At 48.3% G+C, this 57412-nt stretch carries 63 protein-coding genes, 4 tRNA genes and 1 pseudogene (1 of these 68 cut by a window edge); 17 read left to right on the top strand and 51 right to left on the bottom strand.

Going from position 1 to position 57412, the window contains the following annotated elements:
- A protein-coding gene (locus PHF32_03265) for a cation:proton antiporter (protein MDD4559748.1) crosses the window boundary here: on the top strand, positions 1-1184 show its 3' portion. Its footprint begins 538 nt before the window's first position; only the last 1184 of its 1722 coding nucleotides appear in the window; the start codon falls outside the window, past its left edge; the stop codon is at positions 1182-1184.
- A 144-nt stretch (positions 1185-1328) separates the two neighbouring features.
- Here PHF32_03265 and PHF32_03260 read toward each other — a convergent pair.
- The 8 genes from PHF32_03260 to PHF32_03225 all read right to left on the bottom strand — a co-directional run bounded on the left by PHF32_03260 (position 1329) and on the right by PHF32_03225 (position 7036).
- Positions 1329-1404: transfer RNA gene (locus PHF32_03260), tRNA-Glu, on the bottom strand.
- A gap of 42 nt (positions 1405-1446) precedes the next feature.
- Positions 1447-1521 (bottom strand) — tRNA-Glu (locus tag PHF32_03255).
- Positions 1522-1530: 9 nt separating this feature from the next.
- Positions 1531-1605: transfer RNA gene (locus tag PHF32_03250), tRNA-Lys, on the bottom strand.
- A 277-nt stretch (positions 1606-1882) separates the two neighbouring features.
- A complete protein-coding gene (locus PHF32_03245) occupies positions 1883-3157 on the bottom strand; it encodes a YCF48-related protein (GenBank protein ID MDD4559747.1) in 1275 nt (424 codons plus the stop codon).
- 635 nt (positions 3158-3792) lie between these two features.
- Positions 3793-4407, bottom strand: a complete 615-nt coding sequence (locus PHF32_03240) for a helix-turn-helix domain-containing protein (GenBank protein ID MDD4559746.1) — start codon at positions 4405-4407, stop codon at positions 3793-3795.
- Entirely contained in the window at positions 4395-5174 is a 780-nt protein-coding gene (gene dapF, locus PHF32_03235) for a diaminopimelate epimerase (protein ID MDD4559745.1), read from the bottom strand. The genes PHF32_03240 and dapF overlap by 13 nt, the downstream gene beginning before the upstream one ends.
- The gene (gene dapB, locus PHF32_03230) at positions 5168-5914 is read right to left on the bottom strand and encodes a 4-hydroxy-tetrahydrodipicolinate reductase (protein MDD4559744.1); all 747 of its coding nucleotides are present in this window, start codon (positions 5912-5914) and stop codon (positions 5168-5170) included. Before dapB ends, dapF begins: the two co-directional genes overlap by 7 nt.
- 3 nt (positions 5915-5917) lie before the next feature.
- Positions 5918-7036, bottom strand: coding sequence for a M20/M25/M40 family metallo-hydrolase (locus PHF32_03225; protein ID MDD4559743.1), 1119 nt, complete (start codon positions 7034-7036; stop codon positions 5918-5920).
- Positions 7037-7207: 171 nt separating this feature from the next.
- Here PHF32_03225 and PHF32_03220 point away from each other — a divergent pair.
- From PHF32_03220 to PHF32_03160, 13 genes and pseudogenes are all read left to right on the top strand, one after another.
- Positions 7208-7306, top strand: a pseudogene (locus tag PHF32_03220) (mechanosensitive ion channel family protein).
- Between the two features lie 472 nt (positions 7307-7778).
- Complete coding sequence (locus PHF32_03215) at positions 7779-8432, top strand: ATP-binding cassette domain-containing protein (GenBank protein MDD4559742.1); 654 nt, start codon at positions 7779-7781, stop codon at positions 8430-8432.
- On the top strand, positions 8433-9203 hold the full coding sequence (locus PHF32_03210) for an ABC transporter permease (protein ID MDD4559741.1): 771 nt from the start codon (positions 8433-8435) through the stop codon (positions 9201-9203). It abuts the gene before it with no gap.
- Positions 9200-9601, top strand: coding sequence for a pyridoxamine 5'-phosphate oxidase family protein (locus tag PHF32_03205; GenBank protein MDD4559740.1), 402 nt, complete (start codon positions 9200-9202; stop codon positions 9599-9601). The genes PHF32_03210 and PHF32_03205 overlap by 4 nt, the downstream gene beginning before the upstream one ends.
- A 174-nt stretch (positions 9602-9775) precedes the next feature.
- Entirely contained in the window at positions 9776-10051 is a 276-nt protein-coding gene (locus tag PHF32_03200; protein ID MDD4559739.1) for a response regulator, read from the top strand.
- 615 nt (positions 10052-10666) lie between these two features.
- The gene (locus tag PHF32_03195) at positions 10667-11266 is read left to right on the top strand and encodes a penicillin-binding protein activator LpoB (protein MDD4559738.1); all 600 of its coding nucleotides are present in this window, start codon (positions 10667-10669) and stop codon (positions 11264-11266) included.
- A 199-nt stretch (positions 11267-11465) separates the two neighbouring features.
- Positions 11466-12668: a hypothetical protein gene (locus PHF32_03190; protein ID MDD4559737.1), complete on the top strand. Its 1203-nt coding sequence runs from the start codon at positions 11466-11468 to the stop codon at positions 12666-12668.
- A gap of 28 nt (positions 12669-12696) precedes the next feature.
- Positions 12697-13608, top strand: a complete 912-nt coding sequence (locus PHF32_03185) for a phosphate acyltransferase (protein ID MDD4559736.1) — start codon at positions 12697-12699, stop codon at positions 13606-13608.
- Positions 13605-14513 (top strand): phosphate acyltransferase, encoded by a 909-nt coding sequence (locus PHF32_03180; GenBank protein MDD4559735.1) that lies wholly within the window; start codon positions 13605-13607, stop codon positions 14511-14513. The genes PHF32_03185 and PHF32_03180 overlap by 4 nt, the downstream gene beginning before the upstream one ends.
- The gene (gene rpiB, locus PHF32_03175) at positions 14510-14944 is read left to right on the top strand and encodes a ribose 5-phosphate isomerase B (GenBank protein MDD4559734.1); all 435 of its coding nucleotides are present in this window, start codon (positions 14510-14512) and stop codon (positions 14942-14944) included. The genes PHF32_03180 and rpiB overlap by 4 nt, the downstream gene beginning before the upstream one ends.
- Positions 14941-16239: a serine hydroxymethyltransferase gene (locus PHF32_03170; protein ID MDD4559733.1), complete on the top strand. Its 1299-nt coding sequence runs from the start codon at positions 14941-14943 to the stop codon at positions 16237-16239. Before rpiB ends, PHF32_03170 begins: the two co-directional genes overlap by 4 nt.
- A 110-nt stretch (positions 16240-16349) precedes the next feature.
- The gene (gene rmuC, locus PHF32_03165; GenBank protein MDD4559732.1) at positions 16350-17741 is read left to right on the top strand and encodes a DNA recombination protein RmuC; all 1392 of its coding nucleotides are present in this window, start codon (positions 16350-16352) and stop codon (positions 17739-17741) included.
- Positions 17742-17778: 37 nt separating this feature from the next.
- Positions 17779-18528, top strand: a complete 750-nt coding sequence (locus tag PHF32_03160; protein MDD4559731.1) for a D-alanyl-D-alanine carboxypeptidase family protein — start codon at positions 17779-17781, stop codon at positions 18526-18528.
- A gap of 337 nt (positions 18529-18865) precedes the next feature.
- On the opposite strand, the gene PHF32_03155 is transcribed toward PHF32_03160, so the two are convergent.
- The 7 genes from PHF32_03155 to PHF32_03125 all read right to left on the bottom strand — a co-directional run bounded on the left by PHF32_03155 (position 18866) and on the right by PHF32_03125 (position 26873).
- A complete protein-coding gene (locus PHF32_03155; GenBank protein MDD4559730.1) occupies positions 18866-20383 on the bottom strand; it encodes an Rne/Rng family ribonuclease in 1518 nt (505 codons plus the stop codon).
- A gap of 1 nt (position 20384) precedes the next feature.
- Complete coding sequence (sppA, locus tag PHF32_03150; GenBank protein MDD4559729.1) at positions 20385-22109, bottom strand: signal peptide peptidase SppA; 1725 nt, start codon at positions 22107-22109, stop codon at positions 20385-20387.
- Positions 22110-22219: 110 nt separating this feature from the next.
- A tRNA-Ser gene (locus PHF32_03145) sits at positions 22220-22310 on the bottom strand.
- A gap of 48 nt (positions 22311-22358) precedes the next feature.
- Positions 22359-23906 carry a bifunctional phosphoribosylaminoimidazolecarboxamide formyltransferase/IMP cyclohydrolase gene (gene purH / locus PHF32_03140; protein MDD4559728.1) on the bottom strand — a complete coding sequence of 516 codons (1548 nt, stop codon included), beginning with the start codon at positions 23904-23906 and terminating at the stop codon, positions 22359-22361.
- Positions 23899-24975 (bottom strand): YihY family inner membrane protein, encoded by a 1077-nt coding sequence (locus tag PHF32_03135; protein ID MDD4559727.1) that lies wholly within the window; start codon positions 24973-24975, stop codon positions 23899-23901. Before PHF32_03135 ends, purH begins: the two co-directional genes overlap by 8 nt.
- 1 nt (position 24976) lies before the next feature.
- On the bottom strand, positions 24977-26209 hold the full coding sequence (locus tag PHF32_03130) for an ABC transporter permease (GenBank protein ID MDD4559726.1): 1233 nt from the start codon (positions 26207-26209) through the stop codon (positions 24977-24979).
- Positions 26190-26873, bottom strand: coding sequence for an ABC transporter ATP-binding protein (locus PHF32_03125; GenBank protein MDD4559725.1), 684 nt, complete (start codon positions 26871-26873; stop codon positions 26190-26192). The genes PHF32_03130 and PHF32_03125 overlap by 20 nt, the downstream gene beginning before the upstream one ends.
- A gap of 635 nt (positions 26874-27508) precedes the next feature.
- Between PHF32_03125 and nuoE the strand changes: the two genes are divergently transcribed.
- Genes nuoE through PHF32_03110 form a run of 3 tightly spaced genes read left to right on the top strand, consistent with a single transcriptional unit; the run spans position 27509 to position 33033 of the window.
- On the top strand, positions 27509-27985 hold the full coding sequence (gene nuoE, locus PHF32_03120) for an NADH-quinone oxidoreductase subunit NuoE (protein ID MDD4559724.1): 477 nt from the start codon (positions 27509-27511) through the stop codon (positions 27983-27985).
- A complete protein-coding gene (locus PHF32_03115; GenBank protein MDD4559723.1) occupies positions 27982-29748 on the top strand; it encodes an NADH-quinone oxidoreductase subunit NuoF in 1767 nt (588 codons plus the stop codon). The genes nuoE and PHF32_03115 overlap by 4 nt, the downstream gene beginning before the upstream one ends.
- A 6-nt stretch (positions 29749-29754) precedes the next feature.
- Positions 29755-33033 (top strand): FAD-dependent oxidoreductase, encoded by a 3279-nt coding sequence (locus PHF32_03110; GenBank protein MDD4559722.1) that lies wholly within the window; start codon positions 29755-29757, stop codon positions 33031-33033.
- 47 nt (positions 33034-33080) lie between these two features.
- Here PHF32_03110 and PHF32_03105 read toward each other — a convergent pair whose 3' ends face one another.
- The 36 genes from PHF32_03105 to rpsJ all read right to left on the bottom strand — a co-directional run bounded on the left by PHF32_03105 (position 33081) and on the right by rpsJ (position 56967).
- Positions 33081-35531, bottom strand: a complete 2451-nt coding sequence (locus tag PHF32_03105) for an FAD-dependent oxidoreductase (GenBank protein MDD4559721.1) — start codon at positions 35529-35531, stop codon at positions 33081-33083.
- An 879-nt stretch (positions 35532-36410) separates the two neighbouring features.
- The gene (gene rfbB, locus PHF32_03100) at positions 36411-37484 is read right to left on the bottom strand and encodes a dTDP-glucose 4,6-dehydratase (GenBank protein ID MDD4559720.1); all 1074 of its coding nucleotides are present in this window, start codon (positions 37482-37484) and stop codon (positions 36411-36413) included.
- 2 nt (positions 37485-37486) lie between these two features.
- Positions 37487-38335 carry a ParB/RepB/Spo0J family partition protein gene (locus PHF32_03095; protein ID MDD4559719.1) on the bottom strand — a complete coding sequence of 283 codons (849 nt, stop codon included), beginning with the start codon at positions 38333-38335 and terminating at the stop codon, positions 37487-37489.
- 10 nt (positions 38336-38345) lie between these two features.
- Positions 38346-39110 (bottom strand): AAA family ATPase, encoded by a 765-nt coding sequence (locus tag PHF32_03090; protein MDD4559718.1) that lies wholly within the window; start codon positions 39108-39110, stop codon positions 38346-38348.
- Between the two features lie 21 nt (positions 39111-39131).
- Complete coding sequence (gene rsmG, locus PHF32_03085; protein MDD4559717.1) at positions 39132-39773, bottom strand: 16S rRNA (guanine(527)-N(7))-methyltransferase RsmG; 642 nt, start codon at positions 39771-39773, stop codon at positions 39132-39134.
- Positions 39770-42235, bottom strand: coding sequence for a HEAT repeat domain-containing protein (locus tag PHF32_03080; protein MDD4559716.1), 2466 nt, complete (start codon positions 42233-42235; stop codon positions 39770-39772). Before PHF32_03080 ends, rsmG begins: the two co-directional genes overlap by 4 nt.
- A gap of 350 nt (positions 42236-42585) precedes the next feature.
- Positions 42586-42990: a 50S ribosomal protein L17 gene (rplQ, locus tag PHF32_03075; protein ID MDD4559715.1), complete on the bottom strand. Its 405-nt coding sequence runs from the start codon at positions 42988-42990 to the stop codon at positions 42586-42588.
- The gene (locus tag PHF32_03070; protein MDD4559714.1) at positions 42974-44122 is read right to left on the bottom strand and encodes a DNA-directed RNA polymerase subunit alpha; all 1149 of its coding nucleotides are present in this window, start codon (positions 44120-44122) and stop codon (positions 42974-42976) included. The genes rplQ and PHF32_03070 overlap by 17 nt, the downstream gene beginning before the upstream one ends.
- A gap of 20 nt (positions 44123-44142) precedes the next feature.
- Positions 44143-44760: a 30S ribosomal protein S4 gene (gene rpsD, locus PHF32_03065; GenBank protein MDD4559713.1), complete on the bottom strand. Its 618-nt coding sequence runs from the start codon at positions 44758-44760 to the stop codon at positions 44143-44145.
- Positions 44761-44769: 9 nt separating this feature from the next.
- Positions 44770-45159, bottom strand: coding sequence for a 30S ribosomal protein S11 (rpsK, locus tag PHF32_03060; GenBank protein ID MDD4559712.1), 390 nt, complete (start codon positions 45157-45159; stop codon positions 44770-44772).
- 11 nt (positions 45160-45170) lie between these two features.
- Positions 45171-45539, bottom strand: a complete 369-nt coding sequence (gene rpsM, locus PHF32_03055; GenBank protein ID MDD4559711.1) for a 30S ribosomal protein S13 — start codon at positions 45537-45539, stop codon at positions 45171-45173.
- A gap of 15 nt (positions 45540-45554) precedes the next feature.
- Positions 45555-45671 (bottom strand): 50S ribosomal protein L36, encoded by a 117-nt coding sequence (gene rpmJ, locus PHF32_03050; protein MDD4559710.1) that lies wholly within the window; start codon positions 45669-45671, stop codon positions 45555-45557.
- A 40-nt stretch (positions 45672-45711) separates the two neighbouring features.
- A complete protein-coding gene (gene infA, locus PHF32_03045) occupies positions 45712-45930 on the bottom strand; it encodes a translation initiation factor IF-1 (protein MDD4559709.1) in 219 nt (72 codons plus the stop codon).
- Between the two features lie 14 nt (positions 45931-45944).
- Positions 45945-46703 carry a type I methionyl aminopeptidase gene (gene map, locus PHF32_03040; protein MDD4559708.1) on the bottom strand — a complete coding sequence of 253 codons (759 nt, stop codon included), beginning with the start codon at positions 46701-46703 and terminating at the stop codon, positions 45945-45947.
- A 2-nt stretch (positions 46704-46705) separates the two neighbouring features.
- Positions 46706-47998 carry a preprotein translocase subunit SecY gene (gene secY / locus PHF32_03035; GenBank protein MDD4559707.1) on the bottom strand — a complete coding sequence of 431 codons (1293 nt, stop codon included), beginning with the start codon at positions 47996-47998 and terminating at the stop codon, positions 46706-46708.
- Between the two features lie 22 nt (positions 47999-48020).
- Positions 48021-48476, bottom strand: coding sequence for a 50S ribosomal protein L15 (gene rplO / locus PHF32_03030; GenBank protein MDD4559706.1), 456 nt, complete (start codon positions 48474-48476; stop codon positions 48021-48023).
- Between the two features lie 2 nt (positions 48477-48478).
- Complete coding sequence (gene rpmD, locus PHF32_03025; GenBank protein ID MDD4559705.1) at positions 48479-48667, bottom strand: 50S ribosomal protein L30; 189 nt, start codon at positions 48665-48667, stop codon at positions 48479-48481.
- Positions 48664-49185 carry a 30S ribosomal protein S5 gene (gene rpsE / locus PHF32_03020; GenBank protein MDD4559704.1) on the bottom strand — a complete coding sequence of 174 codons (522 nt, stop codon included), beginning with the start codon at positions 49183-49185 and terminating at the stop codon, positions 48664-48666. The genes rpmD and rpsE overlap by 4 nt, the downstream gene beginning before the upstream one ends.
- A 13-nt stretch (positions 49186-49198) precedes the next feature.
- A complete protein-coding gene (rplR, locus tag PHF32_03015; GenBank protein ID MDD4559703.1) occupies positions 49199-49570 on the bottom strand; it encodes a 50S ribosomal protein L18 in 372 nt (123 codons plus the stop codon).
- A 13-nt stretch (positions 49571-49583) separates the two neighbouring features.
- Positions 49584-50156 carry a 50S ribosomal protein L6 gene (gene rplF, locus PHF32_03010; protein MDD4559702.1) on the bottom strand — a complete coding sequence of 191 codons (573 nt, stop codon included), beginning with the start codon at positions 50154-50156 and terminating at the stop codon, positions 49584-49586.
- Positions 50157-50165: 9 nt separating this feature from the next.
- Complete coding sequence (rpsH, locus tag PHF32_03005; GenBank protein MDD4559701.1) at positions 50166-50579, bottom strand: 30S ribosomal protein S8; 414 nt, start codon at positions 50577-50579, stop codon at positions 50166-50168.
- A gap of 17 nt (positions 50580-50596) precedes the next feature.
- Positions 50597-50782 (bottom strand): type Z 30S ribosomal protein S14, encoded by a 186-nt coding sequence (locus tag PHF32_03000; GenBank protein MDD4559700.1) that lies wholly within the window; start codon positions 50780-50782, stop codon positions 50597-50599.
- A 9-nt stretch (positions 50783-50791) separates the two neighbouring features.
- Positions 50792-51337, bottom strand: a complete 546-nt coding sequence (rplE, locus tag PHF32_02995; protein MDD4559699.1) for a 50S ribosomal protein L5 — start codon at positions 51335-51337, stop codon at positions 50792-50794.
- 17 nt (positions 51338-51354) lie between these two features.
- Entirely contained in the window at positions 51355-51660 is a 306-nt protein-coding gene (rplX, locus tag PHF32_02990) for a 50S ribosomal protein L24 (GenBank protein MDD4559698.1), read from the bottom strand.
- A 20-nt stretch (positions 51661-51680) separates the two neighbouring features.
- Positions 51681-52049 carry a 50S ribosomal protein L14 gene (gene rplN / locus PHF32_02985; protein MDD4559697.1) on the bottom strand — a complete coding sequence of 123 codons (369 nt, stop codon included), beginning with the start codon at positions 52047-52049 and terminating at the stop codon, positions 51681-51683.
- 12 nt (positions 52050-52061) lie between these two features.
- A complete protein-coding gene (rpsQ, locus tag PHF32_02980; protein ID MDD4559696.1) occupies positions 52062-52316 on the bottom strand; it encodes a 30S ribosomal protein S17 in 255 nt (84 codons plus the stop codon).
- 7 nt (positions 52317-52323) lie between these two features.
- Positions 52324-52518 carry a 50S ribosomal protein L29 gene (gene rpmC, locus PHF32_02975; GenBank protein MDD4559695.1) on the bottom strand — a complete coding sequence of 65 codons (195 nt, stop codon included), beginning with the start codon at positions 52516-52518 and terminating at the stop codon, positions 52324-52326.
- The gene (rplP, locus tag PHF32_02970; protein ID MDD4559694.1) at positions 52515-52934 is read right to left on the bottom strand and encodes a 50S ribosomal protein L16; all 420 of its coding nucleotides are present in this window, start codon (positions 52932-52934) and stop codon (positions 52515-52517) included. The genes rpmC and rplP overlap by 4 nt, the downstream gene beginning before the upstream one ends.
- A gap of 10 nt (positions 52935-52944) precedes the next feature.
- Positions 52945-53592, bottom strand: a complete 648-nt coding sequence (gene rpsC, locus PHF32_02965; protein MDD4559693.1) for a 30S ribosomal protein S3 — start codon at positions 53590-53592, stop codon at positions 52945-52947.
- 10 nt (positions 53593-53602) lie between these two features.
- Complete coding sequence (rplV, locus tag PHF32_02960; GenBank protein MDD4559692.1) at positions 53603-53941, bottom strand: 50S ribosomal protein L22; 339 nt, start codon at positions 53939-53941, stop codon at positions 53603-53605.
- Positions 53942-53951: 10 nt separating this feature from the next.
- Complete coding sequence (gene rpsS, locus PHF32_02955; protein ID MDD4559691.1) at positions 53952-54227, bottom strand: 30S ribosomal protein S19; 276 nt, start codon at positions 54225-54227, stop codon at positions 53952-53954.
- Positions 54228-54242: 15 nt separating this feature from the next.
- Entirely contained in the window at positions 54243-55073 is an 831-nt protein-coding gene (rplB, locus tag PHF32_02950; GenBank protein ID MDD4559690.1) for a 50S ribosomal protein L2, read from the bottom strand.
- A gap of 2 nt (positions 55074-55075) precedes the next feature.
- The gene (gene rplW / locus PHF32_02945) at positions 55076-55363 is read right to left on the bottom strand and encodes a 50S ribosomal protein L23 (protein ID MDD4559689.1); all 288 of its coding nucleotides are present in this window, start codon (positions 55361-55363) and stop codon (positions 55076-55078) included.
- Positions 55360-55995, bottom strand: coding sequence for a 50S ribosomal protein L4 (gene rplD / locus PHF32_02940; GenBank protein MDD4559688.1), 636 nt, complete (start codon positions 55993-55995; stop codon positions 55360-55362). Before rplD ends, rplW begins: the two co-directional genes overlap by 4 nt.
- A 10-nt stretch (positions 55996-56005) precedes the next feature.
- Complete coding sequence (gene rplC, locus PHF32_02935) at positions 56006-56638, bottom strand: 50S ribosomal protein L3 (protein ID MDD4559687.1); 633 nt, start codon at positions 56636-56638, stop codon at positions 56006-56008.
- A 2-nt stretch (positions 56639-56640) separates the two neighbouring features.
- Positions 56641-56967: a 30S ribosomal protein S10 gene (rpsJ, locus tag PHF32_02930; protein MDD4559686.1), complete on the bottom strand. Its 327-nt coding sequence runs from the start codon at positions 56965-56967 to the stop codon at positions 56641-56643.
- Between the last annotated feature and the right edge of the window lie 445 nt (positions 56968-57412).

The following is a 57412-nucleotide window of genomic DNA, read 5'->3' as shown; positions in this document are numbered from 1 at the left end:
TTACTATCAACGACATAGCCGGTTGGGTGATCTTCACTATCATCCTGGGTCTTTTTGCTCACGGATCGCTGGAGATCAGCTTTATCGTCCGCTTAGTACTGCTTACACTGGCATTCACCGTCATCAGCCTGACCCTTTTGCGAAGAGTCGTGGACAAGGCTATGACCTTTATCCACAACCATATGGGAGAAAACTCCGGTCTGAAGATTACTTTTATCATGGTAGTGGGTGCCATCTTTGGCGCTGCAACCCTGAACATCGGAATTCACTCTTTATTCGGTTTCTTCATTGCTGGAACCATCCTGGGTGAAACCACTCACATCACCGAACAAGACCGCTTTGTGATGAATCGCCTAGTTTATTCTGTGTTTGTACCCATTTTCTTTGCCAACATCGGTTTACACTTGGATTTTATCGCCAATTTCGATTGGTTCCTGGTACTGGTGATCAGCGCAATTGGTATTGGAGCACGCTATTTGGCAGCATATCTTGGCTCAAAGTGGTCTGGGCAAAGCAAATCCAATCTCTCCGTGATCGCCATCAGTCATACTCCGGGCGGGCAAATGCACATTGTGGTAGCCATGCTGGCATATTCCAGCGGCCTGATCTCCGAAAAAGTACTGGTAAGCATCATTGCTGCTGCCATTATCTCAACCATCGTCTTTGGCCCCTGGCTGTCTCAAACCGTGCGTAAGTTGAAACGAAGCATTTTTGACATCCTGTTTGACGAAGACGATGTATATATCGATTCAGAAAGCAGCACCCGCGATGAGATGCTGCGCTACATGAGCAGTATCGTGGCTCGAAAAACCAAGATCAGCCGGGACACCATTTATCACGAGATAAAACTGCGGGAAGAACAGATGAGCACAGCCATGGGAGGCTCAATTGCCATTCCCCACGCCCGCTTGGAAAACCTGGAGAAATCCTTTGTATTCGCTTTTCATACCAGACAAGGCCTGGAATGGGACAGTCCTGACGGCAACTTGGTGCGTTTAATAGTGTTGGTCATCACTCCCAAAGAATCTCCCAATGCCCAGCTACAGATACTTCAAGGCATCGCTGGCGCCATGCAGGATCACCAGAAAGCCCGTAACCTGGTAACCAGTAGAGACCGCCGCTTTGTGTGGGCAACCATCCGCAGCGAGTTGAACGCCTGTCAGCAATGTAATGTGGAGGTTTGACAATAATCATCCAAGCATCCTGATCGGCATTTTTTTACATGTACGAGCGAAAAAGAATATAAAGATCTATTCAAAGACAGGTCAAGATAGCAGATAGTAATGCTTGGAGATTATATTGTAGGTTGATACTTCCGGACAAAATAATGGCATCCCGTAGGGGAATCGAACCCCTGTTGCATGACTGAGAATCACGAGTCCTAGGCCACTAGACGAACGGGACGCAATAAAAAAGGCGCAGACGCACCTTAGCTCTATATATATTTGGCGACCCCTAGGGGAATCGAACCCCTCTTGCAAGAATGAAAATCTTGAGTCCTGACCGATAGACGAAGGGGTCGCAAATATTTGGTGATCCAGGATGGACTCGAACCATCGACTCTCTGCTTAAAAGGCAGATACTCTACCACTGAGTTACTGGACCCATTTTTAAATATGTTTTTCCAAACTTTTTTAGCGGCGTTTTTTTGTCAAGCATTTAGTATTCTCAAACCAAAAATAACTGGATGCACTGTATCTTATACCTTATCGTAACTTCAATGATGATCTAGTTCTCATCACAATACCTGTATGAACCAAGATCAAGGCATGATGATGGATATACGGTGCCACAAGGCGTGATCATCCATAGCCTCAATCTACATCACCTGTAATGCAAGGTGGTTTCGGTTACGACCGGAGCTTAGTCCTACTGCATAAACTCACTGTGATTCTGCTGTCTTCAGCTTTAGCAGTCTCCCCAAGGATCCCCCAATCCAGACTGTGTTTTCATCCACCGCACAGATAGTTTTGAACATTACAGATCCAAGAAGGTTGTAGTTCATTGTCCAGGAAAGGCCGTCATTCGTGGAGCTGTAAATGGACCCATAATCACCTACAAACCACATCTTGGAGCTTCCTGGAGCGGCACAGATTTCGTTTATGGTATAGTCACACAAGTGTTTGATCAGACTCCATGTTTGTCCCATGTCTTCCGTGCGATACACTTTCCCATCGCCTGTATCACTGTCCTCTCCGACCACCCACATGAATCCGGGTTCCCGGTAAAAGTATCCATAGTACTCGTGGTTAGTGTTCAAGCCCGTCGTCCAGGTTTCACCGCCGTCATTGCTGATGCGTAAACCCTGACCAAACATTATTATAGTAGATCCTTGTGCCCAGATTTCATTAAAACACAAGGTACCCTCATTACGTATCTGTGTCCAACTTTCTCCACCATCTGTGGTCTTGATCACAGCTCCGTAAATAGATACCAGATAGCCTGTTGAAGTGTCTTCAAAGTAAACGCCGCTGAACTGTTCGCTTTCGACAGTGCCGGCATCAATCAACTGCCAACTTCTGCCGCCGCTGGTGGTACGGAGCACTGTGTTCTGACTACCTACAATCCAACCAGTATTGGTATCCAGCCAAAACATATCTGACAAGTACGAATTGGTTCCAGTATTAACGTCGAACCAGGTCATTCCGCCATCAATGCTTTGTTTTACCTGCCCATTACTACCACAGAGCCAGCCATTATTAGCATCATGAAAGTGAATACTGTTGATGGTAAAATTCTGTCCCAGATCAATAACGTCCCAGTGCATTGGTAACATCGTGAAGCTGATCTCATTTCCCCAAACTTCTCCATGCTCATTCTTGGCATAAGACCTCACGTATACTTTCGCTCCCGGTTCCAGTCCGTAGAGAGTGTGAGACATGGTATAGGGATACTCATCATAGTATGGATCGAGGTCATAATGGTCTCCACTAAGATCAGGATTGGGATTTTCACCCCAGCATAGGGCCAGCTCGGTAAGAGGTGAATCGCCCGGAGAGATAATTTTGATACTTATATTCGGAATGCCAAGCTCTATCTGAGACACAGGAAGGGTTTCGATAACCGGCAAGCCTTTATTGGGATCGGTGCCGCTATCCCCGCAAGCCGTCAATAAAAGCAAAACAAAACAAGCGAAACAAATAACTGTTCTTTTCATAGTCTCCTCAATCTGTAGTAAACACAGTTTTTCCCATAGGATTATTCAGAGAGAATATGTCAAGCAACAATTTGTCTACTCACATCCCCTCCATTATCCAAAACATAGATTTGAGTCCTTACGAAACTCCAGTTCACATCACCAAAGCTTGTATAAACGAGGTCACAGAAACTTATAAGCTGATATCTCACATCCATCTAAAGCTCTACCTGAGCAGTTTCCAAGCCGCACTCAGGATGTCTTTGAGAGACCCTTGGGATGCGTAGTCGGGGTAAGCCAGACAGGGATACTGTAGGACTCTTCCACTTCGAGGGAATCCATTTCGCTAAATCAGCACAGTACAAACAGCTACAATGCTAGTGAATCGTCAAGGTACGAATGTCGTTTGTCTACTGGACCGTTAAACTCGAACTTGGCAGATAATCTACCAAACGGTTCAAAAGCTTTATTCCTCCTCTGGTTTATCGATACTTGAACCTGATATTATCGGGTTATCATCGAGTGAACACAGGATGATAACGGCTTGATATCAGCTTCAACACTGCATAGGGCAAAGGGAATGAGGAGCATGATTCAAAAGCTCCCTTAGGTCGTTGTGGCAACTCGCAGATTACCACACCATGCTTGACATGACACTAGTGAATCGGGACGTTTACGGGGCTTTCCCCCAGGATATTGCCGATATAATCAGTGGTATCCGCAGCAATGTGAAAAGTATGATTGTCACTTGTTATCACGTTGCTTTGGGGAATGCTTTCACTCAATATGCGCATTCTAATCCGGAGGCTATCACGCGTTACCAGCGGTTCGTCCTCTACCGGTTCGCTTTGCTGAGGCTTATCTTCCCTGCTAAAGAAATCCGGTGTTTTGAGCCAACCCTGCCGATATCCCTGAAATAGGATTGAGCCCAAAATAGCCACAATAACCACTATTCCCACAGTCCAGAGGAAGTTTGTGGAGAGCATTATCTTCTTTTCTTTCACTACTTTGCTGGGCTTGAACTCCTTTTTGGTGTTTGCCGGCATCATCACCCGGAATTCCTGCATCACGGCGTCCAAATCGGCTTCCAGATAGCGGGCATAGTTGTAAACCAATACTTTTACAAAGCCATAATGACCCAAGTCGAACAGCCGGTTTTCTTCTAATGCGCGAATCTGAGCTTCTCCGATGCGGATATCCTCCCAGATTTGGGCATAGTCTATCCCCTTGGCTTTTCTGGTCTCCTGAAGATACTTGCCTAGATTTTCCATGGATAGCTTCCCCGAAAGGACTCCGCAACCGTACCGGAAAGCAGGAGGCTGCCGTCACAAAGGTAATCAATCTGCAGCTCACCGCCCGGAACTTCCACATCCACTTTGCTATCGAGAATACCGCGCTGGATGCCAGCAAAAACCGAGGATGCGGCTCCGGTTCCACATGCCAAAGTAGGTCCGCAGGCATGTTCCCATATCTTCATCTGAATTCTGGCTCGGTTGCACACCTTGATAAAATGAGCATTTACGGGCTTTTCGAAGGCAGGATGGTTTTCCAGTATAGTGCCATATTTCAGATGAGGATCGTCCTCCAGGCTATCTACAAACACCACATAATGCGGATTACCGATGTTCACAAGGTCACCGGTAAATTGCTCCACTGGATAGCCCTTGCGTAGTAGCCTGGCTTTACCCAGATTCACCGTAACCTTCTCCCCATCTCGCCGGGCATGCTTTAATCCGGAATCGGTAAGGATATCCAAGTCGCAATTACCGGTTTTTTGCATCATCAGAGAAGACACACAGCGCAGAGCGCTGCCACACATTTCCGCTAAAGACCCGTCGTTATTGAAGATTGTCATCCGGGCGTCTGCTTCCAGGCATGGAGACATTAGCACCAAACCATCGGCTCCCACTCCAAAATGACGCTCGCAGACAGCAATAGCCAAAGCATGAAAATCGACCTCAGATAATGATTGTTCAAAAACATCCAACACTACAAAGTCATTGCCCTGAGCTTGCATCTTGATGAAAGGGATCAGCATAGTATATCCGCTATCAGATCCTTAAAGTTAAATACACCTTTTTTCCCGGCAATCCATTTTGCCGCCTGTAAAGCACCCAAAGCGAAGGTTGCACGGGATCGCACTACGTGGCTTAGCTCAATGGTATCTGCCTCGCTGTCGAAAGCCAAGACATGAGTCCCAGGTATCTTTCCGCCCCGCATACTGGCAAAATGAAGCTCATCTGCTTCCGGGCGCCGTTCCAGCCTGTCCCAAACCACCTTGCTCTTGCGGGAGCTATTATCCAGGATCAGTTTCGCCAATTCCACCGCCGTGCCGGAAGGGCTATCCGCTTTCTGAGCATGATGTTGCTCCCATGCCAGAAGGTCGTAATCGTCAAATTTGTCCATCAGCTTCACTGCATCTGCGATCAATCTGGAAAACAGGTTCATCCCCAAAGAGAAGTTTGCGCCATAAACCATGCCGATGCCGCTGGCTTTTGCTTTTTCCATGATGCGAGGCAATTCCTGATGCCACCCAGTGGTACCGATCACACAGGTCTGCCTCAGTTTGATCAGCCGTTCCAAATTGTTCAACACCACGGATGGATGGCTGAATTCGATGGCAACATCTGCGTTATTCAGGCTTTCCGGGCTTATTTCTCGCACAGCGCCATCCCAGGCTGGATCGATAATACCTACTACTTCAAAGCCCTTGTCCGGAGCCAACTGATGGAGCATTCTGCCCATCTTGCCATAACCGATCAGGCAGATTGTGTTCATTGTTTAGCCTTCGCTATATACACGTACCAATTCCTCGATGAAGGCAGTACCCTTTAGCAACTGGTCGGTTTTTATGTTTTCATGAACTGTGTGAACTTTATCCATCCCCGTTCCGGTAATGACCATCGGGAGACCCGTGGCAAAGATGATGTTAGCATCGCTGCCGCCGCCGCCAACTGTAGGTTGGCAGGAGATATTCAGCTTTTGCAAGGCTTTTTTGGTCAAGATTACTATGGGATCGTTTTCGCCCACTCTGAAGGCTTCGTACTCTTTTTCGCAAGTATATTCCAGCCGAGCACCCTGCTCCGCATACCGTGCTATGGTGCTCTCCAGGGCATGATGGATATCTTTACATACACGTTCTAATTTTCCAGGATTGTGGCTGCGAGCTTCACCATAGAGGAAAACCTTGTTGGGAACCACATTCGTGGCTTCACCGCCATTGATAATACCCAGATTGCAGGTGGTCTCAAAATCTATCCTGCCCATGGGCATGGCGGCAATGGCTTCAGAAGCTATCCGGATGGCATTCAACCCTTTTTCCGGTTCGACTCCCGCATGAGCCTCCACACCGTGAACAACCGCTTTATACGAGTTCTGTGCAGGAGCGCCGATCAAAAGCTCGCCAACCTGATGAGAATCCAAGGCAAAACCAAAGGCAGATTTTAGGCGGCTCTTGTCGAAACCTTTGGCCCCCAAAAGACCGATTTCCTCGCTAACGGTAAAGAGAATCTCCACCGGAGCATGATCCATGCCGCTTTCAACAATACGCTTTAGACCTATGATTATCTCCGCTACGCCGGATTTATCATCGCTGCCCAGGATGGTAATTCCGTCGCTGTAGATTGTTCCATTCTCAATTCTTGGTTTTACTCCGTTTCCGGGCTTTACTGTATCCAAGTGAGCGCAGAATAAAATTGGAGGTTTATCTATGTTTCCGGGAAGATATGCATAGATGTTTCCGGCATTTCCCCCCGTCTTTTTGTGGCAATCGTCTTCTTCTACTTTTGCACCAATGCTTTCCAGATCCTTTTTGACTGTGTCTGCCATTGCCCTCTCATTCAGTGATTCGCTATCAATGCGCACCAATTGCATAAAATAGCTGATAACATCATTTTGCATTGCGGACCTCGTTCCAGTTTTCAATTTTTTGCAATATTGTGAGTCCCTCAGATTTGTCAACTGCAAATCTTCACTGAGGCGATTAACTTACTTTTTTACTATATTTCTTACACTTCGCTGTTTTCTGATTATGTTAACTGGTATAGTCTAAATGCTGCTAATGATGGAATCATCCTTTCCTTTGGGGCAATTGCCGCGATCGCTCGACTGGGAGTACAGACCACATCTTTAGTAGCCATCTTCGGTGCTGCTACTCTAGACGGCGGTCTTGAGTTTGTGTCGGAACTGAAGAAGCAGATCGATGCCCCATTACAATCCACTTTTTGCGGCAGGTTTTAAGTGTATCAAGCATTCTTTAATTCAAAAGAAGACGATCTGCCAACCGATGATTGGAAATCCCCGGACATGGTGTGGAAAAATACACTAACTACCAAACCCTTTGGATTGATCAGCGCAAACCTGCTATTTGAAATGCGCTACGACAAAGAACAAGTACACGAAATGCAATGGAAACAAATGCTGGGTCTTGGCCCTAGCTATAATTTATTCTAAACGTCCACTATTACACCGGAGCTTCGGAAAGCTCCGATACAATCGGAATCCTCCATTACGGTGGGACAAGTACCCATAGCCCCGATGAATTTCACGAAATGCAGATATTCATTGACAGAATGGGTACTGACGCAAAGCATAGCAGAATAATTGTTACATACATTAGTTACAGGACACGGGAGTAGTCCAAATGCTGGAAATCGACATCAAACGTCTATATTACGGCGATAAAACGCTGCTATCTGACATCAGGCTCAGTGTGAAAGTATCGGAACGGATTCTGATCGTGGGACCTACAGGTGTGGGTAAAAGTTCATTGTTGAACACTTTGAATCTGATGAATCAGAATTATGAAGGCAGCATTCTGTACGAAGGCAAAGATCTTCGGGAGTACCCTCCTTTTGAGCTACGCAGCCAAATCTGCATGGTGATGCAAGAGCCCTATCTGGGTGAAGGAACCGTGCAGGATATATTGCTGGAACCGCTGTGGTTCCACTCCAACCGATCCCACAGAAGCGAGGAGCGCAGAGAGCGTATGTTGGGTCTGTTTCAGAACTTTCGTTTGCCTGAAAGCCATCTTACAAAGCAAGCCGAACAGCTATCCGGCGGAGAGAAGCAGCGAATTGCCCTGGTGAGAACCTTGCTGTTGAATCCCAAGATACTTTTGCTGGACGAAATTAGCTCTGCTTTGGATCAGAATACGTCCGGGATTATCTCGGACTGCATATTCAAGCACTATCCCGGCGCAGTAATTGCGATCTCCCACGATCCATTGTGGCATGCCCGTTGGGACCGAAACTGGACTTTGAAAGACGGCATGGTCATCGATAACAAGGAGCTGTGAATGGATATCTCATATCTTGGATTAGGATTTGCCCTGCTGCTTTTGATCTTCCCGATCCTGATCTTTATTCAGTTGAAATTGAAGCTGATCGGTCAGCTTTTCAGTTCCTTCGGCAGAATGATTGTACAATTGAGCTTGATGGGAGTCTGGCTGGAATTCCTCTTCACTCAAAGGATCTCCTGGCTCACACTGCTGTGGATGCTGGTAATGGTCTCAAACGCAGTTTTCACCTTGCGAAGTAGGCTCAAATTTCAGCGTCGCATCTTGTTACCCATCTTTGCTACCGCACTGTTAAGCACCAGTTTAGTGGTGATGCCATGGATCCTGATCATGGTGATTCGCCCCGAACCCATTTTCTCTCCGGAGTTCGCCATCCCCATTTACGGTATGATTCTGGGCAACAGCATGAACAGCTTGGCTTTGGCTATGGAGCGTTTTGAAAGCGGACTTACCGACAACTGGAAGGCATATTACACCCGCCTTAGTCTGGGAGCGACACTCTGGGAAGCAGCTTTGCCTACCTTTCGCAAGGCTATGCATGCTTCCTTATTGCCGCAATTGCTTTCTGTAGCCTCCATGGGCGTCGTTAGTCTTCCTGGGATGATGACCGGCCAGATCCTGGGAGGAGCTTCACCCTTGGTGGCCATCAAGTATCAGATGATGATAATGATTGCCATTTTCAGCGGAGTCTGCCTCACAGATTATCTGGGCATCAGGCTTTACTTACGCAAGCGTTTCGATAAATACTATCTGCCCCTGGAGGAAATATGACAAGCACAATCAAACTTCCCGCTCCCACTCACATGGCTGTGGTCTCCACTATCAAAAATAACCGTTCCAGTCTGCGGCCAATGACCATGATCAACCAAAATGGCAGGCTTTATTTTGCTACCGGCAGTCAAGATGCCAAAGTAGCTCAGATCAAAGCTAATCCACAGGTGGAGTGTCTTGTGTTGCAAAGTGATGCGCGGGGTAACGGTTACTTTCGGATCGCCGGCAATCTGGAGATTATTACAGACCTCTCCGTAAAGAAATCCGTAGCGGATTTTGCCCCCTTTATTTATCAATATTGGAAGGACGCTTCCGATGCAGACTATGTGTTGTACGAACTTTTCGTAGATAGCTGTCGCTATTTGGATCCTGGAGCAAACTGGGAAACAAGAGTGTAAGTAAGGCTGTGTTATATCTTATCTTGAGCGTTCTGTGCTCGGTGTTGATCGCGAACTTTCTAATGCTGTTGGGTCGCAGAGAATCGCTGTATATGATGCCGGTATTTTGGGGCAACTACTTCGTAGCGGCACTGTCTAGCGCTAACCGCCTGCATCCCGGTGTTATCCTAGCTTTTGACATCAACAGCAAGCGAAGCCCTGGAATACTTTCGCTTCAACAATTGCCCTGATCTCCTGATCACAGATATCGTAATGCTTGGGATGAACGGTATGGAATTGGTGGAGGAAGTCAAGAAACTGCAGCCTGCTCAAAAGATCCTGGTTATGTCTGGATACACTGATGACATAGTCCTTAGTAATGGTCTACTGGGAAACACAATACCCTTCATACCCAAACCATTTACTGCCAGCCAGATCAGTCCCGTTATACGCCAAATCCTGGATCAATAGAGTGTTACCTTGCATCCATCAGCGGTAGCTTCTAGTGTCATGTCAAGCTTGGAGTACCACAACGACCAAAGGGAGCTTTTGAATCATTCTCCTCATTCCCTTTGTTCTATGCAGTGTTGAAGCTGATATCAAGCCGTTATCATCCTGTGTTCACTCGATGATAACCCGATAATATCAGGTTCAAGTATCGATAATCCAGAGGAGGAATAAAGCTGTTGAACCGGTCGGTGGATTATCTGCCAAATTGTAGTATGGCAGCCCAGTAGAAAACGACATTCGTACCTTGACGAGTCACTAGTGCTCCATGGCAATTAGCCTTAGATTCTTACCAAATCTGTCTCAAAACAGGTATCTATGTGCAGGAAAATGGCATATATAGGGGTATTACTGTCAAAGCTCTTTCGTGATGCCTTCAAATACTGTGCCTCAATGATAACCCGGTCTGTCACCAGTCATGAATGGTCAAGACGTAGATAGTTAAGCGGAAAACGGGAATTTTGGCTTGACAAAAAAGTGACCTTGCGTTCCTTATTCCAAAATACAAACATTCCTTGAGGATCGAGCTAATATGTTGTCTCATAATATAATTAAGCCCATACTATAGATGGAGGAAAGATGCAAAGAATAGTAATGATGGTCGTGATCTGCCTGGCACTGCTGGTAGCAGCCTGCGGTCCCAGTGTAAAGGTTCAGCGCGTACCCACCGATACCGTTGCCGATTTGAGTGGGAAATGGAATTCTACAGACAGCCGCCTTGTGGCAGAAGAAATGATCCGGGACGTTGTGTCCCGCCCCTGGTTGAGCACTTTTCAACAACAACACGGTCGCAGCCCGGTTGTGATTATCGGCACCATGCGAAATCTTTCAAGTGAACATATCGAGATGGGCACCTTTGTGAGCGACATCTCACGCGAGCTTATCAACAGCGGAGCCGTACGCTTTGTAGCGTCAAAAGATATGCGCGACGAAGTGCGTGACGAACGCACCGATCAGCAGTATTTCGCGTCTGAAGAGACTGCCAAGAGAATGGCGCAAGAATTGGGGGCAGATTACATGCTGAAAGGTACCTTGAAGACCATCATGGACAGCGTGGACCGCACCTCAGCCAAATACTATCAGGTAGATTTGGAACTCATCGATGTGGAAACCACGGAAACGGTCTGGATAGGTAATAAAGAGATCATGAAGCTCGTTGAGCGCAATCGCTTTAAATAAGTAGCAGTAAATGAGCCCGGTAAACAAGCGGAACAGCTCTGTTCGCAGGATCCTTGTGCGGATTCTGCCAATGCTTGTTGCTGTTTTATTCTGCTCCTGTGCGGCAAACATCACATCCTATCGTACACGGATGGATCTGGATAAGGCATTAGCCGCTAGGGATATTTCAAAAGCTCTCTCAATAGTGGAGAAGCCCGGCATGTACAAGCAAAAAGAGCGCTTGCTATATTATCTCGATGCCGGAATGCTCCACCATTATCAAGGTAATTGGCAGCAGAGCAATGAACTGCTGCAGCAAGCGGAAGATGCCATCCAAGAGCTCTATACCAAAAGTGTGATCAGAGCTACCGGTTCCATGGTCTTGAACGATCCCACCCTGGAGTATTCCGGGGAAGACTACGAAGACATCTATATCAACGTGTTTAAGGCCATCAACTACCTGGAACTGGGCAATCGTGACGCAGCGATGGTGGAAGTACGTCGTGTGGACGATAAATTGAGCTTGCTGGAGCAGAAGTATGCGCGTCTCGCCAAAGAGATGGGCACGGAGAGTAAAGCCAAAGTAAAGCTGAAAAGCTCTCGCGGTCGCTTCCATTCCTCAGCTCTGGCACGCTACATCAGTATGTTGATGTACGATGCCAACGGGCAAATGGACGACGCCCGCATCGATTATGATAACGTGCTTTATGCCTTCAAAAGCCAACCGGAGTTATATCCCTTTCCAGCTCCGGCACTCATCCATCCCCAAGACACGGCAAAGGGCAATGTGTTGCGTGTAATCAGCTTTGTAAACCGAGGGCCTTATAAGAGTCCTCTGGAAATGCATATCCACACATCAAAAGACCTCTTGATCCTGGGTACGGTAGGACAGACATCCGACCTGGACGTGATCCCCTGGGAAGGCATAGACGAAGGCTACTACTTCAAGTTTTCCATCCCCACATTGGAAGAACGCAGTGCCAAGGTAGCCAGAGTGGATGTGGTTCTCTCTGATGGCAGACGCCAAAGCCTGAACAAGCTGGAAGACATGAGTCTGGTAGCACGCAAGAGCTTTGAACTCAAAGAGCCAATGATCATTCTCAAAAGCGCCAGCCGTACTGTTCTGAAGGGGCTCGCAGCCAAAGAAGCAAAGAAGAAAGCCCAAGAAAAATCTTCGGACCTTGGTGCAACTCTGCTTGGCCTGGTTGCTGATGCTGCGGTGTTCCTCAGTGAAGACGCCGATCTGAGGATATCTCAGTTCTTTCCCTCCGAAGCTTTAATTACGGAACTGGTTGTTCCGGAAGGTGAACAGAGTCTGCGCCTGGAATACTTCTCGCCCCAAGGCAAGCTGGTGCACAGCGAGACCCGCAATCTGGACATCGCCCCCAATCAGCCCAATCTGATTTGTTCATGGTATTTTTAAGTAAGCATAACTAATAAATGGAGTAACGATGGAAATTCGTAAACTGGACCAGATGTTTGACATTCTGGGAACTCGTACTAAACAACGTCTTGTTGCAGCATGGGCAATAGACACTCACACTATTATGGCTGTTTCTGAAGCAGTAAAAATGGGCATCATCGAAGGCACCCTGGTGGGTGATGAGGCAAAGATCAAGGCAGTATGCAATGAACACGGCATCGATGCCGGCACCATCAAGATCGTGCATAGCGACAACGATCTTGCCGCAACCGCTTTAGCAGTGGATTTAATCAACAAAGGTGAGGGTGATTTCCTGATGAAGGGGCTGCTCTCTACAGACCGCTATATGCGGGCCATCCTGGATAAAGAAAAGGGACTAATGGATCCGGGCTCAATCCTTTCCCACGTGACTGTTGCTGAGCCCAGAAACTATCATAAACTGCTCATTTTCGGTGATGTGGCGATCATCCCCCTGCCCGATCTGGCACAGAAAGTCACCATTACTAATTACCTGATCAGAACCGCTCACTTTCTGGGTATAGACAATCCCAAAGTAGGGCTTTTGGCGGCCAGTGAACAGACCTTGCCGAAGATCCCTTCCTGTGCTGATGCAGCCATCATCTCGAAGATGGCGCAACGTGGCCAGATCAAAGGCGCAACCATCGAAGGCCCTTTGGGTATGGACTTGATCATCGACAAAGAAAGCGCACAAATAAAAGGCATGAAGAGTGATGTCTGCGGAGATGCGGATTGCATTCTTTTCCCAAACATAGAGTCTGGAAACGCCTTCTACAAGACCGTGGTAAAGCTGCTGAAGAGCGAGCTTTGCGCCGTAGTGATGGGCGCCAGAGTCCCCTGCGTGCTCACATCCCGCGGCGATAGCGAGCGCAGCAAACTATATTCCATTGCCCTGGCGGCGATGCTGGCATACAGCTCATGAAATCCCTGAACGAAATAGCTGCAAAGGCACAATCTCTGTCCCAAAAAGTACGGATTGCCGTGGCCATGGCTGAAGACGCCAATACCATCGGCGCCATCTGCAGAGCGGCTTCCGAAGGCTTTGTATACCCCATTTTGATCGGCAGTAAAGCCCGCATCACAGAGCTTTTGAACCCCTTCTCCATCAAAGCGGATGCTTATAGTATCATAGACTTGCCGGAAATGGATTTGGCGACCCGTGAAGCCGTTCGCATGGTGAAGACCGGAGCTGCGGATGTCTTGATGAAAGGCCTGGTAGGCACAGACAATTTCCTACGCGAAGTGCTTTCCAAAGAACGCGGCTTGCTACCACCAAAAGCTATAATGAGCTACACTTGCGCTCTGGAGCTGCCCAAATACCACAAACTGCTCCTGATCTCTGATACTGCCGTTTTGCCGTGTCCGGATCTTGATCAAAAGATTGCCATGGTAAATTACAGTGTGAAGATGGCGCATACTTTGGGCATAGAATGTCCTAAAGTTGCCCTGATCACCGCCACGGAAAAGGTCTCTGCCTCCATGCCGAATACGATTGACTACGCCTTGATCTGCAAGATGGCAGAACGCGGACAGATCAAAGGATGCGTTATCGATGGCCCCATGGACGTTTTTTTGGCCTGCGATCCTGCAGCCGGAGAGATCAAGGGCGTACAAAGCCTCGTCGACGGCGATGCCGACATCCTGATCTTCCCCAATCTGGAGACAGCCAACGCCTTCTACAAGGGTTTGATGCTCTTTGCCGAAGGTGAACTCGCCGGATTGATCCAGGGAACCACAAAGCCCGTAGTGGTGATGAGCCGCAGTGAGAGCGAAAACTCCAAATACTATTGCATAGCCCTCAGTTGTCTGATGGCGGAGGAACGATGAAACTGGCAATAGCCGCCGATCATGCCGGATTCTCTTTGAAAGAAGAGATAAAACTGGCCTTCCAGCAACACGAGTTTATCGATTTTGGTACTCACAGTACAGACAGCATGGATTACCCCGATACCGGCTACCCCGCGGCTAAAGCGGTTGCTTCCGGCGAGTGCGAGATGGGCATCCTGATCTGTGGCAGCGGAATCGGTATGAGCATCACTGCAAACAAAGTACCCGGTATACGGGCAGCTCTATGCTCTATCACAGATGTAGCAAGGCTTTCCCGTATGCACAACAATGCCAATGTATTGGTTTTGGCAGGACGTTTCACCGCCACTGCTTACGCCATCGAGATTGTACAAACTTGGTTAGAAACTCCCTATTCCGGGGGCAGACACGAAAACAGAATAAATAAAATACATCAAGGAGAAAGGAAGTGAAACACATCCAAAAACAGGATCCCGAAGTATTTGCCGCTATCTCCAAAGAGCTGTGCCGGCAACAGGATAATCTGGAGCTGATTGCCAGCGAAAACTTTACCTCACTAGCAGTTATGGAAGCCCAAGGCAGTATTCTTACAAACAAGTATGCCGAGGGATACCCCTACCGCTGGAGCAAAAAGACCGGCAAAGTAAACTATAGTCTATACGGACGTTACTATGGCGGTTGCGAATTCATCGATGAAGTTGAGCGCCTGGCCATCGAACGCGCCAAACAACTCTTTGGTGCCGAACATGCTAACGTGCAACCCCACAGCGGTTCGCAAGCCAATATGGCCGCGTATTTCGCTCTGGTTCAGCCCGGTGATACAGTTCTGGCTCTGGAACTGGCTCACGGTGGCCATCTCACTCATGGCCACCCGCTATCCTTCAGCGGTCAGCTTTACAACGTGATCCATTACAATGTGAACAAAGATACCCAACAGTTCGACTATGAAGAAATCGAACGCCTGGCTAGGGAACACAAACCAAAGATGATCCTTACCGGAGCTTCAGCATACCCCCGCAAGATCGATTTTGCCCGCTTCCGCCAAATCGCTGACATGGTAGGAGCCAAATTCATGGTAGATATGGCTCACATCGCCGGATTAGTGGCTGCCGGTCTGCATGAAAATCCCGTCCCATATGCCGACGTTGTAACTTCCACAACCCACAAAACCCTGCGCGGTCCACGTGCCGGCCTCATCCTCTGTAAAGAAGAATATGCCAAAGAGATCGACGGTAAGGTGTTCCCCGGCATCCAGGGTGGCCCTCTGATGCACGCTATAGCCGCAAAAGCCGTAGCCTTTGGTGAAGCGCTGAGCCCAGACTTCAAATCCTACATGAAAAAGGTGGTGGACAATGCCACAGCTTTGGCTAGTGCTCTGAAGGCAGAAGGCTTTGACCTCGTCTCCGGCGGCACCGACACTCACCTGATGCTGATTGATCTAGGCCCAGAAGAAAAGGGCGGTCCCAGCGGGAAAAAGATGGAAGAAGCCTTGGATCTGGCAGGAATCACTGCCAACAAGAACACAGTCCCCTTCGATACCCGCAGCCCCTTTGTGGCATCCGGTATCCGCTTGGGTACACCTTCCGTAACCACTCGCGGTATGGGCGAAAACGAGATGAAGACCATCGCCGCCCTCATCCGCAGAGTCCGCGACAATTTCGAAAACGAAGAAGAACTGGCCAAGATCAAAGCGGAAGTACGCACACTTACAGCCAGATTCCCGCTCTATCCTGAACTGAACGCATAAACACTCTATTCACCGGCACCCTACAGACTTATGAGTGCCGGCAGCTATGGGGCAGCCCGTGGAATCCCACATTCCACGGGCATAGTCCCAACTATTTGGGAGCAAATGATATGGAATACATTATAATAGGTCTATTGGCCATCAGCATAATCCTAATGACAATCATACTCCGACGCCTACCCCAGGATCAGAAGCAAGAACTTACGCTTCTAAAGGCAGAACTGGAGATGCTTTCCCGCACCTTGAAAGACGAAAGCCACAGCCTCAGGCAAGACCTTCTAAAGCTGAATACAGACAATCGCCTCGAGCTTGCTTCCCAGATCAAAAACTTCAGCGACAGCCAATTGAAAATCGCCGGAGATTCCCGCACAGAACTGAGTACGAGCCTTTCCGCCTTGAGCAAACTGATGAATGAAGATTCCGCCAAAAACCGCGCCGAACTTGGGAAATCCCTGGATAATCTCACCGAAAGCTTGAGCAAAAAGTTCGGTGATCTCAGCAACCTGAGTAGTGAACAATCCGAAAAGCTCAAAAAGAGCGTAGAAGACCGTCTGGAGATGATCCGCAACGGTAATGAGAACAAGCTGGAGGAGATGCGCAAGACCGTGGATGAAAAGCTGCACGCATCGCTGGAAAAGCGCTTGGGAGAATCCTTTAACCAAGTAAGCAAACAGCTGGAAGCCGTTCATAAAGGCTTGGGGGAAATGCGCAATCTTGCCACCGGCGTGGGGGACTTGAAGAAAGCTCTGATCGGAGTGAAAACCCGCGGTGTATTGGGCGAATTGCAACTGGAAAACATCCTGGAAGATATCCTCACTACCGGGCAGTATGAAAAGAACTACAAACCCAATAAACGCAGTGATGCTATGGTAGAATTTGCCATTGCCCTACCCGGCAGAGACGACGATAACAGCAGAGTGTATCTGCCCATCGACGCCAAGTTTCCAATCGAAGATTATCATAAGCTGGTGGATGCATATGAAAGCGGAAATGTGGACAGCATCAGCATCTATCAAAAAGCGGTTGTCAATCGCATTAAAAGCAGTGCTAAAGACATCCGGGACAAATACATCAATCCCCCGGTCACTACAGATTTTGCCCTACTTTTCTTACCTTTCGAGAGTCTATATGCCGAAGTCCTGCGCATCCCCGGTCTCTTCGAACTGATTATGCGGGATTACTCTGTGATACTTTGCGGTCCCACCACCATTTCCGCTCTGCTGAACAGTCTGCAAGTGGGCTTCAAAACCCTGGCCATCCAAAAGAAAAGCAGCGAAGTGTGGAAGACCCTGGCAGAGGTCAAAAAGCAATTTGGGCTCTTTGGAGAGGTCTTGGATAAAACCCGCAAAAAGATCGATGAAGCCGGTCGTGAACTGGATAACGCCAGCCATCGCAGCCGCCAGATCGTGAAGAAACTGCGCAACGTGGAAGAATTGCCCGAAAGCAGCAAGCCAGCTTTGAGCGAGCTTGTATATGATGTCGATGATGAGGACGAAGCCTAAGCGCATCTCAGAACAAAGACAAAGGCTTCTAATCCTTTTGGCAATAATAATTTTGCCCTGCTTGGCCGGAACAAGCGGCATGGTTCCCACAGAAGTAGAAGATGTCCCGATTTCCAGCCCGGCACCTGCTGTGGAACCAGTCTCAAAATCACTGCTTATGGGCAGGTTCAAACCCGCGGAGAATACCGATTTTGAGCTCATCCACAGTTACAACTATTATCCCGGAATGTATCTGCATAAACGCACAAAGGCAGCGCTGGATTCGTTGGTTGCTGCTGCCGCAAGGGACGATATCTTTTTAAATCTGGTCTCCGCTACCTGGAGTTTCGATCTCCAAAAGACTATCTGGGAACGAAAGATCAAACTGCATGGTGGACAACACTTTGAGAGCTTGGATGAGGATCGCAAACGAAGTATCATCACAGAGATCCTCAAAAGTTCATCCATGCCTACCACATCCCGCCATCACTGGGGCACAGATGTAGATTTCTGCTCAGTTGAGCTCTCTTTTTGGGATAGTCCCATTGGCAAACGAAACTTACAATGGCTACAAAACAACGCCACAAGCTATGGATTTAATATAGTTTACAGCTCTGATCGAGAAGGTGGCTATAGCTATGAACCCTGGCATTGGACTTATCTTCCCCTATCCCGCCATTATTTGCAAGAATATCTCAGACAGGTAAGTTACGATGACATCACGGGTTTTACCGGAGCGGAGTTTGCTCGGGATTTCGATGTTATCAACGAATATGTGGCAAATGTGTCGCCTTCCCTCCTACCTTAGTTTCCTTTAACCAACTCATCTCTCAGCTTCGCCACTGGAAAGATCCCCTGAAGATAACCCTGTGCCGAAGCTGATATCAAGCCGTTATAATGCAGTGGTCACTCGATGATAACCCGATTATAACTGCTTCATATCCCGATGAAACAGAGAGGTTGAAGGTGGGAAGAACCGTACACAGTGACCTCTGAGGTATACATTAATATACATAAGGTCAATTGCACTCCAATAGCATTATCCGAGTTCAACCGCGTATTGGACTAGTATTCACCGTTCCACAACTAAACAGGCGGATGAGTATCCGCCTGAATTGTAACCAAATTGGGTTTTTGAAACAGTATCAAGAATACTTCGAGGTTACATCCTCCATGCCTGGTAAGCTGAAAACCTTGAATTGATCTACTCTTATCGCACTGTCTTCGGCAAAATCTATCTGATCCCGATAATTGATGAATTCCTCGTTGTGTACCTTGATGTGATTCAGCAACTCGGGATTCACCATGATGCGCAGGTTTTTATTGCGAATGAAGTACTCGCTGCGAACCAGCCAGCGATAAATACGCATGGTCACGGCATCTTTGCTGATGATGCGACCACTGCCGTTACAGAAGGGACAGGGTTCAGAGAAGTTTGCCATAATAGTGGCGCGCATGCGTTTACGGGTCACTTGCACCATACCCAGATCAGTAAAAGGATACACCTTGTTTTTGGCGCGATCCCGCCGGAGCCCTTTTCGTAATATATCCAGCACTTCAGCTTTGAACTTATCGTCTGTCATGTCTATGAAGTCGATCACGATAACCCCGGATAGGTCACGCAGGCGGATTTGCCGGGCAGCTTCGGCAGCGGCTTCCAGATTTGTTTTGCGCACGGTTTCATCGTAGTGGCTTTTGCCGGTGAAACTGCCTGTATTGATGTCGATGGCCACCAGGGCTTCTGTCTGCTCGATCTTGATATTGCCGCCAGAGGGTAGATATATGCGGGAGTGGAAAATGGTCTCGATCTTCTTTTCTATGGACCAGGCGTCGAATATTGGGCTGTCTTCCTTGTAAAGCTCCACAGACGGGATCAGATCCGCAGAGATATCCTCCAATTGATGTAAGATATTATTGTAAAAGCCATTATCATCTATCACGAGGCGATCAACGTGCTCACCGAAGAGATCGCGGATCAGGAAGTTTTCCAGAGCGTTTTCTTCAAATACACAGACCGGAGCTTTAGCGAATTGCAGTTGCTTTTCGATGAGGCGCCAGGTCTTGGCCAAAGCCTTGTATTCATTACGGATATCGTCCTCATCTGCACCATCTGCTTCAGTGCGAACTATCAATCCGTAAGCTGGGTCTTTCACATCGGCAAGAATGTTTCGGATGCGGGAGCGTTCACTCTGTGAGAAAATTTTCCGCGAGATGGCAATCTTGTTTTTATTGGGAAATAGAACGAGGAACTTTCCGGGGACGGAAATCTGGCCGGTAAGTCGAGCGCCTTTGGAGCCAATAGGTCCCTTATGCACTTGCACCACAATCTCTTGTCCCGGTTTCAACAACTTCCCTATCTGAGAGCTATCGGCAGGATTGGGGCGTTTACGGGGCTTTTCGTCCTCATAGATTTCCAGAAAGTCCAATACGATATCGCTGTAATGCAGGAATGCCGTGCGTTCCAGGCCAATCTCGATGAAAGCGGCGCCCATGCCCGGCAGGACATCCTTCACTATGCCCTTATAGATGTTTCCCACTGGGTTTTGGCGGTCTTTGCGCTCTATAAAAAGCTCGACCAGTCGGTTGTCCTCCAGGATCGCTACTCGCTTTTCCAAGGGATGCACATTTACAATGATTTCTGTGTTTACACTGTTTTTACGCATACTAGTCGACCTTGATCGGCATCAGATATAGCCATTCCTGTAGCTCAATCTTCGCCATTATGGCCTCTGCCAGTTCTTCCAGATTCCATTCGCTGTGCTTCAGAAGATTCTTCAATTGCATATTCATAAATTCAATGTCTTTCATCAGTTCCAGGAGGGATTTCTTGCGGGGGAAGTTCCTGGAACTATAGTCTTGAAGCCCGGCCAGTTGTGCGGCTTTGGCAATGGCGGCATCCAAAGAACCGATCTCATCCACCAGGTTTAAAGCCATAGCGTCTTCTGCACTGTAAACTCTACCTTCAGCAATGCTGTTAATCTTTTCAGGACTGATGTTTCTGGCACTCATCACGCGGTCTTTAAATTCATTGTATGTGCCCTGTGAATCGCGTTTGAGTGAAGCCAGGAGATCAGCGGGATAGGGTTCCAACGGGTTTAGTGCTCCGGCATATTTACCGTATTTGATGGTTTGCGAACGCACGCCGATTTTACGGCTGAGTTCGGTGGCTTCGGGCAGCATCATTATTACTCCGATCGAACCGGTCAGGGTACCTGGATCAGCATAGATATATTGACCAGCACAGGAGATGTAGTAACCTCCGGACGCCGCTGTTCCGCCCATGGATATCACCACGGGAATCTTGTCGTTCAAGCGCTTGAGTTCCTGATAGATATACTCACTTTCCAAGGCACTGCCGCCAGGACTGTTTACTCTAACCACCACCGCTTTTACTGCAGGGTCTGCTTCGATGCTCTCTACAATCTTACTTACTTTTGCGTGAGAGATGATGCTTTGACCCATTGAACCGGTGCTGCCCATGATGTTACCTTCCAGATATACTACTGCCACCAGAGCGTTTTTGCTGGCGGTAGAGCGCACACTATAGGATGAAGTGCTTACCAGCTTGTCCTTGTCGATTGCGTATTTATCGATGAGGGCACGGCGCGGTTCAGCTTTGTCAATCAGCTTCATCTGTAGAGCTTGATCGGCAGAGATAAAGAAGTCCTCACGGTTGTTATAAACTGCCAAAACATCGTCATTTGTGATGTTTCTACGTTTTGCAATGCCATCTGTAAGCAGGTTGAAGCGATCTGATATTACCTCGGCGATATTGGCACGGGTTCCTTCAGAAAGAGAGGTCTGACTGTAGGGCTCTCCAGCACCTTTGAACTCACCGGCTTGGATCACATGCATCTTCACGCCGATTTTGTCGAAGACTTCCTTGTAGAAAGTGATGTTGGCAGAGCTGCCGGTAAGCATCAATCCTGCGGAAGCCGAGGGTTCCATGTATATCTCGTCAGCAAAGCTGGCCAGCAGATAGTCTCCCTGGTTCATCATATCGCCAAAAGCCACCACGGGCTTGCCGCTGGTCTTGAAGTCCTGTATTGCCAGTTCCAGTTCGTGCAAAGTGGCATAGGAGACCTGTAGGCCCATGGGCTCGATCAGGATACCGTCTATACGCTTGTCGCTTTTGGCGTTACGAATCTTGGCCACCAATCCCTGCATACTGTTCATCTCCTTCATACCAAAGATATTGAAGGGTAATATCTCGCTGTATTCAGGGATGTATGCTCCGGGATTCAAGTGTAACCAGCTTCCGGCTTCTACAGGGGTGACTGGAACGCCTACCTGGCTTATTTTACTAATCTGCTTGCCCGTCCAAAAGGAAAGGGCAATCAGTACGATCAATACTGCTACTACGATCATGATAATCTTTCTGGTGCTCATCTGAGCCTCCTTCGTAAAAATGGTTTTGTTAAAAGGGAATGCAGCTCTATTACAAGCTGCACTAAAGATGGGTTTTGTGAAAAGCCTTCCCCTGAACAATAAAAAAGTCGTGGCGGAGATGTAGGGATTCGAACCCTAGAAACGCTCACACGTTTACACGATTTCCAATCGTGCTCCTTCAGCCAACTCGGACACATCTCCGCAAGCACATTTGCCAATCTTTTCACGAGCGCCATTCTGTCAAACATTTTAATGTCTAAAGTGTCGATATCCGGTAAATACCATCGTCATATCAAGCTCATCGCAGGCCTGAATGCATTCTTCATCACCTTTGGAGCCACCGGGTTGTATCACCGCTTTCACACCCGCCTGATACAGCTCATCGATGCTGTCTCGATAGGGAAAAAAGCCATCTGAAGCGCATACGGCTTTACTGAGTTCGTGTTTGAATTTATTAGCTTTCCATATCGCGATCGATGTGCTGTCTATGCGGCTGGTCTGTCCTATGCCAAAGCCTACTATCTGATTGGGATAAGCCAGGGCTATGGCATTGGATTTCAAGAGTGCTACAGCCTTCCAGCCATACACCATGGCGTCAAATTCTTCCGAAGAGGGCTGTCGCTGAGTCACCACCTTCCAGGATCCGATGTCTTCCGCCACCAAGTCCCACTCCTGGGCCAAATAACCCCACTGCATGGTCTTGATCTCATACCGGTTTGAGGCTTTGATCAAGAAAGAAGGCTCGTAAGAGATCAAACGGCGACTCTTCTTTTTCATCAGGACATCCAGCACTCCCTTCTCATAACCAGGTGCGATGATGATCTCGGTGAAGATGCGGTTTATCATCACGGCGGTTTCCAAATCCAAGCGCCTGTTTACCACCACAATGCCGCCATAGGGAGCTACTGTATCTGTTGCAAAAGCGTTCCGGTATGCCTCGGAGAGATTGCTACCACTGCCTATGCCACAAGGATTGCAGTGTTTGATGATGATTACAGTAGGATCCTTGAACAAGCGTATCGCCTTCAGAGAAGCATCGATATCCATAATGTTGTTGAAAGATAGTTCCTTGCCGTGCAATACATTCCAGCCATCAGGGTGACAGGTGTAGAATGCAGCCTTCTGATGTGGGTTCTCGCCGTAACGCAGGGATTGATGCTTGTTTGCGCTGATGTCGATAAATGGAGGCATGCTCTCTTCCGGAACGGTTTCGCTGCGGAAGTCTTCCAGATAATCAGCGATCACAGCATCGTAATTGCTCACCATAGCAAAGGCCTTTTGCGCTAAATAACTGCTCCAGCACTCCGGGATCTGGCTATCTTGCTTCAGATGCTCCAGAGTCGGCTCATAGTCACGATAGTCACAGAGCACGGTTACATTGCGGTAATTCTTTGCGGCAGCCCTGATCAAGCTGGGCCCCCCGATATCGATGTTTTCTATGATCTGTTCGTGACTGCTGTTCTCCTCCATCCTCACTTCGGCAAAGGGATAGAGGTTCACTACCACAATATCGATCTGTCCTATATCGTGTTCTTTCAGGCTGCGCAAATGGCTCTCTTTATTCCGATCCGCCAGGATCGCACCGTGAATCTTGGGATGCAGGGTCTTTACTCTACCGTCCAGAATCTCCGGAAAGCCGGTGTAATCGCTCACTTCCACCAATGAATTGCAGAACTGCCTTAGATGCTTGGCGGTACGTGAGGTAGAGAGAATCGTATAGCCCAAGTTTTCCAGTCCCATGGCCAGAATCTCAATTCCAGTTTTATCTGATACGCTGATAAGTGCGTATTTATTCATGAATTCCATCCTCGTCGAATTGATCGACTAAATCTTTTATATCTTTCTTGTTTATATATGTTTCCAAGCGATTGTTCAGTTTACTGTCGCTGTACATCTCCAAGGTTACCTTTACCACTTGTTCCGGTTTTTTCTGAATCACCTCTTCACGCACATCTTTATCGATAACACTCACCAAGACTATGCCCCCCAGAATGATTAGCCAGTTTACATAGATCCAGAAAAGGAAGATCGGTAAAGCTGCCAGCACGCCATAAACGGCTTGATAACTGGTGATATTATAGATATAATAATCAAAAAACGTCTTGATCAGGGACCAAATAACGGTAGTCCAGAATGTCCCCACGATCAGGCTTCGCTGTTTGATACGTGCAGTGGGCAGGAGCTTATAGAGGAAATATAGCGCCATAAACTGAGTTACAAAAGGCAGGATAAACATCAGCCAGGTGAATATCTTCAGCTTTACCAAACGCGAAATGATAGGTAAAGAGGAGCTGGAAAACAGCAGTACCAAGATAATGAAACCAAAGACAAGCGTGCCAAAGAACTTCACAAACTGAGCCAGAATATCGGGATTCTCCCGCGCATGAGTGCTGAGGATGCTGTCGAAAGTGGCTCGAATATTATTGAACAGCAGATACGAGGATATCAGCAGGATGGCAAAGACCATGATGTTTAGCCCCATCCTCCGAGCGATCATCTCATTGATCATATCCATCACCGCTTCTGCCGAGCCTGGAATGAAGTTCTTTGCCACCACGTCTGCAATCTTGTCTTTCAGGTTCAGAAAGGGCAGATCAGGAGCAATCATCACGATAAAGGTAATAAAGGGAATGAATCCCAAAATCGTTACATAGGCCAGGCTACCAGCTTCCCGCGGGATCCGTTTCTTGATGCTGCAGTTTATCACCAGGGAGACGAAGCTGCTGGATTTCTTCCACAACTTCTTGCGCCGGATGGGATTGCTGATATTCAGCCAGATGCGGTACAAACTAACTACGAGCTTACGCCAGATTGCACTTAAGATATTGTACACAAATGACTTTCCGCTTCGTTTCTTCTTTCCCATATCATTCCTCCCTCAAGGCTACAACAGGATCCAGATTTCCTGCTTTGATGGCAGGGGCAATTCCAAACACCAGCCCCACTCCCACCGAGACCAACAATGATGTCATTATCATCGAGGGATTTGCTATCAAGGGCATCTGTAAAAACTTGCCTACCATATCCAGAATGGAGTATCCCAAGATTATTCCCAATAGACCTCCCATACCGGTTACCAATACAGTTTGTACCAGAAACTGGATGAAGATGTCGAATCTGCGCGCTCCTACGGCGATCCTGACCCCAATCTCCCGCGTGCGTTCCTTGATGGAGGCCAGCATTATGTTCATAATCACGATTCCGCCGACCAACAGGGAGATCACACCGATCAGCACAAAGATCATGCTGAAGATTTTTGCGTTCTGCTCCATCTGCATCATATCTTCCTTTGCCGATGAGACATGAAACACCTCTTTCCCACGCTTGATATTGAGTAATATGCCTTTCAGCTTTTGTTGAAGGGCCAATGCTTGCTCGGGATTGTGTGCTATTACCTGAATCTGGTCCACTTTATTATCGCCGCCAAACTTATTCATTGCCACCGATATCGGAATGAAACTGCGCTGATTCAGGTATTCCATCACGTTGCCGCTCCACATACCGCCAGATTCGTTCATCCACACTTTCTCAGTCATGATGCCGATCACCCGAAACACCACTCCATTCACGCTAACATTTTGCCCCAGAGGATCTTTACCGGCAAAGAGATCACGCGCTACGGAGGAACCCAGCACGATTGCATTACTGCTTTCTCGCACATCCAGATTATTGATGAATCTTCCTTTATCTATATACCAGTTTTCCGCTATCTGAAAATCCGGCATCACACCCAGGCAGGGGCCGTCGTATGTAGTGCCCTTGAAACTCAATTGAGAGTCCCAAAGATTTATCGTGGGATTCATCGCTTTAGCTTCGGGAATCAATTCCCGGATGCGGTTCACCTCATAGATATCCAGAGAGGCATATCCCCCTTTGCTGAAGTCATAATCCCAATTCCTGCCCACCTCAATCTTGTTTATACCTCCGCTTTCCTCCATCCAACTGAGCGTTGTGGCGTTCATCCCGCTTAAGATCGCCAAGACCACCATGATGCACATCACACCCAGCACTATGCCCAGAATGGTCACCAAGCTGCGCACTTTACGCGTCATGATATCGGAGATTCCGATGTGCAGTGATTCACTCAGCGAGATCGCCATTATCCACCAGTCCGTCCTTGATTTTTATAATACGGTCTGCCCGGCTTGCCACAGTTGGATCGTGGGTAACCATGATCACCGTATTGCCGGCCCTGTGCAGATTTGCAAAGATTTCCAGGATATCTCCACCAGCCTGAGAATCCAGGTTTCCGGTAGGTTCGTCTGCCAGGAGAATTGAGGGATCGTTCACAATAGCGCGGGCGATCGCCACGCGCTGCCGCTGCCCCCCAGAAAGCTCATTGGGTTTATGTTTCAGACGATCAGAGAGTCCTACACCATCCAATATTTCCAAGGCTTTCGCACGACGCTTTCGCGCTGAGACTCCAGAATACATCAAGGGCAATTCTACATTCTTCAGGATACTCAGGTGAGGCAAGAGGTTAAAAGACTGAAACACAAAACCTATCTTGCGATTACGGATGCCCGCCAGAGCCTTTTTAGGGAGTTTACTCACAAGATCCGAATCCAGATAATACTCTCCCGCACTGGGTCTGTCCAAACAGCCGATAATGTGCATCAATGTGCTTTTACCTGATCCTGAAGGCCCCATTATGGCGACAAACTCCCCGGAAGAGATGCTGACGTCAATCCCGTTCAATGCTCTTACTTTTACTTTTCCAAGGTCATAATCCTTGACCATAGAGATGGTTCTGATGATTTCCATAAGACTAATATTTCCACCTATATATGCCAAAACAAGCAATATGCCAAAAGTGTCAATATAATTCCTCCGGAATTCTGACATCGGGGTTAACAGTATTTCCCTCATTGTGCTATCTCCCCCTTTTGCTGAAATAGATATGAAGCAGATATAAAGCCGTTATCATCGAGTGACGACTAGATGATAACGGGACTATATCTATTTCGGCACTACAGAATTCACACTGGTGCTGCAGTTGGAGCTGTGCGTAGCGAGAATTTCACATTCTTCAAACAGAATAATCTGTGTAAACCCGTTCGATCTGCATGATCTGCATGCTATATAACTCTTTATCCCCCACACCGATGATTTTTAATTGCCAAATTTCTATCCTATCTGTATTGTAGCTTTGCACATCAGGACATTTTCACGTCTGTATTGCGACAGCGATCTTTACCCAAGTCATCTCCTGCTGCTGGAAGCTTCCATTATCAATTGTCCATTGTGTTCATTACCAGTCCAGGAGTGGCAAAAAGCTGGTTACTGTATATTTTATTTGACAGTTTTGCCCTTACTCAGATTTATCGCCGTATTGGTAAGCGCAGTTATCCTCTTGCAGGATTTGCAGTTACCACAAAAGCTAAGCAAAAGGAATTGCGATGGATAAAGACCTCACACAGCTGGACGCAATGATCGAAAAATACCGGGGTAAACCCGGAGTCCTGATCCCTCTCCTGCAGGAAGCACAGCACCTGTTCGGCTATCTTTCCAAAGATGTTATGCGTTACCTCGCCCGGGAAATGGGTATACCCGCTGCAGATATCTACGGAGTAGCCACCTTTTACTCGATATTCAAACTGAAGCCTCAGGGAAAGCACATCATCAGGGTCTGTAAAGGCACAGCCTGCCATGTTTCAGATGCTGACAGCATCAAAGATGCGCTGATTTCCGCTTTGAAACTGGAAGAAGGCGCAGATACCACCAGTGACATGAACTTTACTTTGGTAGAAGTAGCGTGTCTGGGCTGTTGTTCCCTGGCTCCGGTGATTATGATAGATGACACTACCTATGGAAAATTGAGTCCCGAAGCCATACCGGCCATTTTGGAGCGTTACTCTTTCGTGGAGGAGCAATGAAACCGATCACAGTGAAAGTAGGCCTGGCTAGTTGCGGAGTAGCAGCCGGGGCCTTGGAAGTGTACAACACAATAAAAGAATACAATGACCGCCAGGGTGGATTGGAGCTAAAACAAACCGCATGCATCGGCATGTGTTTTGAAGAACCGATTGTGGAACTTGATGGCGGCACTGCGGGCAGACTGAGCCTGGGTAAAGTAGATCCCGCCAGGATTATAGACATTATCGAAGAATATCGCAGGGGTGAGCTTCCGAAAGCCAACATCATACTGGCAGACACTCATCCAGGCAGTTGCAATAGCTTGCTGCAAGGACAGACCAGGATTGTACTGCGCAATTGCGGTGTAATAGATCCCAAATCGATTGAAGACTATATCGCGAAAGACGGATACTCCGCTTTGAAAAAGGCTCTAGCAATGAAACCGGAAGATATCCTGAACGAAGTAACGGATTCCGGTCTGCGCGGTCGCGGAGGGGCAGGATTTTCCACCGGCAAGAAATGGAGCCTTGCCCGTGATTCCAAAGGCACAAAGAAATATGTGGTCTGCAATGCCGATGAAGGCGATCCCGGAGCATTTATGGATCGCAGCACTTTGGAAGGTGATCCGCACAATGTGATCGAGGGCATGATCATCGGTGCTTATGCTATTGGTGCAGATGAAGGCTATGTATATTGCCGCGCCGAATATCCCAAGGCGATCCATCATCTGAAACTGGCCATCGCTGCCGCTGAAGAGCATGGTTTTTTGGGACAAAACATACTGGGAACCGGCTTCAATTTCACTTTACATATCAAAGAAGGGGCAGGAGCTTTTGTGTGCGGAGAAGAGACAGCTTTGATGCATTCCATCGAAGGCAAACGCGGCATGCCCACCCTTCGCCCTCCGTATCCAGCTGCCAGCGGTTTGTGGGGATGTCCCACTAATATCAACAATGTGGAAACCTGGGCAAACATCTCTTGGATCATCAATCACGGTGCAAGCGAGTTTCACAAGATTGGTACCGACAAATCGCCCGGAACCAAGGTATTTGCCCTGGCAGGCAAGATCGCCGGCAGCGGTCTGATCGAAGTCCCGATGGGCATCACGCTTCGGGACATCATCTATAAAGTTGGCGGAGGCATGAAGACCGAAAAGCCCTTTAAAGCAGTACAGATAGGCGGTCCCTCCGGTGGATGCATCCCGGCGTCATTGCTGGATACCACTGTGGATTATGATTCCATCGATGCCACTGGTGCAATTATGGGCTCCGGGGGAATGGTGGTGATGGACGAAGGTACCTGTATGGTGGATGTAGCGCGCTTTTTCTTGAATTTTACCCAAAACGAATCATGCGGAAAATGCACTTTCTGCCGTATCGGGACCAAACGCATGCTGGAGATATTAACTCGCATCACCGAAGGAAAAGGTGTTCCGGAAGACATTCAGCGTTTGGAAGAGCTGTCTTCCAATATCTGCAAAGCATCCCTATGCGGCTTGGGAAAAACGGCTCCCAATCCGGTGCTGACCACGTTGCGCTATTTTATGGACGAATACCTGGCGCATATAGAGGAGAAACGCTGCCCAGCCGGAGTCTGCACTGCTCTGATCCGTTATGAAGTGATCGCAGACAAATGCATCGGCTGCACGGCTTGCGCGCGGAAATGCCCGGTCTCCTGCATTTCAGGATCCATCAAACAACCACATATAATCGATCAAGAAAAATGCATACACTGTGGGACATGCTACACAGTGTGCAAATTCAACGCGATCAGGAAAGGATAATATAGCATGCAAGTAATATTGAACGGAAAAAGCATCGAAGCCCCCGAAGGCATCACTATTCTGGAACTGGCAAAAAGTCAGGGCATCCACATACCCACGCTGTGTAATGACGAAGAATTGAAACCCTACGGCTCTTGCTGGGTGTGTGCGGTGAAAGTGGAAGGCAAGCGGGGATTTGTAACCTCCTGCGGAACGGCTATCAGCCCCGGAATGCAGATCACGACTGACAGCGAAGAGATCCATGCGGCTCGGAAAATGGCGCTGGAACTCCTGATCAGCGATCACTATGCGGATTGTGAAGCGCCCTGCAAGGTGGCATGCCCGGATCATGTGGACATCCAAACCTATGTCTCGCTAATCGCCAACGGCAAATACCACGAAGCGGTGAAAGTAATCAAAGATACCCTTCCCATGCCATTAAGCATCGGCAGAGTGTGTCCCGCCTTTTGCGAAGCGGAATGCCGCCGGCAGATAGTGGATGAACCTATCGCTATCAGACAGTTGAAACGCTTTGCTGCGGATGAAGACCTGAAAGACTACTGGCAGTACGTTCCGGAACGAAAAAGCGACAACGGGAAAAGAGTGGCCATCATCGGCGGTGGGCCAAGCGGCCTTACTTGCGGCTACTATCTTAGCTTTGAAGGCTTTACTGTAGATTTGTATGAGGCGGAAGATGCTTGCGGTGGTTGGTTGCGTTTTGGCATCCCCGAATACCGCCTGCCCAAAAAGGTCTTGGACGAAGAAATCGCCATGATGTGCAGCGGAGGCATGAAAATCCATTACAGTAAAGCACTGGGTAAAGAGCTTGATCTGCAAAGCCTTAGCCGGGATTACGATGCCGTGTATCTGGCTGTTGGTGCACAGAATGCCGTGGCGATGCCCGTGCCCGGAAGCGACTTGCACGGTTGCTATCTGGGAGTGGATTTTCTGAAAGCGCATGCCAAGGGCAATACCTATGCTATAGGCAAGAAGGTTGCTATCGTAGGAGGAGGAAACACTGCCATCGATTGCGCCCGCACGTCTATCAGATTGGGATGCGATGTAACTGTAATCTATCGTCGCAGCAAGGAAGAAATGCCTGCCGAGCCTTTCGAGATCGAAGCTGCGAAACACGAGGGAGTGCATTTCCACTTCCTCTGTAATCCCGTGGAGTATCTGGGGGAGAATGGCACTCTAAAAAAAGTTAAGATCGAAAAGATGCGCTTGGGCGAGCCCGACAAAAGTGGCAGAAGAAGGCCAGAACCTACCGGTGAATACTTCACAGAGGTCTATGACAGCATTATCGCCGCCATCTCACAAGTACCGGATGTAAGCCCCTTTACCATGCCCGAAAACGAAGTGGAAGGCAAAAAATTCCCCATTTCCCGCTGGCAGACTGCAATCGTGGATGATCACACCATGTACAGCGGAGTAGCAAACATCTTTGCTGGAGGAGATTTCCAGCGCGGAGCAGCTACTGCCATCGAAGCGATTGCGGATGGTCGTATAGCAGCCGAAGCCATCAGCGAATACCTGCTGAAAGGAGAGTTGCCAAAAGCGAGATTTGTCTTTGACTCCAAAAAGGCAAAACGCGTGCAGGATGTATCCTACAAGGAATACGAAGGATTCAAGAAGAAAATCCGTGAGAAGATGCCGGAGATCCCTTTGGAGCTGGCTCAGAGCACTTTTAACGAAGTAGAAACCGGCTTCAGCGAGACTCAAGCCAGAGCAGAAGCTGCACGTTGCATCGAATGTGGTTGTCAGGTAAACACTCAATGCTCCCTCAGAAAATACTGTTCCGAATACGAGATAGATCCAGATCGCTTTATGGGTGGAATATCCCGCCATCCTATTGACTACAGCCATCCTTACATCATTCGTGATGCCAACAAGTGTATCAATTGTGCCCGCTGTATGCGTACCTGCTCTGATATCCAGGGCGCAAGCGTTCTGGGCTTCATATACAGAGGCTTCACAGTCGTGATGGCACCTGAATTTGGAGAGTCTTTAACTCAGACCAATTGCATGAGCTGCGGGAAATGCATCGAAGTATGTCCCGTGGGAGCGCTGGTGGAGCGTAATCTGCACTATAAAATGAATCCAGCTCCGAAAGATAAGATTAGGCAAAACTGCGCTTTGTGTGGTGTGGGCTGTGATATTTCAGTAGAAATCCAGGCTAGGGAAGTAGCGCGTATCACCACTCCAGATGAAGCCGGATTCAATGGCAAAAACCTCTGTTTCAAGGGGCGCTTTGGTTGGCAGGCCATCCAGAACAAACTTCAGAATCCTCTGATGCTAAAGAATGGCGAATACAGTCAGATCAGCTGGGGCGAGGCCTTGGATCTGATGCAAAGCGCACTAAAAGTATCGCGAAGCAGCAGTGTGGAAATTAGCCCTCACATCAGTCTGGAAGAAATGTTGGTGGCCAGTAGAATAGCCAATGCCTTGAATTGTGAACTAAGTGCGGACGCAAGTTACAGAGCATTTAGCGACAGGTATCTGGATATCAGCCCGAAGGTTAATCCACTTGAACGCCTAGCAGATTTCAATGAGTATGTACTGGTAGGGAGTTTAAACCGCACTCTACTTAGTATGCTCCGTTTGCAGCAGATGAAAGGGGAAAAGCTGATCCTGGTTGCAATGCCGAAAGATGACGCTTTTACAAAGTTTGCAGATGAGAGTTATCCCGATCTGAGCAAGCTGGAAGCCAAGGCCGGGCGCCTGTTTATCTACAACCAGAACCGCATTCCAGAGGGCCTTGCCGGAGAGTTGTGGAATCTTGCTGGTCAAAAGAATGTTATGCATACTACGGATTACATGAATCACAGCGGATTTGTGGCGCTTAATCCTCGTCCAATTTCTGAAGGTTCGCTTGATTTCAGTATCAGCTTCGGCTCTGCTTCATCTGCAGATGCCAAGTTCAAGGTGTGTGTAACATCATATAAAGCTGAAGCTTGCGATTGCCAGTTGATCCTTCCCGAACCCAGTTATCTGGAGCTGGAAGCGCATGCTATCGGTGATGGAGGCAAGCTCACACTGTTCCAGAATCCTCTCAGATCATCTCTGTTTGGCGAGCTCTCACGGCTGTTTTACAGCACAGGACTCATCTCTCCTGCAACAGCAGATATCCCGTATTGGAACAATCTTGCAGAAGAACTGATAAAAGAGCTGCAAGGATACACCCCACATAGCTTTAGTGGAGTAGATAAGGCAGATCTGAATGAGGTTGCTGTATCCGCAAACAGCCCTCTGGAGCTGGAGATCAGCAGATTGTACGAGATGAGAAAGAACCCCGTAAGCTTCTAGATAACACTAAGATATATTACAAATCCCGTCTTTCACGACGGGTTTTTTTATTTGGGTTGATTATCTCTCATCTCCAGGGCATTTGTCCAGCAAAGCTGTACGCACAGGCTGCAGCCCATGCATTTCTCTTCATCTACTGTGGGATAACCCTCATCATCCAGACTGATGGCCTGGTAAGGACAGCGGGTACAATTGCCGCACTGCACACAGAGTTCTTTGTCCCTCAGCGAACTGTGTTTGTACTTCGGTTTGATCTCCATAAAATCCCTAATCGGTTTGGGTTGCGCTATGCCGATTAACTCGCTCACGCTCTTGATGCCACGTTCCTGGAGCAAGTGACTCAGTCCGCTCTCCAGTTCATCGATGATTGTGTAACCATAGCGTTCCGGCAAAGTGCAAAACTGCACATTCCCCACTCCCAGAGCCAGGAAATTCGCCGCATCATGATGATTCATTGCACCACCGTTTCCGGAAATGAATACTCCCATGCTGCCGGCTCTGGCAAGGCTAAGATAGCTGATGGGCAATACCCCTTCGCCGCTCATACCCACGATGATGCCGTCATCCCATTTCCCTTGCCCATTACGGAAACCGAGGGAAGGGAAGGTGTTCGCCAAGGTTACGCCTGCTTTCTTTTCCGGATAGCGGTCAAACACTTCCTTTACCGCGCTGATGATGGGATAGATGGCTGTAACGGCTCCGGTTAGCTTAAAGAGTTTGGGAATCTCCGGATCGGATATTTGCATCACCCAATCGATGATCTTGGCAGTAAGAGCCGGATCTTGCGCTACGATGTCGCCTTGAGTACCGTCACCACCCTGAGGGCAGGATAATGAATACTCTATGCCCATTGCGCCTGCGGTTTCCAACTTTTTGGTGTTGGATTGCCAACCCGCTTTGTCGCTTTCATCGTGCCCGGTAACAGGTCCTCCCGTTGAGGCCATTGTGAGCCTATCTGGGTATTCTTTGACAAGCCGCGCCACTTCTTCGCACACTCTGTCGATGGGATGTTCGGACACATTATCGCAATTGGCGAAGGTCTTCCCTTTGTCGCCCCAAACAAACATATACTCGCTGGGTATGTGAATATCCAGATTGTCGAAACTGGTCTTCATGATGCCCCCCGCCCAGCCTGCTTCATAAGCGCTCTTCATCTGCTCGTAACCATCGGAAGGAGGAGCAGCGGAGAGGATGAAAGGAGAACGCATTTTGCGCCCAAAGAAATCTGTCTGTAGCGGCACGGGGAGCTTGTTCCAACCGGGAACCACATATGTGCTCTTAGTAGCTTTTCCTGGCTCAATATAGTCCCCCGCCTTGCGCAGATCCGCATCAATCTTGAAAGCAGTGTTTTTCCCCGCAGCTACCGCTTCCACCACTGTGCTGGGGCCATTTACCATGTCACCGGAGCTGTAGATGCCTTTGCCTTCTATCCTGAAAGCGGGGCGGTTACCCACAGCGATGATCACCATGTCGAATTTCCGAAATTGCTCGGAAGAACCTTCTTCATCCTTGATGCGAGAGGGATGAAAGCTTTGGCCGGGGGGTAAAACCACTGGACGTACTTTGATCCCCACCGTACGTTCTCCCTCGTTCACAATCTCGGAAATACGGGTGCGATGGCTGAAAAGTACGCCATTCTCTATCAGAATTTCTTTTTCGTCTTTTGTTAGTGGCATCTCGGCAAAGGTTTCCAATGTGATCATCTCCACATGTGCAGCTCCGGCCTGAGCGATAGTGAGGGCTTGATCCGCTGCAATGGCTCCGCCCACTAGAGCTACCTTTTTGCCTTTAAACAGGAAACATCCGGGTTGTTTCAGGATGTCCATGCCATAGATCGCTTTTTCATCACCGGGGATGTTCAGACGGATGGGATCGTTCAACCCTCCGGCTACTACCACTGCCGCGTAGCCCTGTTCAAACAGTGCTTTGGGATCGGCTACGCTTTGCTGATGATGTACGATATTGAAAGCTTCACTAACCCACATCAGATCTGCCATGAGCATACCTCTATCCAACCTTCCGGGAGGGATCAGAGCCGCCTGGCCGCCCAACTTGTCCGCATCAAAGATCTCCGGAGAATAGCCCAATTGTCGCAAGCTGACTGCGGTTCCTATCCCGGCAGGACCTCCGCCGATAATAGCGATCCTGATCCCCTTCTCCTGAGGCAAAATGAACTCAGGATTTGCACCCAATTCACGGGCCTTTTTGATGATGGTGGCTTGTACAGCGGGAATCTGGATGGGCGTATCGAATTTCTCGCGGGAGCATGCCGCTACACAATGGTGATCTGGGCAAACATCACCGCAAATCCCGCCCAAAGGATTGGATGCCAGGATGATGCCGGCAGCGCGCTTGAAGTCGGACTTTGTTCCGCCAGAAGCAGCCATCATGAAATCTGCCGGAGAGCAGTCGCAGGGACAGGCTGTTTTACAGGGTTTGGTGGCGCAATATTCGCAGCGCCGGATTTCGCTCATCAGTTGTGCATCGGATAAATACATATCTATCTCCCTTGAATACAAACAATTACATTATAAGGTAAGCATAAGGTATCTGCATCTGTTTGTCAAGAATTATCCCCCATTTCTCACAGACCAGATCATCGAAGGATTCGGCAGTAGAACGTGTTGCAGGGTGCCAGGCCAGTTTGCGGTGAATCCCGTAGTGGTAATTGAACTGGCTGGCATAGCCACTGGAGTGGGAGGTTGATTATCGATAGTGCTAAAAGATACAAGACCTCCCTACGTAGTAATCCCAGAATCATCCGTTGCATAAGCTCTTACATAATACTGTGTGCATGGAGCCAGGCCTGTAATGACCGAGCTAAACACATTGCCATTATTGTCTTTACCATTCCATACAATTGTTATTCTTTCGTTCATGCACCAAGGTTGTTACTAGCTGCCCTCTGCTATGCTTAAGCTGGATATTCATAAAGGGCAAGATTCTATTTCCACACTATGCGTACTATTCCAAGTAGTGCAGAAGCCGATATCAAGCCGTTATAAAGCAGTGGTCACTCGATGATAACACGATGATATCTGCTTCAGTACTCCTGAGGGAAAAGGGGGGGGAAGTTCAGATTGCCGGGATCCCCACGGAAATGCAAAGCGTTTTTGTGGGGTGGTTTCCGGGATCCCCACGGAAATGCAAAGCGTTTTTGTGGGGTGGTTTCCGGGGTCCCCACGGAAATGCAAAGCGTTTTTGTGGGGTGGTTTCCGGGGTCCCCACGGAAATGCAAAGCGTTTTTGTGGGGTGGTTTCCGGGGTCCCCAAAGCTAAGCAAAGCGAAGGTTTGGGGTGAAGGGGACGTGTCGAATCCTATGGGCTTTCATGTAAGTCCATTTACATTATCCAAGTTCATAACGGAGTGGGTGAGCTTTATCTGATGATACCCAGGCGCTGTTGCTGATAGCTTTTATCCTGAATATGTTTCCACCAGTCTTGATTCTGCAGATACCAGGTCACAGTTTTACGGATTCCGGTTTTGAAGGTCTCACGGGGTTTCCAGCCCAGTTCCCGTTCGATCTTTCCGGCATCGATGGCATAACGCAGGTCGTGACCGGGACGGTCTTGTACATAGCTGATAAGTTCTTTGTAGCTTTTCAATGTATCAGATGGCGCCAGCTCATCCAGCAGGTCACAGATGATATGTACGATATCGATGTTTTTCATCTCGTTGTGTCCGCCGATATTGTAGGTTTCGCCTGTTTTTCCTTTGCGGATAATGCTATTGATAGCCTCACAATGATCCGCTACATACAGCCAATCGCGCACGTTCAAACCCTTGCCGTATACTGGCAGTGGCTTGTGTGCCAGGCAGTTCAGAATCATCAGCGGGATCAGTTTTTCCGGAAATTGATAGGCGCCGTAGTTGTTTGAGCAGTTCGAGATCGTTACGGGCAAGCCAAATGTCCGATGCCATGCCCTCAGCAGATGGTCACTACCGGCTTTGGATGCGGAGTAAGGAGAAGAGGGATCGTAGGGAGTATCTTCGGTAAACATACCGGTATCGCCCAGGGAGCCATATACTTCATCGGTAGAAACATGATGAAAGCGAAAGCTCTTTTTGGCTTCATCGCTCATGTTTTTATACAAGTCCAAAGCGGCTACCAAAAGAGTGGCCGTGCCCATCACGTTTGTCTGCACAAACTGCAGAGGACCGTCGATGGAGCGGTCTACATGAGATTCCGCCGCGAAATTCACGATGGTATCCGGAGTAAAATCCTGAAAAATCTTGTTAATGCGGGGAACGTCACAGATATCGGCCTGTTCAAAGAAATAGCGGTTTCCGCCGTAGCGGGCATCCAAATCTGCCAGAGATTCGGGATTACCGGCGTAAGTAAGCGCATCGATATTGAGTACCTTACCTTCAAAGGCGGGATCCTCAAAGAGGCAGTGAATGTAGTTTGCACCAATAAATCCGGCTCCACCGGTAACAATTACTTTTTGCATATTTACCTCAGTTTATCCAATAGTTTGGTAAGCCTTTCCAATTCTTCGGGGCTTTTGTATTCCAGGGTAATCTTTCCCCGGTCTTTGCTTTGCGTGACTTTCACTTTCAACATAAACAGCGAGCTCAGTTCTTGCTCCAGGCTTCGGGTGAAAGCAGTTTTGGAGGATGTCTCTTTCTTGTTCAACATACTCTGCACGAAGCTTTTAGCCTTTTCTTCCGCTTGCCTTACGGTAAGTTTGTATTTGATGATAAACTGCGCAAATTGGCTTTGATAATCCGGTTCCACTGCCAGGACGGCTCGGGCATGCCCTGCGCTGAGGCTTTCGGATGCAACCAGATTGATCACATCTTCGGGCAGTTTTAGCAGACGCAGACTATTGGAGATGGTGGTTCTCTCTTTTGCCATCACTTGAGCTATCTCGGAATGAGTAAGGCCAAAGTCTTCTGCAAGAGCCTGATAAGCGAGGGCTTCCTCGATGGGATCGAGGTCTTCACGCTGGATGTTTTCAATGATCGCCATCTGCAATTGCTCTTTTTTGGATACTGAGCGTATCACCACGGGAACAGAGTCCAAACCTGCCAACTTTGCCGCTTCCAACCTGCGTTCACCGGCTATCAGTTCGTAATCGCTGCCTTCACTTTTGGTAACGATCAAGGGTTGGATAATACCATTTTCCAGGATGGATTTAGCCAATTCCTGCAGTTTGGCGGGTTCAAACTTCTTGCGTGGTTGAAAGCAATTGGGGTGGATGCGCTCAATGGGCAGAGTGCCTATTCCGGCAGATATAGTCTCTGTTTTATCGTTGTTTGGGATCAATGCCGAAAGGCCGCGTCCAAGGCGTTCATTCATGTTTTCCTCTTCATTTGCTGCGCTCGATAACTTCGTTGGCCAGGTTCAGGTAACTCATGGCACCAGGCGAGCGGATATCGTATAGAAAGATGGGTTTGCCAAAGCTTGGAGCTTCGGTAAGCTTGATGTTACGCGGAATCACACTGCGAAACACTTTTTCCTTGAAATAGCGATGCACTTCCTTGGCTACCTGCATGCTCAGATTCACGCGTTTGTCAAACATTGTAAGCAGGATGCCAATGATGTTCAGGGCGGGATTCAGGTTCTTTTGAATCAGGCGGATTGTGGTGAGCAATTGGCTGACGCCTTCCAGAGCGTAGTATTCGCATTGAATGGGTACCAATACATCGCTGGAGGCTGTCATTGCATTCACCGTGAGCAGGCCCAGCGAAGGCGGACAGTCTATCAATATATAATCCCAGTCGTTCAAGACAGGTTTTAGGGCTTCTTTGAGCTTGTGTTCACGGGCAAATTCGTGAACCAGTTCGATTTCAGCACCGGTGAGATTGATGTTTCCCGGTACACAAAAGAGGTTTTGGGTGCTGGTAGGCAGGATGCAATCTGTAATTGGCACTCTTCCGATAAGGGCGTCGTACACCTGCAGTTCCACCTTGTCTTTGTCGATACCGACTCCACTGGTTGCGTTGCCCTGCGGATCAAGGTCTATGAGCAAGGTGCGTTTCTCCAGCACAGCTAAGGCTGCAGCAAGGTTCACGGTAGTGGTGGTCTTTCCCACACCGCCTTTCTGGTTCACAATCGTAATAATCTTTGCCATATAGTATCTTTATCAATCCTTTTAGCGTTTCATCAGATCTCGCTGGGCAATCTGTATCAATCTGCGCAAGCCCAAGCTTTCGTCCTCTATCTGCAGTAACTTTTCGTAGCGGATACCCTCCAGATCATCCATAGAGCGCGATTTGTACATCACCAGATGACCGGATGGCTTCAACAACCGTCTGAGCGGAGAATAATAACGCTCGCTCAGCGCAACCGCCCGGCACAATATGATGTCGAAGCTGGGTCGCCGTGCTACAAATGCGTAATCTTCCAAGCGGGCACACTCCACTCTCGTCCTGGGTAAAGATAGCGCTTCCACAATGTCATTTAGTACTTTGGTCTTTTTAGCAATGCTATCTAGCAGGATAAGTTCACAATCCGGGCTTACCAGCTTGATGGGAATCCCGGGTAAACCACCGCCGGAACCGAAGTCCAAAACGGTTTTATCCCTAAAGTCCAAACATTGGATAGCTAGAAGACTGTCAAGAAAATGCTGTATCCAATAGCTATTAACCGACATCTTCCGGGAGATCAGATTTACCCCCTTGTTGTGCTCCACCAGGAGACTGTGGTAGTATTCAAACTTCCCCATCAAGACGGGCACATCAGGTAGATCAAGCTTGATCAGATAGTCTTCAAATCTCTTTTTTTCCGGGTTCATTTGTTATCCTCCGGCAGGTTTCGGATTAAAGTCTGAATCAAAAAGGAGGGATCATCGTCAAAAGAAGCGATGGCCTCCTTTGCCTCTTCGCTTTGGTGCAGGCTGATGGATCTTGCCACCAGAAAACGCAGGCGTTCATTTGGGATATCCTTGTGTTCTAAAAGCATTGCAAGGCTTTCAGGGCCATCCATGTAAGCCAAAACTGCTATACAGGTTGCCAGGTAGCGCTCTGCAGACAGATGAGCGGCGATGACCGGCAAAAGACGTTGATCCCGCTTACCTGCCAGGAGTGAGATGGCCGTCTTTGCCTTCAGAGAATCGGGATCGCTGCTGTAGTTCAAAAGTGCGTCACAAAAAGCGCTGTCGGCGTCGCAAAGAGCTTGCAAGGCACGATACTCCAATCCGGATTGATTGGCAAGTTTGTGCTCCAGAATGTATGCTGAAGCCTCAGAGGCTCTGCTAAGCATGATTTCCCGTGCTTTACGCACGCGGTTTATGGCGTTGCCCACTTCCCATTCGGAAGCGGCGGCAAAGATATCTTCGATAGGAGCGTCTTCAGCAGGGGGAGCCAATTGCGTTTCGTCCTCTTCCACCGGCGGTGCGCTTACTACATTCAAGTTCAGATCTCTGCCCATGCCATAAGTGCCTTTGTACCAAGTGCTGTCGTTTGCGCAAGCGCTGTCGGGATACAGGTCTTCACCTCCAGCATCCAAAAAGATCCCCAGCCCTCCGGAATTGCGGCTGAAACCTGCAAAACCATAGTTTTGGGGCTCTTTACGCTCGTAGCGGTCGTTGCCCTGTTTATCAATAAAAATCCCCAGGGAGTTGGAAATTCCCAATCCGTTTCCGCCGTGGATGGAGTAGGCATCGTCTCCGGCGGCATCGATCAGCAGACCAAAGCCATAATCATGCCCGGCACCCTGTCCGGGACCATTACGGGAATAGTAACAGTCGTTTCCCGCCTCATCGTAGAGCATACCTGAAGCCATGTGGATACCCGAGCCCTGGGGATAGTAAACAGCATTGTAAATATCATTCCCGCTGAGATCCATCAGAATACCCGTGGCAAACCAATATCCCACGCCCTGGGCATATACTCCGCCCAAGTATTTGTCGTTTCCCGCTTCATCGAAGAGAAAGCCCAGACCGCCTGCCAAATCGGGACGCATGCCAAATCCCATGCCTTGTCCCATAGTACGGAAATCGTTTGGCATCAGAGGCGCATGATAGTATTTACCTCCCAGATAGTAAGTATCCGACCCAGCTCTGTCTGCAAGTAAACCTACTCCGTAGGTGCCGCCAAAAGCCTGAGCCATGCTGTATGCGCTGTAAGAGTCGTTTCCTTTGTTATCTTCAAGGCAGGCAATACCCAGTATTCCCGCACCTTGTGCGAACAATCCGCCTCGATAATTGTCGTTGCCAGCATTGTCCGTGTGCCACATACTTCCCATTACTGCGGAGAACGAGAAATCCGCCAATTGGTAGAAATCGTCTCCCGCATAATCTGCGCTAAAGCACAATCCTCCCCGGGCAAACAGGGAAGGTTCTGGGCAACTATACAGATCATTACCATTGAGATCCACCAAAATCGTAAAAGGATGCGTACGGGAGCTTTCGAGGGGAATTCGGTATATATCATCTCCATCGGGTTCCAGGATCATACAGAGCTGATTATTTGCCATATCCGGGATACTTACGGCAGAATAGCTGTCGTTTCCGGGGCTTCCGATGATCATGATGCCCCATTTGCTTTTGTAAACAATCTGTTTTCGGTTTTGGGGTTTATACTGGGCAATTCTGTCACGCAATTCCAGCATTGCCTTTGAAGAGGCGATAAGCGCTCCCATATCCATCTTCTCCATCATGGCAATGTAGCTGTCCATTTCCACGCTTTCCAGCCAGGGAAGGCCCTTTTTGGCAAAATAGGATTTATAGAAATCTTTATCCTCTTCTTCTAGCATCATTTGAATAAGAAATGCCAGCAAACTGTCGCTCTGAGCGGAACTGAGAGCGCTGAAGCACTTCTGATATATAGCATTGATGCTATCCAGGCATAGTTCAATATGCTTCAGGAAATCTTTGGGTTTGCGAATGCGGGGCATTTTGGGCAGATCAAACTGGTATGCAGTGCTACTTTTAGCCACATAACCAAAGTAATCCAGTATTTCTGCTTTACTATCGCTGTGCATTATCTGTTTCAATTCTTCCAGCTTGTCCGCCGCAGAGATACCTCCGCCCAGGATTTCCATGTGCCAATCGGACTTTGCTCTGCAAGCGGGATCCCAATCCCGGTGAAAAGCGGTGTGGGAAAGTGCAAAATCCTTTTGTGAAAGCATATCAGAGATCTGTTCCAATTCCGGTTGGCTAATAAGTCCTTGAGCATGCAGATAAGCCATATATCCCCCAAAGGGTATAAGCAAAACTATCATGATCAATACTCTAGCAATACGTGAAGAAATCATTTACACCTCATGGAGGCAAGACTAAATACACTGGCTGATATTGTCAAATGTTCTTTTATGCTTTGCCATTTTGCACAGCATCAGAACCCGGATAGGGGATAAACTCGGATAATGCGAATGGAGTTCAAGACACCTATGCTATCTATATCTATTAAAATAAGTTAAGAGGTGACTTGGACTTAGGGCAATGCATAGAATCCACACTAGATATTGAAGTCCATTTGATCATAAAACATATAGGTATACAATAAGATACATAAGGGCAAATGAACTCCATTTGATTATTCGAGCTAAACGAAAACCGGTATCCGCGGACACCGGTTTATATATAGACTCAAAGTAATAGTCTATTATTTCAGGCCTTCGGCTTTGGTGGCATCCTTCTTGGGGGTAATCGTGGATTCTTCCACGAACTGAATGATTGCCATCGGGGCGTTATCGCCTCTACGAAATCCGGCTTTGATAACTCTGGTATAGCCACCGTTGCGGTTAGCAAAAGCAGGAGCTATGTTGTCGAAGAGCTTTTTCACCAAGTCGCGGTCGCCGAGCACGCTGTAGGCAAGTCTGCGGGAGTGAACGGTATTGTTCTTTCCGTAGGTTACCACGCGTTCTACAAAGCGTCTCATTTCCTTGGCTTTGGCCAGAGTGGTATTGATCTGACCATATTCGACCATGGATTTGACGAGATTTCTCATCATCAGGCGTCTTGCATCGGTTTCACGTCCGAATTTTCTACCTTCAACTCTGTGTCGCATTTTTCACCTTCTTTTTGGGGCTTGGCACTGGTTTCCGGGGAGTGGTGGTTGCGGCTTTTTCAGCTTTGGCAGGTTTCGTTTCCGGTTCGGTTGCGGAAACGGCTGCAAGAGCCAATTCATCGGCGGGAATGATGCCGCGGCTGCGAGCTTCTTTTATCTTACGGTAGATGCTATCCACATCCATACCCAGTTCCAGATCGTATTTTTTAAGTTTTTGTACAATTTCTTCCAGTGATTTCTTACCGAAATTACGGAATTTCAGCATCTCAGCTTCTGTCTTCGAAACCAAGTCTCCAATAGTTTCAATCTCTGCCATTTCCAGGCAGTTTGCAGCACGTACTGTGAGTTCGATTTCTTTCACGCTCATGCGTAAGATGCGTTCTTTTTCTTCGAGATCGGGATCAAGATCTACATCGCGGATGTATTCAGGTTCGGTCTCAAAGAGACTGATTTTGGCTGCCATATCTTTGAGAATCTTGGCAGCAAGGAATAGAGCGATCATGGGTTCAATGGCGCCGTTGGAGTGAACTTCCAGGATCAGCTTGTCGAAATTCATACGTTCTTTAACACGCTGATGGCTTACGGTGAAATTCACTTTTAGAATAGGGGAATAGATGCTGTCTATGGGAATAAATCCCAGAGCTTTCCCTTCGGTATTCTGACGATCAGCAGACACATATCCGCGACCTATTCCCACGATCATTTCTATCTTCAGATCGATATCTTCAGTTACTTCCAGTAGATACAGGTCTTTATTGATAATCTTGACGTGAGCATTTTCCTGGATCATATTGGCAGTAATAATGCCTTTGCCTTTGTGTTCCAGAACAATGGTGCTTTCTTCCACGGTGGTGGATTCGATCACGAGTTGTTTGACCCGCAGAATCAAATCCAGATAGTCTGAATTAGTTCCGGGAATCGGAGTAAACTCATGATGCAATCCTTCTATCCGTATGAAGCGTACTGCAGCTCCCTGGATGGAGGACAACAGAATCCTGCGCAGGGTGTTTCCCATAGTGGTTCCAAATCCAGGTTCCAAAGGGCCGATTTCAAATTTGCCATAATTGCGGGAATACGTTTCTTTGTCGTGTTCCACAAATTCCGGCATTTGCAAGGGTTCAAGATACATCATATCAAACTCCTAAGGGTTTATTACTTGGAGTAGAATTCGACGATAAGACGCAGATCTACTGATACTGGAATCTCACTAGCGACAGGAATCTTATCAAAGCTGCCGCGCATGTTTTCTTTATCTACAGTTAACCAATTGTAGGGAGAAGTAGCTTCAGAGCGGTCGAGCGCTTCCACGATCATTTTCATGCCGCGGCTTTTGGGACGCACTTCCACGATATCGCCATCTTTCAACAGGAAGGATGGGATATCTACTTTTTTGCCGTTGATCATAAAATGACCATGATTGATGAATTGACGCGCCTGCATTCGGGTAGCGGCAAAGCCCATGCGGTAGATAACGTTGTCCAAGCGACGCTCCAACAATTGCATCAGGTTGTCACCCGTTACGCCGCCAGCCTTGGCAGCCTTTACAAAGTAGTTTTTAAACTGCTTTTCCATCAGGCAATAGGTGAGGCGGAGTTTTTGCTTTTCGCGCAGGTGAACCGCGTAATCCGAGAATTTACGACGCATCAGGTTGCCATGCTGCCCCGAAGGATATTTACGCTTGGCAAGGATGCGGTCGTATTTATTTGTGCCAAAGATGTTTTCGCCAAATCTGCGGCATACTTTTGCTTTTGGTCCGGTATATCTAGCCATGATTTCTCCTTATATCCTTCTGGTTTTTGGGGGACGGCAACCGTTGTGCGGAATCGGGGTTTCGTCCTTGATCATGGTTACTTTAATGCCTGCAGCATTGATAGCGCGGATGGAAGATTCTCTTCCGCCACCGGGTCCTTTAACGACAACACTTACTTTTTGGATACCCATTTCAGCTCCGGCTTTAGCAACTTCTGTAGCAGCCATCTGTGCGGCAAAAGGAGTACTTTTGCGAGAGCCTTTGTAGCCGACCTTGCCACCCGAACTCCAGGCAAGGACGTTGCCGGAACGATCGGTGAGCGAAACAATGGTGTTGTTGAAGCTGGAGTGCACAAAGATCATTCCTTCATCAAAGGAAAGGCGTACGCGTTTTTTCTTTGTTCTGATTTTCTTAGCCATGAATCATGCTCCTATTTCTTCTTCTTTATGGTGCTGGAACGGGGACCCTTGCGGGTGCGGGCGTTGGTGTGGGTTCTCTGGCCACGCACCGGAAGGCCGCGTTTGTGACGCAGACCACGATAGCTACCAATTTCCATGAGCCGTTTGATGTTCATGGCAACCTGGGTTCTTAAAGATCCTTCCACGATATACTCGTTCTGAATGATATCGCGCAGTACCTTTTCCTCATCCAAAGAGAGATCAGCGACTTTCTTCATAAAATCGACATTGGCTTTTTGGCATATCTCGATGGCCCGGCTTCTGCCGATGCCATAGATATAGGTAAGACCAATGAAGAGCCGCTTTGTCTTGGGAATCTCAATACCTGCAATATGTGCCAAGTTGGTCCTCCTTTCTTAACCCTGTCTTTGCTTGTGTTTAGGGTTAGAGCTGCAGATAACTCGAATAACGCCATGGCGTTTGATTATTCTACAATCTTTGCAGATTATCTTAACTGATGCTTTGACTTTCATTGTTATCTCCTTGCAATTCCCGAAGGAATAAGCAATTCTCTTATTTATAGCGGTAAGTGATTCTGCCGCGACTAAGATCATAAGGAGAAAGCTCAACTTTCACCTTGTCTCCGGGCAGTATTCTTATATAATGCATCCGCATCTTGCCGGAGGAATGAGCCAATATCTCGTGGCCATTTTCCAGCTCAACGCGAAAAGTAGTATTAGGTAGCGCTTCTGTAACCACGCCTTCCACTTCAATAACGCCTGATTTACTCATGAATCTTCCTTCTCTTACGCTTTTGTAAGTATCTCAGCTTCGGCATCGCTTATCAGAATAGTGTGTTCATAATGAGCAGAAAGGCTTCCGTCTGCCACCATAAACTCCCATCCCTTTTCGATTACGCGGTTTGTGCCGATGTTTACCATGGGTTCGATGGCCACAGTCATCCCGGCCTTCAATCGTGGGCCATATCCGGCCCGGCCGGTATTTGGTATCTGAGGCTCTTCATGCAGTTCACGTCCCACACCATGTCCGGTGAGGTCATCTGCGGCGTAGTATCCCTGAGTTCTGATGTATGAACCGATGGCGGAAGAAATGTCGCCAACTCTGGCTCCCGCAACAGCCGCACGAATACCAATCGCTAAAGCAGCTTCGGTAACTTCCATCAAACGGGAAGCTTCGCTGCTGATGCCACCGATCCCGTAGGTACGGGCTGCATCGCCATAGTAACCATCCTTGATTACACCGACATCGATGCCGATAATATCACCCTCTTCCAAAACTACTTTTCTGGAGGGAATGCCATGCACGATAACGCTGTTTGGCGATGTGCACAGGGTGCCGGGGAAAGGTTTGAGCCCCGGAATCTGATATCCCTTGAATGCAGGCCTGCCGCCGCGATTACGAATAAAGCTTTCCGCAAAAGCGTCCAGCTCCCAGGTGGAAATGCCCGGTTTCATCATCTCTTCAAGAGAATCGAGCAATTCGGCGATTATCTTACAGGCGGCTCTGATCTTTTCGATTTCGGAAGGTGACTTCAAGTAGATCATGCTTAGCTGCTGCGTCCTCTGAGCTTACCCTTTTTCATGAAGCCGTCGTAGTGACGCATTACCAGGTGTGATTCTATCTGCTGAAGAGTATCGAGAGCAACACCCACCACAATGATGAGTCCCGTTCCGCCAAAATAGAAAGGCAGATCAAAACGATTGCTCATGATCTCGGGCAGCAGAGCTACAAAGGCAAAGAAAACAGCACCCGGAAGGGTGATTCTGGTGAGCACACTATTGATGTATTCGGCGGTCTTCTTGCCGGGTTTTTTACCGGGGATATGACCGCCATACTTTACCATGTTCTCTGCCATCTCGGTTGGGTTCAGCACAATGGCTGTGTAGAAATAGGCAAAGAAGATAATCAGCGCAACGTATAAAATGGTGTACAGAGCTGCTCCGGGGGACAACCAACGCTGGAGAGTAACCCAGAAGCCGCCGCTGCTTCCGAAGAAGGCAGCTATAGTAGCAGGAAACATCAGCACACTCTGTGCAAAGATGATGGGGATCACGCCAGCAGTGTTCACGCGCAGGGGAATGTAGGTGCTTTGTCCACCATATACTCTGCGTCCTACAATACGCTTTGCATATTGAACCGGGATCTTACGGGTAGCTTCGGTTACAAAGATAACTGCAGCCGTAACTGCCACCATGAGGACGATCGCAAAAATAGCTTTCCAGGCATAAGTGGGATCTGCGGCAATTTTTTGGAACATCCGGATAAAACCTTCCGGATAACGAGCGATTATACCTGCAAAGATGATGAGCGAAATACCATTACCAATGCCGTTTTCGGTGATCTGCTCACCCAACCACATTACTATCATGGTACCCGTTACCAAGGTTACTATACCGGTGAAATGGAACAGAAATCCGGGATGCGGAACCACTCCACCACTGAGGTTTGTAAGCCACAAAGTGATGGTGATGGCATTGAAGGCACCTAAGCCTACCGTGCCATAGCGGGTTATCTGATTCATTTTCTTCTGTCCTTCGGCTCCTTCTTTACGAAGCTTCTCGAAATAGGGAATAATGCTACCCAACAACTGGATCACAATGGACGCCGTAATGTAAGGCATAATTCCCAAGGCAAACACCGAAGCACGTTCAAAGTTTCCACCCACGAAGAGATCGAGCAATCCAAACAGAGTGTTTCCACCCTCTCTGGCGCCTTCAAAGAATGCACGCAGCGCAGTGGCATCCACACCGGGTATGGGCACAAAACTGCCCATGCGGTACAGAACCAGGAAGAGCGCTGTGAACAGGATCTTCTTCTTCAGGTCCGGAATCCGGAACATGTTTGTAATAGTCTTCAGCAAATTAAACTACCTCCGCCTTGCCGCCGTTCTTCTCGATGAGCGCTTTAGCGTTTTTGGAAAAAGCGTTCGCTTTGATATGAACAGCTTTGGTGAATTCTTCAGTAGTTCCGGCCAGTACTTTCACCGGAGCTTTAGCTTTTTGACCTTTAGACGGGATCAAGCCCATTGCTTCGAGCTTGGCGATGTCGAAATCGGTCTCTTCCAAACCTACCAGACGGGAGAGGTTTAGGCTACGATAGCCCTCTCGGAAGATGTTTTTAAATCCGCGCTTGGGCAGACGGCGGTTGATAGGCATCTGACCACCTTCAAAGGAAGCTGGAACATTGCCACCGGCACGGGCCTTATTACCTTTGTGTCCACGACCGGCCTGATGACCGTATCCCGAACCCTGACCCTTGCCCAGACGTTTTTTGTTCTTCCTGCCGGCTGGTCTGCCAATATTGGTGAGTGTTAACATTGTTATTCTCCCTGCACTTCTTCTACTTTTAGCAGGTACGATACTTTGTTGATCATACCGCGGATCACGGGGTTATCTTCGTGAATCCGGCTGCTGTTGAGTTTGTTCAGGCCAAGGGATTTTACAACCCTCTTGTGCGCTTCAATACGATTTATGGTGCTGCGGATTAGGGTAACTTTTAGCTGTTTCACTTCTCCTCCCTGCCGGTGAGCTGAGCAACTGTTTTATTGCGCAGACGGGCTACATCGGAGATGGTGCGCATGGATTTGAGGCCAAGGATGGTAGCTTTCACCACGTTCGTGGGGGTGTTACTGCCCAAAGACTTGCACAGGATGTTTTGGATCCCGGCGGCCTCAAAGATGGCACGGGTAGTGTTCCCCGCGATTACTCCGGTACCCGGAGAGGCAGGTTTTATCATCACACGGCTGGCGCCAAAACGTGCTACGATATCATGGGGCACGGTTCCTTTCACGATTGGTACATGGAACATGCTTTTCACGGCTTTTTCTTTGGCTTTACGAATCGCATCCACGATCTCGTTTGCCTTGCCGCTGCCCACGCCAACGTTTCCAGCCTTGTCTCCCACCACCACTATGGCGGAAAAGGAGAAATTACGGCCACCTTTTACAACTTTTGCCACGCGCTTGGTATCGATAATCTTCTCTACCAGGGTTTCTTCTTCAAGATTCTGATTGTGTTGGTAATTCAAGCTTTCCTCCTGTTTAGAACTCAAGCCCGGCTTTGCGGGCGCCATCAGCCAGAGCTTTCACTCTGCCGTGATACTTGTATCCGGCACGATCGAAGGCGATGGTTTTGATTCCGGCTGCCAGAGCTTTTTTGCCAAGTGCTCTGCCAACTTCATGACTGATCTCAGTCTTGGTTTTGGCTTCACCAGCAGAAAAATCTTTGGCTTTGGAAGACATCGAGCATAGGGTGATCCCTTTGCTATCGTCGATAATCTGCGCGTAGATATATTTATTTGAACGAAATACCACGAGGCGGGGCCGTTCGCTGCTGCCTGATATGCGTTTGCGGATTGCGGCACGGCGTCTGGCGCGTAGGGAACTCTTTATCTTACTATTAGATTTTATCATTTTACATTACCTCTTATTTGCTTCCGGCTTTTCCGGCTTTGATGGTAACGTGTTCATCATGATAGCGAACACCTTTACCTTTGTAGTTTTCCGGAGGACGACAGCCACGCACTTCAGCGGCAAACTGACCAACCAATTGTTTGCTGATTCCCTCGATGTTTATGATGGATGAGAAATCACTGCGGCCGCCTTTGGAACGCGGCACAGCATTGGCTTCCACCTTCAGTCCGGCAGGAATGCGCATCAGGATATCGTGTGAGTATCCCAATGTAAGCTTGAGCCATGGGCCCACCACTTCTGCACTGTAACCGGTACCGATCACATGGAGAGTCTTTTTGTAGCCTTCGCTTACACCGGTAACCATATTCTGGATCAAGGCGCGGGAAAGGCCATGAATGGCGCGTAGGTTCTTGGTTTCGTTTGCGCGTTTTACGCTAAGTACGTTTTCATTGAGCTCGAGGCTGATTCCAGGCATCAGGGTATAGCTGAGTTCGCCCAGCTTACCTTTTACGGTGATTGTGTTGTCTTCAATCTTTACATTCACATCGGAGCTAAGTTTGATAGGTGATTTTCCTATGCGGGACATAATTTCCTCCTACCAAACACGGCAGACATACTCGCCGCCAACGTGGTTGAGTCTGGCATCGCGATCCACCATCACTCCCGAAGAAGTGGATATCACCGCACAGCCAGTGTTGTTGTACACGCTGGGCAATTTGTCTGCTTTGACGTAAACACGTCTTCCGGGTTTAGAAACTCTTACTAATCCTTGCATTACGGGTCGTCCGTCATTTGTGTAACGCAGAATTACCAATATACGCTTGTAATTGAATTTGTGCTCCGGATCTTTGTCTAATACCTGAAAGCTATTTACAAAGTTTTCCTCAGCAAGGATCTTCACCAGCGCTTCTACTATTTTGCTGTGATTGACGATCACTTGTGAGTGTCCGGCACGATATGCATTGCGGATTTTGGTCAATGCATCAGCTATCGGATCAGATACGCTCATTTATATCTCCTTAGGTTTTACCAGCTACTTCTGGTGATTCCGGGGATCTGTCCCTCGGAAGCGTATTTGCGGAAGCAAAGGCGGCACATGCCAAAGTGGCGCATGAATGCACGCGGGCGGCCGCAAATCTTGCAACGGTTGTACTTTCTTACATTGAACTTGGGAGTTCTTTGTTGCTTGATGATCAATGAGGTCTTTGCCACAATCTCTCCTTATTCGGCTCTTTGGAACGGCATGCCAAGCTCACGCAGGAGCTGACGGCATTCTTCGTCGTTGTGAGCTGTGGTTACTATGGTGATGTTCATACCGCGCACGGCATCCACTTTGTCAAACTCGATTTCGGGGAAGATGGTCTGTTCTTTGATACCAAAGGAATAGTTACCTCTGCCGTCAAAAGAATCATTCTTGATCCCACGAAAGTCGCGAATTCTGGGAATGGCGATGGAAGTCAGCCGATCGAAGAATTCATACATGATCTCATCGCGCAAGGTCACCTTGCAACCGATGGGCATTCCCTGGCGCAACTTGAAGTTCGATATGGATTTGCGAGCTTTGGTAACCAAGACCTTACGGCCGGTGATCTGCTCCAAATCCTTTACTGCATTATCCAGTATCGCTTTGTTTTGAGTGGCACTTCCCACGCCCATACTAACTACTATTTTGACCATTTTAGGAACCTGATGAGGATTCTTGTAGCCAAAATGCTTGGTAAGGGCTGGAACTACCTGGCTCTTATATTTCTCTTTGAGTCGGTTCATTGTTGTTGCTCCTTAGTTTACAGCTCGTCGCCGGACTTTTTGCAAACGCGAATACGGCGTCCTTCACGAACCTGGATCACGGGTTTTGATACCCCACCCAGTTTCTCGTTGAAAAGCATCACATTCGAAGCATTGACCGGAGCTTCTTTGGTGATGATTCCGCCTTGGGGATTGCGCTGACTTGGCTTGGCGTGTTTTTTTATCAGGTTTACTTTTTCCACAATCACACGACCGGTTTTGGGATAGGCTCTCAATACATGTCCTTTCTTGCCTTTGTCTTCACCGGATATGACCACTACAAAGTCACCTTTTTTGAGATTCAGTTTCTTTCCCACGCATCCTCCTACAATACTTCCGGAGCAAGGGATACAATCTTCATGTATCCGGCTTCACGCAGTTCGCGAGCCACTGGACCAAAGATGCGGGTACCCTTGGGCTCGAGTTTATCATCGATCACTACAGCGGCGTTGTCGGAAAAACGGATGTAAGATCCGTCCGGACGACGTACTTCTTTGGCAGTACGCACGATCACGGCTTTCTCGACAGCACTTTTTTTCACTTTGCCGCCTGGAGTAGCGGATTTGATGGCTACCACGATCACATCGCCTACGGTGGCATACTTGCGTTTGGAGCCACCCAAGACTTTGATGCACATGGCTTTTTTAGCGCCGGAGTTATCGGCGATATTCAATATGGTTTGTACTTGAATCATTCCCAAACTCCCTTATTTACTTCTCTCTACAATCTTGTGCAGAGTCCAGCGTTTACGGGCACTTAGCGGACGTGATTCGCGAATCTGTACGATATCACCTTCGCGGGCCTCGTTGTTTTCGTCGTGAGCCATAAACTTCTTATGGCGGCGGACGGTCTTTTTGTATAGCGGATGGATGTATTGGCGTTGAACGCGAACGACGATGCTTTTGTCGTTTTTATCCGAAACCACCACACCCTGTTTGATCATTCTACGTGTGTTTTCCACTTTCACCTCAAGCCTTTAGCTCTTTTTCTTTGATGATGGTGAGTATCCGGGCAATCTCGCGTTTGGCGATCCGGATGCGGTCTGTGCGATCGAGCAGGTTTTTGGCTTTTTGAAAGCGCAAGTTAAAGAGCTCGATGCGGAGTTCTTCGATTCTGGCCTGCAGCTCGTGGGTGCTGAGGTCGCGTATTTCGTCGATCTTCATAATTCCACTCCTTCACGGGCAACCATACGGGTTCTGATGGGGAGCTTGTGGGCGGCCAGACGCATGGCTTCTTTGGCTGTGGCAAGGTCTACGCCTTCGATCTCAAACATTACACGACCGGGACGAACTACCGCCACCCAATATTCCGGGGCGCCTTTACCTTTTCCCATACGGGTCTCTGCCGGTTTACTGGTAATGGGTTTGTCCGGGAAAATGCGGATCCAAACCTTACCAACACGTTTCATGTGACGAGTGATCGCAATACGAGCAGCTTCGATCTGGCGGCTGGAGATGAAAGCATCATCCAGGGCTATCAAGCCATAATCGCCAAAATCGACATTGCAGCCGGTCCAAGATAGACCGTTGCGTCTGCCCTTCATCATCTTGCGATGTCTTACTTTTTTTGGTGCTAACACTGCTCTCTCCTTATGACAATATGTCGCCTTTGTAGATCCACACTTTGATGCCGATCACGCCGTATGTGGTTTGTGCTTCCACAAGGGCATAGTCTATATCAGCACGAATAGTGTGGAGCGGGGTGCGTCCCTGTTTGTAACGCTCGGTACGCGCGATTTCTGCGCCGCCAAGGCGTCCGGAAACCTGAACTTTTACTCCGAGAGCGTTGTCTCTCATCACATTACGTATTGCCATTTTCATCGCACGGCGGAAAGAAACGCGTTCTTCCAGCTGGCGGGCAATCTCTCTACCCACAAGGCGGGCATCCAACCACATCTTGTCGATCTGTTCCACGTTGATGGATACAGCGACCGGGGCAGGGCGGTTTTTGTTTATCAGTATGTTCAGCTCGCCACGCAACTTCTCGATATCTTCACCTTTCTTACCGATCACCAAACCGGGGCGGGCAGTAGAGATATCTATCTGAATGGAGCTGGTCTTCCGGTAAATCTTGATCTTGGAGACCATTTTATCGGCCAGACGCTTCTGAATGTAGCTGCGTATTTTTATGTCTTCCTGGAGAGAATCCACATAAGACGAGCCTTGAGCAAACCAGATGGAATCGGTGTCTTTATTTACGCCGATGCGGTACAGAATGGGGTGTATTTTTTGTCCCAAGGTATTCCTCCTATTCTAAAGTCTGGATCTCCAGGGAAATATGACAGGTCTGTTTCCTGATCTCAAATGCTCTTCCCTGAGCTCTTGGCATGAATCTTTTCATCTGAGGACCCTCATCGGCCATCGCCTGGCTTACATAAACCTGGTTGAGGTCGATCTTGGGATCCTTTACCTGGGCGTTGGCTATTGCTGAATCCAACACTTTACTAACAATACCAGCCGCTCTGCGACGTGAGAAACGCAGGATGTTTTGGGCTTCGCTTACACGTTTGTAGCGAATGGTGTCCAAGACCAGTCTGGCTTTGCGGGCAGAACCACGAGCGAAACGCAATTTTGCTGTTGCTTCCATTTCTTATCTCCTATCTGCCTTTTTTCTTCTTTTCTTTATGGCCACGGTAGGTACGTGTGGGTGAGAATTCACCAAGCTTGTGCCCCACCATGTTCTCCGTTACGTACACGGGTACAAATTTATGACCGTTGTGAACGGAAAAAGTATGACCGATAAAGTCCGGAGTTATCACCGAACGACGGCTCCAGGTCTTGATCACGCTTTTCTTGTTATCGTCATTGAGGACTACAACTTTCTTCATCAAGTGATCGTCAACGAAGGGGCCTTTTTTAATTGAACGTGACATATCTATATCCTCACACTATCTCTTTTTAACCGCTTTCACGATATACTTATCGGAATACTTGCGGGTTTTGCGGGTTTTTCCACCCTTGGCAGGTTTGCCCCAGGGGGATACGGGATGTCTGCCGCCGGATGATTTCCCTTCACCGCCACCCATGGGGTGATCAACCGGGTTCATTACCACGCCGCGAACGGTGGGGCGAATTCCCATCCAGCGTTTACGCCCGGCTTTGCCAATTTTGATCAGAGAGTGATCAAGATTGCTTACCTGGCCGATTGTGGCAAGGCATTCCTTGCGGATCAGGTGCACATCATTGGAGGGCATCTTCACATGAACGTAGTCACCATCTTTGGCCACTACTTGAGCAAAGGCGCCGGCACTGCGAGCGATCTGGCCGCCACGGCCTTTCTTCAGCTCGATGTTGTGAACCACGCTACCCAAAGGTATTCTATCCAGGGGGAGAGCATTGCCTACCGCTACTTCTGCTTCGGGACCGCTCATCAGCTTGCTGCCCACTTCCAATCCGTCGGGAGCAATGATGTAGCGCTTTTCGCCGTCAACATAGTGCAGTAGTGCGATGCGAGCAGTGCGATTGGGATCGTATTCGATGGAGGCAACTTTGGCCGGAATACCGATCTTATCACGTTTGAAATCTATAATACGGTAGTGCTTACGGTGTCCACCGCCACGATGACGGCAGGTGATGCGACCGCGGTTGTTACGTCCACCGGTTTTCGGCTTGGGTTTCAGCAGAGATTTTTCCGGAGTGGAGGCGCTAATCTCATTAAAGCTATAACCCGTGCGATAGCGGAGGGAAGGGGTAGTAGGTTTATAATGCTTAATTCCCATTTTTATACCTCAAAATCGGCTATTTTGTCGCCTTCGCGCAGGGTTACGATCGCCTTCTTCCAATCCGGGCGCTTACCATTGTATTTGCCCAAACGTTTTGGCTTGCCCATCATACGGATGGTGTTTACTGCCAAAACCTTCACTGCAAAGATGTGCTCGATGGCTTTGGCGATCTCAATCTTATTGGCATTTATCGATACCTTGAAGGTGTAGATATTGTCTGTAGCTACTTGTGTGCTGCTCTTCTCTGTGATGATGGGAGCTATAACTATATTACGCGGATGTATCATGAGCTGAATACCTCCTCTACTTTTTTCAGTGCATCATCGCTTAAGATGATGTAGCTGCTCTTCAGAATCTCATAAGCATGCAGTTGCTCTGCGCGATCGGTCATCACGTCCGGCAGATTGCTGAAGCTTTTAACTGTAGGAAGGTGATGTCCATTGGTAACCACCAGTTTGCGGCCTCTTTCAGGAGCCACTTTGGCAAGGATTTCCAGAGCTTGCTTGGTGCTGGCTGTGTCGAAATTGAGACCTTCGATGATGCAGATGCGGCCGTTGCGCGCCCGATCGGTAAGGGCAACCTTCAGAGCCATACGCTTCTTGGTACGCGGAATGGGACGGGTCCAATCTTTCGGGTAGAGCGCAAAAGCCTTGCCGCCATGTACGCGGACGGGTGAACGGCGGGTTCCCATGCGGGCATTACCGGTTCCCTTCTGTTTGAAAAGCTTCTTCGTGCTGCCTTGGGTCATGGAGCGATTCTTTTTTTGCACTGTACCTTGACGCTGATTGCTGAGATACATAGTAACAACTTCGTGCAATAGCACTTTGGGAGAGTTTACATCCACGTCGAATACGGAAAGCGGAAGTTCCACTTCTCCGATCATCTCACCTTGGATATTATATTTTTTTGCTTTTACCATTTGTCTCCCCCTACTGTTCCTTATGTAATACTACTAAGGAATTGCGATGGCCGGGTACAGCACCCTTGACCATTACCAGGTTCCGCTCGGCATCCACTTTCACCACGTCCAAATGACGCGTGGTTACATTGGCATTGCCATGTTGTCCCGCCATTTTCATACCCTTGAACACGCGTGATGGCTGGGCACATTGACCGATGGAACCGGGGCCGCGGAACGATTCGTGGGAACCGTGGGTAGCGATGAATCCGCCAAAACCATGACGCTTCATCACACCGGTATAACCACGACCTTTGGATTTTGCGGTAACAGATACTGTCTCACCCGCACCAAACAATGTGGCGTCCAGAGCATCACCAGTGTTATACTGATCGAGCTGCTGGCCGAGGGCGGGGCGAAATTCTCTTACAAAACGGTAGTTTGCACTGCCGTATTTCTTGAAATGTCCCAGCATGGGCTTTGACACCTTACGTTCAGGTATCTCTTCAAAACCCACCTGGATGGCATCATAACCATTGGTTTCGATTGTACGTTTACAGATCACTTTGCACGGACCGGCTTGTATCACGGTAACCGGAATCACTTTGCCGCTCTCGTCAAATATCTGAGTCATACCTATTTTCTTTCCGATAAGTCCGATCATGCTTAGCTCCTGGTATTTGCCTTGATCTCCACATGAACTCCCGCAGGCAGACTGAGCTTCTTCAAAGCATTGGTAGTCTGCTGGGTAGGATTCATGATGTCAACCAAACGTTTGTGAACCAACATCTGGAATTGGTCTTGAGATTTCTTGTCGGTATGGGGTGAACGTAAAACCGTGTATATTGTACGATCTGTAGGCAGCGGGATTGGCCCCACAACCTTGGCGCCAGTGTTACGTGTGCTCTTCACGATCTCCGCGACAGATTGATCCAATAAACGATGGTCATAAGCTTTCAACTTAATCCGAATACGATTTTCCTGTTTACTCACTGGAACCTCCACTATTTGGGCAGATTTCACCTGAAATGCACACGATATGCTGGATACAGCTCCGCCTCGCTATCAAGTGGATATGCCGCTGGCTTGTTATTAAATTATTCAGACTGCCGCCGAAGCAACAGCCACCACGATACTCACAATGAGTATCCTGATAGTAGGATATCATTATTCCTCCTAAAGAACTATAAGCCCCTGCTAAATATGGGACTTGTGCTTCACGCTCAAGGCGCTTTTACTATGTTTGTACACAAGAATTTAGATGTCCAAATCTGTCAATCCATTTTTTCTAATTGATTCGAATCTTCGGATTGAGACTGTTCAATACCTCCCACTTCATTATGCTACTTTCCTTGTGTTCTTAGAGAAAAGCAGGTCGAGATGGTTCCAAGCGAGCTTTTCTTGACAAATTTGGGAGATATTTAGACTGGCGATCAGC

This window comes from Candidatus Cloacimonadota bacterium (assembly GCA_028706475.1).
Taxonomy (GTDB): domain Bacteria; phylum Cloacimonadota; class Cloacimonadia; order Cloacimonadales; family Cloacimonadaceae; genus UBA5456.
Note: the sequence above shows the minus strand (reverse complement) of the source record. Positions and strands in the feature narration are given on the sequence as shown.

Excerpts from the sequence above, each read along its gene's own strand:
- PHF32_03245 (MDD4559747.1), bottom strand. The coding sequence starts at position 3,157 with ATGAAAAGAACAGTTATTTGTTTCGCTTGTTTTGTTTTGCTTTTATTG.
- PHF32_03240 (MDD4559746.1), bottom strand. The coding sequence starts at position 4,407 with ATGGAAAATCTAGGCAAGTATCTTCAGGAGACCAGAAAAGCCAAGGGG.
- dapF (MDD4559745.1), bottom strand. The coding sequence starts at position 5,174 with ATGCTGATCCCTTTCATCAAGATGCAAGCTCAGGGCAATGACTTTGTA.
- dapB (MDD4559744.1), bottom strand. The coding sequence starts at position 5,914 with ATGAACACAATCTGCCTGATCGGTTATGGCAAGATGGGCAGAATGCTC.
- PHF32_03225 (MDD4559743.1), bottom strand. The coding sequence starts at position 7,036 with ATGCAAAATGATGTTATCAGCTATTTTATGCAATTGGTGCGCATTGAT.
- PHF32_03215 (MDD4559742.1), top strand. The coding sequence starts at position 7,779 with ATGCTGGAAATCGACATCAAACGTCTATATTACGGCGATAAAACGCTG.
- PHF32_03210 (MDD4559741.1), top strand. The coding sequence starts at position 8,433 with ATGGATATCTCATATCTTGGATTAGGATTTGCCCTGCTGCTTTTGATC.
- PHF32_03205 (MDD4559740.1), top strand. The coding sequence starts at position 9,200 with ATGACAAGCACAATCAAACTTCCCGCTCCCACTCACATGGCTGTGGTC.
- PHF32_03195 (MDD4559738.1), top strand. The coding sequence starts at position 10,667 with ATGCAAAGAATAGTAATGATGGTCGTGATCTGCCTGGCACTGCTGGTA.
- PHF32_03190 (MDD4559737.1), top strand. The coding sequence starts at position 11,466 with ATGTACAAGCAAAAAGAGCGCTTGCTATATTATCTCGATGCCGGAATG.
- PHF32_03185 (MDD4559736.1), top strand. The coding sequence starts at position 12,697 with ATGGAAATTCGTAAACTGGACCAGATGTTTGACATTCTGGGAACTCGT.
- PHF32_03180 (MDD4559735.1), top strand. The coding sequence starts at position 13,605 with ATGAAATCCCTGAACGAAATAGCTGCAAAGGCACAATCTCTGTCCCAA.
- rpiB (MDD4559734.1), top strand. The coding sequence starts at position 14,510 with ATGAAACTGGCAATAGCCGCCGATCATGCCGGATTCTCTTTGAAAGAA.
- rmuC (MDD4559732.1), top strand. The coding sequence starts at position 16,350 with ATGGAATACATTATAATAGGTCTATTGGCCATCAGCATAATCCTAATG.
- PHF32_03155 (MDD4559730.1), bottom strand. The coding sequence starts at position 20,383 with ATGCGTAAAAACAGTGTAAACACAGAAATCATTGTAAATGTGCATCCC.
- sppA (MDD4559729.1), bottom strand. The coding sequence starts at position 22,109 with ATGAGCACCAGAAAGATTATCATGATCGTAGTAGCAGTATTGATCGTA.
- purH (MDD4559728.1), bottom strand. The coding sequence starts at position 23,906 with ATGAATAAATACGCACTTATCAGCGTATCAGATAAAACTGGAATTGAG.
- PHF32_03135 (MDD4559727.1), bottom strand. The coding sequence starts at position 24,975 with ATGGGAAAGAAGAAACGAAGCGGAAAGTCATTTGTGTACAATATCTTA.
- PHF32_03130 (MDD4559726.1), bottom strand. The coding sequence starts at position 26,209 with ATGGCGATCTCGCTGAGTGAATCACTGCACATCGGAATCTCCGATATC.
- PHF32_03125 (MDD4559725.1), bottom strand. The coding sequence starts at position 26,873 with ATGGAAATCATCAGAACCATCTCTATGGTCAAGGATTATGACCTTGGA.
- nuoE (MDD4559724.1), top strand. The coding sequence starts at position 27,509 with ATGGATAAAGACCTCACACAGCTGGACGCAATGATCGAAAAATACCGG.
- PHF32_03115 (MDD4559723.1), top strand. The coding sequence starts at position 27,982 with ATGAAACCGATCACAGTGAAAGTAGGCCTGGCTAGTTGCGGAGTAGCA.
- PHF32_03110 (MDD4559722.1), top strand. The coding sequence starts at position 29,755 with ATGCAAGTAATATTGAACGGAAAAAGCATCGAAGCCCCCGAAGGCATC.
- PHF32_03105 (MDD4559721.1), bottom strand. The coding sequence starts at position 35,531 with ATGTATTTATCCGATGCACAACTGATGAGCGAAATCCGGCGCTGCGAA.
- rfbB (MDD4559720.1), bottom strand. The coding sequence starts at position 37,484 with ATGCAAAAAGTAATTGTTACCGGTGGAGCCGGATTTATTGGTGCAAAC.
- PHF32_03095 (MDD4559719.1), bottom strand. The coding sequence starts at position 38,335 with ATGAATGAACGCCTTGGACGCGGCCTTTCGGCATTGATCCCAAACAAC.
- PHF32_03090 (MDD4559718.1), bottom strand. The coding sequence starts at position 39,110 with ATGGCAAAGATTATTACGATTGTGAACCAGAAAGGCGGTGTGGGAAAG.
- rsmG (MDD4559717.1), bottom strand. The coding sequence starts at position 39,773 with ATGAACCCGGAAAAAAAGAGATTTGAAGACTATCTGATCAAGCTTGAT.
- PHF32_03080 (MDD4559716.1), bottom strand. The coding sequence starts at position 42,235 with ATGATTTCTTCACGTATTGCTAGAGTATTGATCATGATAGTTTTGCTT.
- rplQ (MDD4559715.1), bottom strand. The coding sequence starts at position 42,990 with ATGCGACACAGAGTTGAAGGTAGAAAATTCGGACGTGAAACCGATGCA.
- PHF32_03070 (MDD4559714.1), bottom strand. The coding sequence starts at position 44,122 with ATGATGTATCTTGAACCCTTGCAAATGCCGGAATTTGTGGAACACGAC.
- rpsD (MDD4559713.1), bottom strand. The coding sequence starts at position 44,760 with ATGGCTAGATATACCGGACCAAAAGCAAAAGTATGCCGCAGATTTGGC.
- rpsK (MDD4559712.1), bottom strand. The coding sequence starts at position 45,159 with ATGGCTAAGAAAATCAGAACAAAGAAAAAACGCGTACGCCTTTCCTTT.
- rpmJ (MDD4559710.1), bottom strand. The coding sequence starts at position 45,671 with ATGAAAGTCAAAGCATCAGTTAAGATAATCTGCAAAGATTGTAGAATA.
- infA (MDD4559709.1), bottom strand. The coding sequence starts at position 45,930 with ATGAGTAAATCAGGCGTTATTGAAGTGGAAGGCGTGGTTACAGAAGCG.
- map (MDD4559708.1), bottom strand. The coding sequence starts at position 46,703 with ATGATCTACTTGAAGTCACCTTCCGAAATCGAAAAGATCAGAGCCGCC.
- secY (MDD4559707.1), bottom strand. The coding sequence starts at position 47,998 with ATGTTCCGGATTCCGGACCTGAAGAAGAAGATCCTGTTCACAGCGCTC.
- rplO (MDD4559706.1), bottom strand. The coding sequence starts at position 48,476 with ATGTTAACACTCACCAATATTGGCAGACCAGCCGGCAGGAAGAACAAA.
- rplR (MDD4559703.1), bottom strand. The coding sequence starts at position 49,570 with ATGATAAAATCTAATAGTAAGATAAAGAGTTCCCTACGCGCCAGACGC.
- rplF (MDD4559702.1), bottom strand. The coding sequence starts at position 50,156 with ATGTCCCGCATAGGAAAATCACCTATCAAACTTAGCTCCGATGTGAAT.
- rpsH (MDD4559701.1), bottom strand. The coding sequence starts at position 50,579 with ATGAGCGTATCTGATCCGATAGCTGATGCATTGACCAAAATCCGCAAT.
- rplE (MDD4559699.1), bottom strand. The coding sequence starts at position 51,337 with ATGAACCGACTCAAAGAGAAATATAAGAGCCAGGTAGTTCCAGCCCTT.
- rplN (MDD4559697.1), bottom strand. The coding sequence starts at position 52,049 with ATGATTCAAGTACAAACCATATTGAATATCGCCGATAACTCCGGCGCT.
- rpmC (MDD4559695.1), bottom strand. The coding sequence starts at position 52,518 with ATGAAGATCGACGAAATACGCGACCTCAGCACCCACGAGCTGCAGGCC.
- rplV (MDD4559692.1), bottom strand. The coding sequence starts at position 53,941 with ATGGAAGCAACAGCAAAATTGCGTTTCGCTCGTGGTTCTGCCCGCAAA.
- rpsS (MDD4559691.1), bottom strand. The coding sequence starts at position 54,227 with ATGTCACGTTCAATTAAAAAAGGCCCCTTCGTTGACGATCACTTGATG.
- rplB (MDD4559690.1), bottom strand. The coding sequence starts at position 55,073 with ATGGGAATTAAGCATTATAAACCTACTACCCCTTCCCTCCGCTATCGC.
- rplW (MDD4559689.1), bottom strand. The coding sequence starts at position 55,363 with ATGATACATCCGCGTAATATAGTTATAGCTCCCATCATCACAGAGAAG.
- rplD (MDD4559688.1), bottom strand. The coding sequence starts at position 55,995 with ATGGTAAAAGCAAAAAAATATAATATCCAAGGTGAGATGATCGGAGAA.
- rplC (MDD4559687.1), bottom strand. The coding sequence starts at position 56,638 with ATGATCGGACTTATCGGAAAGAAAATAGGTATGACTCAGATATTTGAC.